The organism is Actinomadura sp. NBRC 104412 (assembly GCF_030269515.1).
Classification (GTDB): Bacteria; Actinomycetota; Actinomycetes; order Streptosporangiales; family Streptosporangiaceae; genus Spirillospora.
In genome coordinates this window covers 170,307-221,093 of the sequence record NZ_BSTM01000013.1, presented here as the reverse complement: position 1 = coordinate 221,093, position 50,787 = coordinate 170,307, and the positions used below count along the sequence as shown (strand labels likewise).

The following is a 50,787-nucleotide window of genomic DNA, read 5'->3' as shown; positions in this document are numbered from 1 at the left end:
GGACGAGTGTGCCGGGGGTGTTCGCGTGTGGTGATGTGGTGGATCACCTCTATCGGCAGGCGGTCACGGCGGCGGGGACCGGTTGTGCGGCGGCGATCGACGCCGAACGCTGGCTCCAGGACCAGGAGGACCAGAGCGCCCTGAACTAAGCGCGCCCCGAACCAAGCGCCCTGAACGAGACGAGCGGATCAGGCCGTTCAGGGTTTGCGGCCGACCCCCGCCAGCAGCCACCCGGTGGGAGGGTGGGACGGGACGCCGGAAGGGCGCCAGTCCGGCGGCGGCACCAGGCCCGGTTCGAGCAGGTCGAGCCCGGTGAGGAAGCGCGACACCCGCTCCCGGCCCCGCATCGAGACGGGAATCCCGATCTCGTCGGCGGTGCGCCGGTAGCGCGCCGCGCGGTCGGCGGGCTGCTCGTCGCCGCTCAGGTCGCAGTACACCAGATGGCTGCCGGGGGCCATGGCCTCGCGGTAGCCCGCGACGATCCGGTCCGGGTCGTCCTCGTCGTGCACGAGGTGCAGCACCGCGACCATCAGCACGCCGACCGGGCGGTCCAGGTCGAGCCGCGCGGCGACGTCGGGATGGCCGAGGACGGCCGCGGGGTCGCGGACGTCCACCTGCACCGCGGTCGCCATGGTCGGCCGCAGGGCCAGGAAGTGGGTGACCGCGACCGCGTCGATGTCGGTGTAGACGACCTGGGCCCGCGGATCCCGCGCGTGGACGATGTCGTGCACGTTGTGCCTGCCGGGCATCCCGCAGCCGAGCTCGAGGAACTGCCGGATGCCCGCGTCCAGCAGCGCCTCCAGCGCGCGGGTGCGGAAGCGGTGCACCTCGGGCAGCAGGTAGCGCGTCTCGTCGAACGCCTCCACCAGCTTCTTCGCGGCGGCGCGGTCGGCGGCGTAGTTGTCCTTGCCGCCGAGGGCGTAGTCGCACAGGCGTGCGTCGTTGGCCCTGCTGGCGTCGACATCGCGCGGCAGCCGGGAGGACGTCTCCATCGCACTCTCCGATCCTGGGCGGACAGCACAATCGCGCGGCTTCCGGAACCCCGACCGTAGCACCACGAGGCGCGCGGCACGGCCCGGTCACAGGATCGGCCGGCCGCCGGGATCGCCCGGCGGCCGGCCCGCCGTCCGGACGGTCAGGGGACGAGGACGGCGCGGCCCCGGACGCGGCCGGCGTCCAGGTCGTCGAGGGCGGTCTGGAAGTCGTCCAGGGCGTACTTCGCGGTGTGCAGGGTGACCGCGCCGCGCGCCGCCAGGGCCATCAGGTCGCTCAGGTCGGAGTACGAGCCGACCAGGTTCCCCACGAAGCTGATCTCGGTGGAGATGATGTCGATCGTCGGGACGTCGATGTTCTCCCCGTACCCGACCACGTGGTAGTCGCCCGCGCGGCGCAGCATCCGCACGCCGTCCGCGGTGGCGCCGCCCTCGCCGACGAAGTCGACGACGACCTCGGCGCCGTGCCCGCCGGTGCGGTCGAGGACCTGCTCGACCTGGGTCCCGTCGGCGAGCACGCCGTGGTCGGCGCCGATGGAGACGGCCAGTTTCAGCGCGTCGGGGTTGCGGTCCACCACGATCAGCTCGGCGGGGCTGATCGCCTTGAGCACCTGGATGCCGATGTGCCCGAGGCCCCCGGCCCCGATGACCACGCACCGGTCGCGCGGGGTCAGCCGCCGCGCGGCCTTCGCCGCGACGTGGTAGGCGGTGAGGCCGGCGTCCGCGAGCGCCGCCACGTCGGCGGGTTCGAGCGAGTCGTCGATCCGCACCAGGCTGCGCGCGGACGTCCTGAGGTAGTCGGCGTACCCGCCGTCGGTGTCGATCCCGGGGAACCTGCCGTTCTCGCAGTGCATGTCGTCCCCGGCCCGGCAGGCCCGGCACAGCCCGCAGGTGATCAGCGGGTGCACGATCACCTTGTCCCCCTCGGCGACGTTGGTGACCGCGGAGCCCACGGCGTGCACCCATCCGGCGTTCTCGTGCCCGATCGTGTACGGCAGCGGCACCCCGGTCTTCTCGGCCCACTGGCCCTCCAGGATGTGCAGGTCGGTGCGGCACACCCCGGCGCCGCCGATCCGTACGACGACGTCCAGGGGTCCCTCGGGCACGGGGATGGGGACCTCGGCGGCCCGCAGGTTGTCGTGGTAACCGGTGACCTGGACGGCTCGCATCGTGCTCATCGGCTGTGCTCCTTCACTGGGTCGTCGTCGTAGCGGGTGCGCAGCAGGCCGCGGCAGAAGTGCGCGTTGCCCTCGATCGAGATCCGGGTCGCGCGCGCCAGCCGCAGCCTGGGCGGGACGTCCGCGGGCGCGATGCCGCGTCCGTCGTGGCCGACCATGACGAGCGCGGAGGGGACGTCCGGCAGGCCGATCGCCGTCCGGCGCCGCCGCAGCGCCTCGGTGTGCCGGTCGTCGGGGAGGTCGGCCAGCGTCACGGTGGCCAGGGATTCGACCGTGCGGTGCGGCTCGGCCCGCAGCAGCCGGGTCAGGCACCGTTCCATGGCGGCGGTGTGCGCCTTCCGGCGGAACGTCGCGCGCAGCTCTTCGAGGTCGCGCTCGGCCTCGTGCGGGAACGTGCCGCGGTACCCGGCGTCGGCGGCCAGGCCACGGTTGATGAGGTCGGAGTCGTGGTGGTCGTCGAGCCGCACGACGACGCGGCGCGTCCAGGGCAGGGCCGTCAGCGCGTCCTTGGCGTCGGAGGCCATGAGGTACGCGAAGTTCGGCGCGCAGAACGCCGTGGGCAGCCGCAGCCGCACCTCGACGTCGCCGCCGGTCACCTCCAGCGACCGGACGAAGCCGAGCTCGGTGATCGGCTCGTCCAGCTCGGGATCGACGACCCCGCCGAGCGCGGCGTACGCCGCGTCCACGGGCGAGGCGGCCATGTCAGACCCCCGTCAGCTCGTCGGCCCCGCGCGGGCCGGTCTCGGGCTCGTCCGCGTCGGGCAGCCGGAGCGCGGCGGGGACCTCGATGCCGTACATCTTCGCCGCGTTGAGGCCGAGGATCTTCTTCTTCTGCGCGGTGGTGATGGGGGCGTACTCGGTCATGTCCGCGGGGATCTGGAAGTCCACGAACCGCTCGACCAGCCAGCGCGGCGTCCAGATCGCGTAGTCGGAGGCGAACTGGAGGCGGTCCTCGCCGATCCAGTACAGCAGCTCGCCGAGGATCTGCGCGAAGTAGCGGGGCCTGGTGTGGATGAACGGCATGGCGACGGCGAGGCCGCCGTGCACGTTCGGCTCCTGCGTGGCGATCCAGCAGAAGTCCTCCAGGCGGGGCAGGCCGCAGTGCTCGACGATGAAGTTCAGGTCGGGGAAGTCGGTGGCGACGTGGTCGATGTCGGCGACGTCGAAGGCGTCCCGGTCCAGCGGCCTGATGGTCGGGCCCTTGTGCACGTGGATGTTGGTGATGCCCAGTTCCTGGCATGCCTGGAAGTAGCGGTAGGCCCACGGGTCGTCCAGCCGCCAGCCGCGGGACTGGCCGTGCCATTCGGCGGTGTAGAGCTTCACGCCCTTGAGGCCGAACCGCTCGGCGTCCGCGCGCAGCCGGTCGAGCCCGGCCTCGCCGTTGCGCGGGTCGAAGGTGTGGTTGTAGGTGAGCTTCCCGGGGTGCCGCCGGGAGAGCGCGAACGCCTCCTCGGTCTGCCCGAAGCCATTGTGGTAGAACTCGCCGAGGAGGGCGGGCTGGAAGATCGCGTGGTCGACGTAGCCGTCCTCGAAGACGTCCTTCATGAGCCGCTCGCCGCCCTGGTAGAGGTAGTCCTCGTAGGGCCACACCTCCGTGTCGGGGGACAGGTTGCGGTGGTAGTCGTAGAAGCAGTCGATGAACTGCCTGCCGTGGACGTTCCGCTGGTTCTCGGGGCGGGCGTCCCACAGGGCGATGTGCGCATCGACGATGAAGTAGCTCTCGCCGTCCTTGGTGTACATGCACGCCTCCGTTCCACGTGACGCGAGTCACAGTCACGGCGACCGTACGTCCGCCCGGCGCGCGGCGGGACCTGCCCGGTGTCTCAATCTGAGACACCGGGCCGTTCTCCCCCTCGGCCGGAGAATGTAACGTACGTCACATGGGCGACGAGAATCTGCCCGAACGCGCCCGCCTGCACCGCGAGCTGCGTCATGAGCTGCGTCATGAGCTGCACGGCGCCGACCGTGCCGCCCGGCGGGTCTCGGCGCGGCTGCTGGCCTCCTGGCAGCGCAGCCAGGAGTACGGGGTCCCCGTCGAGTCGATCGAACCGGTCTTCTCCGGTGTCGAGGGCAGGGACTCCCTGTTCTTCGAGTGCGGCCGGGAGGTCCTCACCGACCTGCATCGCACGCTCGCCGACGAGCCGGTCTCACTCATGCTGACCGACGCCGACGGCCTGGTGCTCAACCGGCTCAGCGGGGACACCTCCCTCCTGCGCTCGCTGGACGCCGTCCACCTGGCGCCCGGGTTCGCCTACGCCGAGCGCACGGTCGGGACCAACGGGCTGGGGCTGGCCCTCGCGGATCGGGCACCGACCCTCGTCCGCGCCGAGGAGCACTACGCGCTGAGCCTGTGCACCTTCACCTGCGCCGCCGTGCCGGTGCTGCACCCGGTGACGGGACGGCTTGAGGGCTGCGTGAACCTGACCACCTGGTCGGAGTCGTCCAGCGGGCTGCTGCTGGCGCTGGCCGAGTCCGCCGCGGGCAACACCGCCGCGCTCATGCTCGCGCGCTCTCGCGGGCGCGAGCCCCGTCCGGCTCCGCGCGGCCAGGTGTTCCGCGTGGAGGTGCCCCGCCTGGAGCCCGGCTCGGGCACGCTGTACCCCCTGTCCCCGGCCTGGACCGACGCCGTCGCCCAGGCCGAGGCCGCCGTGGCGTCCGGCCGGATCGTGGCCGCCGTCGGCGAGCCCGGTTCCGGCCGCACCACCCTGCTCGCCCAGGCCACCCGGCGCCGCCACCCCCGCGCCCGCATCCTGGCCGCCGCCGCCCCGGCGCCGCAGGACGTCGAGTCGTGGCTCGCCCTGTGGACGCCCGAGCTGGCGAAACCGGACACCGCCGTGCTGGTGAGCGAGGTGGACCTGCTCCCGCTGTGGGCCGCCGAGCACCTGCGCGACCTGATGACGGCGTCCCGTCCCGGGCCGGTCGCGATGACGGCCCTGGAGTACGACGCGATCCCCGAGCCGCTGGCCCCGCTGGTCGACGCCGTGGTCACCGTGCCGCCGCTGCGCGAGCGCCCCGACGACATCCTCCCCCTCGCCCGGCACGCCGCCCTGCGGGCCAGGGGCCGCGAGATCGCGTTCACCGCGGCCGCCGCGAACGCGCTCCGCGCCTGCGGCTGGCCCGGCAACGTCGAGCAGCTCCAGCGCGTCGTCCACCGGGCCGCGACCCGCGCCGACATGATCGACCTGCGCCATCTGCCGCCCGACGTGCTGTCCGGCTCCTCGCACCGGCTCACCAGGATCCAGTCCTTCGAACGCGACGAGATCATCCGGGTGCTCGGCCGTCCCGGCGTCTCCATGCGCCGCGCCGCCGAGGAGCTGGGGATGAGCCGCGCCACCCTCTACCGCAAGATCGCCGCCTATGGGATCCGTGTCCCGCGCGGGCGCTGACGCGTCGAGGGAACTGGTCTACTCTGCGGGCATGTCAGCTCAGGGGAGCGTTGTCCTGCGCCCGGCGACGGCGGTGGACGCGGAGGCCGTCGCCGGCATCTGGCGGCAGGGATGGCGCGACGCCCACCTGGGGAACGTGCCAGACGCGCTGGTCGAGGCGCGCACGCCCGAGTCGTTCTCCACGCGGGCGGCCGAGCGTGTCGGCGACACCGTGGTCGCGGTCGTCGGCGACGAGGTCGCCGGGTTCGTGATGGTGTCCGGCGACGAGGTCGAGCAGGTCTTCGTCGCGGCGCACCACCGTGGCACGGCGGTGGCGACCGTGCTCCTGGCGGAGGCCGAGCGGCTGGTCCGCGAGAACGGTCACCGGGAGGCATGGCTCGCCGTCGTGGCCGGCAACGGGCGGGCGCGGCGCTTCTACGAACGGCAGGGCTGGACGGACTCCGGCCCGTTCGACTACCAGGCGCCGGGGCCGTCCGGGCCGATCGCCGTCCCGTCCCACCGCTATGTCAAGCGTGTCTGAACGGGTCGCCTGGTGGGCGGCGCCGGGCGAGGTACGGCGGGACGTGGAGGCGCTGCTGGGCGGCCGTGTCGTGGAGGCGGTCACCCAGCCCGGCGGGTACTCGCCGGGCGTCGCGGCACGGCTGCGCCTCGCCGACGGCCGCCGGGCCTTCGTGAAGTCGGCCGGGCCGCTGCCCAATCCGGACACGCCTGGGCTGCACCGCGCCGAGGCCAGGGTCGCGGCCGTGCTGCCGGAGGCGGCGCCCGTTCCGCGGCTGCTGGGCTCCTTCGACCGGGACGGCTGGGTCACCCTCGTCTTCGAGGACGTGGACGGCCGTCAGCCGCGGCTCCCCTGGGACACCGGTGAGCTCCGACGCGTCCTGGACGCCCTGACCGCTCTCGCCGAGGCCATGACCCCCAGCCCGATCGAGGTCCCGTCCGTCGCCGAACGGTTCGGCGGAGCCTTCCGCGGCTGGACCGAGCCGGCCACGCGGGACGACGACCTCACCGGCCTCGACGACTGGGCGCGCCGCCACCTCGGCCGCCTGGCCGCGCTGGAGAGCGCGTGGGGTGAGGCGGCGGCCGGCCGGACGCTCGTCCACGCCGACGTCCGCGCCGACAACCTCCTGCTCACCCCCGACCGCGTCGTGGTGGTGGACTGGCCGTGGGCGTGCCTGGCCGCGCCCTGGTTCGACCTGCTGGCGATGCTGCCCAGCATCCGGCTGGACGGCGGCCCGCCGCCGGAGGAGCTGTTCGCCTCACACCCGTTCGCGCGCGGCGCGGACGCCGATGCGGTGACCGCCGTCGTCGCCGCCGTGGCGGGCTACCTGGTGCGGCAGGGCCGCCTGCCGTCGCCTCCCGGGCTGCCGACGCTGCGCGCCTTCCAGAGGGCGCAGGGCGAGATCGCGCTGGACTGGCTGCGCGCCCGCACCGGCTGGCGCTGACACCCGGCAGGACCGTTTTGCCGTTCCGTGGCGTAAGGGCGCTGTCCGTGCGCGAAACACCTCCACCGCGCGCCTGCGGTTTTCCCGAATAGGGAGATCCGGTTGAAAGGCGAACGGACATGAATCATGCGGAGAGTGACCGGCCCGTCAGCCGCCCGTTCGTCGGTGCCGGCCTCTTCGCGCCGACGGCTCCGCGACCCGAAGGGAAGACATGTCCGCCGATGTGCGGTCGTGGGATCCGGCAGCGGGACCACGGTCACTGGACGCGTTCGTGCGCCGGGAGAACTTCCCGGTCGCCTCGCGCCTGCTACCGGTCCGCCGCCGCGGTCATCTGCTCGCCGTGTACCGGTTCGCCCGGTTCGTGGACGACATCGGGGACCGCGCGCCGCCGCACGAGCGCCTCGCGTACCTCGACGCGGTGGAGGAGGACCTGCGCCGCCTCTACTCCGGCGGCATGCCCAAGCTCCCGCCGGTCCTCTCGCTCGCCGACGCGGTCCACGTGCACGGGATACCGTCCCGGCCGTTCGAGCGGCTGATCCAGGCCAACCGCCAGGACCAGGTCGTCTCCCGCTACGAGACCTTCGACGAGCTGCAGGAGTACTGCGTCCTGTCCGCCGAGCCGGTCGGGCACATCGTGCTGTACCTGTTCGGCGCGGCCACACCCGACAGGTTCGTCCTCTCCGACCGGATCTGCACCGCGTTGCAGATCATCGAGCACTGCCAGGACGTCGGCGAGGACCACCGGCGCGGGCGGGTCTACCTGCCGCAGGAGGACCTGCGGCGGTTCGGCTGCACCGACCGGGACCTGTCCTGCCGGGTCACGCCCACGCGGCTGCGCGGCGTCCTCGCCTTGCAGGCGCGGCGGGCCCGGCGGCTGCTGGACGAGGGGGCGCCGCTGGTCGGGCTGCTCCCGGGGCTCGCGCGGCCCGCCGTCGCCGGGTACGTCGCCGGTGGCCGCGCCGCCCTGGCGTCCCTGGAGAGGCGGCGTTACGACGTCCTGTGCGACACACCGCGTCCCGCCCGCGTTCGGCTCGCGGCCGAGTGGGCACGGGCGCTCAAGGGGAGTTGATCAGTGGAACCGTCCGCCGCGTACCGACACTGCGAGCAGGTGGTCCGTTCACGGGCCCGCAACTTCTCCTACGGGATCAGGCTGCTGCCTTCGCCGAAGCGGCGGGCGCTGAGCGCGGTGTACGCGCTGGCGCGGCGCATCGACGACTACGGCGACGACGAGTACTCGCCCGCCGAGGAGCGCCTGGCCGCGCTGACGTCCCTGCGCAAGGACATCAGCGACCTGGACGACCGGCCGGACGACCCGGTCCTGGTCGCGATGGCCGACGCGGCACGGCGCTTCCCGATCCCCATCGAGGCGTTCGGCGAGCTCATCGACGGCTGCGAGGCCGACGTGCGCGGCACCGCGTACGAGACCTTCGACGACCTGCTGTCCTACTGCCGCTGCGTCGCCGGGACGATCGGGCGGCTGTCCCTCGGCGTCTTCGGCACCGGCGACCCGCGCGCCGCCGTGCCCCTCGCCGACGCGCTCGGCGTCGCGCTGCAGCTCACCAACGTCCTGCGGGACGTGCGGGAGGACGCGGGCAACGGCCGCGTCTACCTGCCCGCCGAGGACCTGGCCCGCTTCGGGTGCTCGCTCACCCTGGACGCGACCGGCCGGTTCACCGACCCGCCCGACCGGCTCGGCGAGCTGATGCGGTTCCAGGTGGAGCGGGCGCGGCGGTGGTACGACACCGGGTCGCGGCTGCTGCCGCTGCTCGACCGGCGCAGCGCCGCGTGCGCCGCCGCGATGTCGGGCATCTACCGGCGGCTGCTGGACCGGATCGCCGCCGACCCCGTCGCGTCGCTGGCCACGCGCACGTCGCTGCCGTCGTGGGAGAAGGCGTCCGTGGCCGTCCGGTCGCTGGGGAGGGCGCGGTGAGCTCCGACACCACTGTGGCGATCATCGGCGGCGGGCTGGCCGGGATCAGCGCCGCGCTGGCCCTCCAGGAGGCCGGGCTGCGCACGACCGTCTACGAGGCGCGCCCCCGGCTGGGCGGCGCGACCTGCTCGTTCCGCCGCGGGGACCTGACCGTCGACAACGGCCAGCACGTGTTCCTGCGCTGCTGCTCGGCGTACCAGGGGCTGCTCCACCAGCTGAGGGCGGCCGACCGCGTCGCCATCCAGCCCCGCTTCGACGTGACGGTCCTCTCCCCGCAGTCGGGGGGAGGACGCGGTACGGGCCGGCTGCGCCGCGCACGGCTCCCCGGCCCCTTCCATCTGCTGCCTGCGCTCGCCGGGTACGCGCTGCTGTCCCCGATGGAACGGATGCGCGCGGTCCGCGCCTCACTCGCCCTCGACCGGCTGGACCTGGACGATCCCGCGCTGGACGGTGTCGCCATGGGCCGGTGGCTGGCGGCCCACGGCCAGCGCCGCTGGCCCCGCCAGGCGCTCTGGGACCTGTTCATCACCTCGGCGCTCAACATCGGGGTGGAGGAGGCCGCGCTCGGGTCCGCCGCCATGGTGTGCCGCACCGCGCTGCTCGGCCGGGCCGACGCCGCCGACATCGGGATCGCGTCCGTGCCGCTGGGCGAGCTGCACGGCACGCTCGCGGCCGACCGCGTCCGGCGGAGCGGCGGCGAGGTACGGCTGCGCGCCAAGGTGGAGGCGATCGAGCCCGGCCCCAAGATCGTCGTGGACGGGGAACGGGCCGCGGCGGACGCCGTCGTGGTCGCGGTGCCGCACCGGGTGGCGGCGTCGCTGGTTCCCGCCGAGGCGTGCCCCGACCGCGCGCACTGGGCCGGCCTGGGCTCCAGCCCCATCGTCAACGTGCACGTCGTCTACGACCGGCCGGTGACCCGCCTGCCGTTCGCCGCGGCCGTGGGCTCGCCGGTCCAATGGGTGTTCGACCGCACCGCGGTGAGCGGCCTGGCGTCCGGGCAGCACCTGGCGGTGTCGGTGTCGGCGGCCGACCGGTGGATCGGCATGCCCACCGCGGGGATCCGGGACGTGTTCACCGCCGCGCTGGAGCGGCTGTTCCCCGCCGCCGGGCAGGCCGGGATCGCCGACTTCTTCGTCACCAGGGAACGCCATGCGACGTTCCGCCAGAGCCCGGGGAGCGGCGCGCTGCGCCCCGCCGCCGCCACCCGGCTGCCAGGGATCTTTCTCGCCGGCGCGTGGACCGACACGGGCTGGCCCGACACGATGGAGGGTGCCGTGCGCAGCGGTCTGACCGCCGCCCGCCTCGTCCGGCGCCACCTGGAAGGGGTGAGCCGCCGATGACCAGCGTTCCCGTCGCGATCTCCGAGGGCCGCGCGCTCGTCGACGAGGCCATGCGCGCCGCCGTCGACCGGCTGGACCCGCTGACCCGGCGGGTCGGCGCCTACCATCTGGGCTGGATCGACACCGACGGACGTCCCGCCGAGGGCGGCGGCAAGGCGCTGCGGCCCGCGCTGGCGCTGCTGTCGGCCCGCGCCGCGGGCGCGGCGCCCGAGGCGGCGCTGCCCGGCGCGGTCGCCGTCGAGCTGGTGCACGCCTTCTCCCTGCTGCACGACGACATCATGGACGGCGACCGCACGCGGCGGCACCGGCCCGCCGCGTGGACCGTCTTCGGCTCCTCGGCCGCCATCCTCGGCGGCGACGCGCTGCTGTCGCTGGCCGCCGAGCTGCTGCTGGACGAGCAGACCCGCGGGGCGCACTGGGCGGCCCGCTGCCTGACCGCCGCCACCCGCAGGCTCATCGCGGGCCAGGCGCTCGACCTGGACTTCGAGGACCGCGCCGACGTCTCGCTCGACGAGGTCCTGACGATGTCGTCCGACAAGACCGCGGCGCTGCTGGCGTGCTCCTGCGCGGTCGGCGCGATGCTCGGCGAGGGCCCGCCCGCGCTGATCAGCGAGCTGACCGCGTTCGGGTCCGAGCTGGGCGTGGCCTTCCAGCTCATGGACGACATCCTCGGCATCTGGGGAAGCCCGCGGGTCACCGGCAAGCCCGTTCTCTCGGACCTGCGGGCGCGCAAGAAGTCCCTGCCCGTGGTCTCCGCGCTCACCGCCGGCACCGCCGCGTCCGCCCGCCTGGCCGACCTGTATGCGCGGCCGGAACAGCACAGCGAGGCCGAGTTGCGCGAGATGGCCCGGCTCATCGAGGAGGCGGGCGGGCGCGCCTGGGCGGAGGCCGAGGCCGCGCAACGCCTGGCGCAGGCGGAACGGCACCTCAAGGACGCGGAGATGAAGGACGAGGTCCGCGCCGAGTTCCTGGACATCGCCCGCTTCGTCCTCGCCCGCGACCACTGACCCGTCCTCGCGACCCTCACCACCGCAGGCCACGACCGGAACGGATGACCGGATGACGACGATCGACGCTCCCTCGCTCACCGCCGAGGCGGAGGCCGCCCTGCGGGGCGCCCGCGAGCACCTGCTCGGCCTCCAGTCCGAGCAGGGCTGGTGGAAGGCCGAGCTGGAGACCAACGTGACCATGGATGCCGAGGACCTGCTGCTGCGCGAGTTCCTCGGCATCCGCACCCCCGAGGACACCGCGGAGACCGCCCGCTGGATCCGCTCCCGGCAGCGCGCCGACGGCACCTGGGCCACCTTCCACGACGGCCCGCCCGACCTGTCCACGACGGTCGAGGCGTACGTCGCGCTGCGGCTGGCCGGGGACGCCGCGGACGCGCCGCACATGCGCCTGGCCGCCGAGTACGTCAGGGGCGCGGGCGGCGTCGAGGGCACCCGGGTGTTCACACGGATCTGGCTGGCGATGTTCGGGCTGTGGTCGTGGGACGAGCTGCCGGTCATGCCGCCCGAGATGATGTACCTGCCGCGCTGGTTCCCGCTGAACGTCTACGACTGGGCGTGCTGGGCCCGGCAGACGATCGTCCCGCTGACCGTCGTGGGGTCGCTGCGTCCCGTCCGGGCCCTGCCGTTCGGCCTTCCGGAGCTGCGCACCGGGCGGCGCCCGCGGCCCGCGCGGGACGCCTGGGGGCGGGCGTTCAACGGCCTCGACCGCCTGCTGCACGTGTACCAGCGGCGGCCGGTGCGCCCGCTGCGGACCGCCGCGCTGCGCCGCGCCGCCGAGTGGATCGTCGCGCGGCAGGAGGCCGACGGGTGCTGGGGCGGGATCCAGCCGCCCTGGGTCTACTCGCTGATCGCCCTCAACCTGCTCGGCTACGACCTCGGCCACCCGGTGATGAGACGCGGCATCGAGGGCCTGGAAAGGTTCACGCTCCGCGACGAGCGGGGCCGCAGGCTGGAGGCGTGCCAGTCACCCGTCTGGGACACGGTGCTGGCCGTCAACGCCCTCGCCGACGCGGGACTGCCCGCCGGCCATCCCGCGCTGACGCGCGCCGCCGGATGGCTCCTGGACGAGGAGGTCCGGGGGCCGGGGGACTGGTCGGTGCGCCGCCCCGGCCTTCCGCCCGGCGGCTGGGCGTTCGAGTTCGACAACGACCTCTACCCCGACACCGACGACACCGCCGAGGCGATCCTGGCGTTGCGGCGCGTCGACCGTCCCGATGCCCGCCCGGCCATCGACCGCGCCGTGCGCTGGCTGACCGGCATGGCCTCGCGCGACGGAGGCTTCGGCGCCTTCGACGCCGACAACACCAGGACGCTGTGCGCCAAGCTGCCGTTCTGCGACTTCGGCGCGGTGATCGACCCGCCCTCCGCCGACGTGACCGCGCACGTCGCCGAGGCGCTGGCCGCCGAGGGGATGGCGAACACGGACGTGGTCAGGCGCGCCGTGGTGTGGCTGCTGAAGGCCCAGGAGGAGGACGGCTCGTGGTTCGGCCGGTGGGGCGCCAACCACGTCTACGGGACCGGTGCCGTGGTGCCGGGGCTGGTCGCCGCCGGGGTGCGCCCGGACGGCCCGCCGATCCGCCGGGCCGTCGCCTGGCTGGAGGCCCACCAGAACCTGGACGGCGGCTGGGGCGAGGATCTGCGCTCCTACGACGACCCCGCGTGGGTCGGGCGGGGCGTGTCCACCGCGTCCCAGACGGCCTGGGCGCTGCTGGCCCTGCTCGCCGCCGGTGAACGGTCGTCCCCGGCGGTGGAGAAGGGCGTCCGGTGGCTCATCGAGACGCAGCGTCCCGACGGTACCTGGGACGAGGACCACTTCACCGGCACCGGCTTCCCCGGCGACTTCTACATCAACTACCACCTCTACCGGCTCGTCTTCCCGGTGAGCGCGCTAGGACGCTACCTCCGGGAGGCGCGGAGGTGACGCGGCTGGTGGTGTGCGCGGCCCGGTTCGCCGAGGCGCGGGACGTCGCACATCCCGGGCTGCGGGTGCTGAGGACCGGCGCCGGGCTCGCCCGGGCACGGGCGGTCGCCGGGTGCCTTCCCGACTTCGACGCGCTGGCGGTGGCGGGCTTCGCCGAGGCGCTGGACCCGCGCCTCGAACCGGGGAGCGTGCTGGTCGCGACCGAGGTCCGCGGCGCGCACGAGACCGTCTCCTGCCCCTCGGCCGAACTGCTCGCGGGGCTGCTGAGGCGCACCGGCGTCCCCGTACACCGCGGCCCGCTGCTCACCGTGGACCGCCGGGTGTCCCCGGCGGCGCGCGAGGCGCTGGCCCGCACGGGGGCTCTGGCCTTCGACACCGAGTCGGCCCCGCTCGCCGCCGCCGCGGCGGGCCGTCCCAGCGCGGTGGTACGCGTGATCGCCGGCCCCGAGGGGGAGTCCCCGCGCACGCTCCGCGCGCTGGGTCCCGTCCTGGCCAAGTGGGGCGCCGCCGTGGGGCCGCGGCGCGTGCTGCTCGCCGGTCCGCGCTCGTTCTGCGCGGGCGTGGAACGCGCCATCGAGATCGTGGAACGCGCGCTGGACCTGCACGGCCCGCCCGTGTACGTGCGCAAGCAGATCGTCCACAACGTCCACGTCGTCGACGACCTGCGCCGGCGCGGCGCGGTCTTCGTCGACGAGCTGGACGAGGTGCCCGCCGGGTCCGTCGTCATCTTCTCCGCGCACGGCGTCGCGCCCGCCGTCCGCGCCGAGGCCGACCGCGCCGGGCACCGGGTCGTCGACGCCACCTGCCCGCTGGTCGCCAAGGTGCACGCGGAGACCCGGCGGTTCGCGGCGCGCGGCGACCTGGTCGCGCTCATCGGCCACGCCGGGCACGAGGAGACCGAGGGCACGCTCGGCGAGGCGCCCGGCTCCACCGTGCTCGTCGAGACGCCCGAGGACGTGGCCGCGCTGCCGGCCGGCCGCCCGGTGGCCTACCTGATGCAGACCACCCTCGCCGCCGACGAGGCCGGTGAGATCGCCACGGCCATCACCCGCCGCTTCCCCGACGCCCAGGGCCCGGCCACCGACGACATCTGCTACGCCACCACCAACCGGCAGCGCGCCGTCACCGCGGTCGCCGGGGACGCCGACCTGGTCGTGGTGGTCGGCTCCGCCAACTCCTCCAACTCCCGCCGCCTGGTCGAGGTCGCCGAGCGCGGCGGCACACCGGCCGTCCTCGTCGACGGCCCCGCCGACCTTCCCCTGGAACGGCTCGACGGCACCCGCGTCATCGGCCTCACCGCCGGCGCCTCCGCGCCCCACGACATGATCGACGGCGTCGTGGACTGCCTGCGCGGCCTGGGGCCCGTCCAGGTCGAGGAACGCACCGTCGCCGTGGAGACCACCGAGTTCACCCTTCCCAAGGAGATACGTCCCTGATGGCCATGCCACTGCGCCAGAGCCTGCGCATCGGAAGCCACATCCTGCGCAACAAGCTGCGGGGACGGGACAAGTTCCCGCTCCTGCTCGAACTGGAGCCGCTGTTCGCCTGCAACCTCAAGTGCGCCGGCTGCGGGAAGATCGAGCACCCCGCCGACGTCCTCAAGCGCCGCATGCCGGTCGAGCAGGCGGTCGCCGCCATCAAGGAGTGCGGCGCGCCGATGGTCTCCATCGCCGGCGGCGAACCGCTCATGCACCCGCAGATCGGGGAGATGGTCGCCGAGCTGGTCAAGATGCGCGTGTACGTGTTCCTGTGCACCAACGCGGTGCTGATCCCCAGGAAGCTCGACCAGTTCACGCCGTCGCCGTACTTCGCCTGGACCGTCCACATCGACGGCCTGCGCGAGCGCCACGACGCGTCGGTCTGCAAGGACGGCGTGTTCGACCAGGCGGTCGCCGCCGTCCGTGAATGCCGCCGCCGCGGCTTCCGCGTCACCACCAACACCACGTTCTTCAACACCGACACCCCGCAGACCGTCATCGAGGTGCTCGACTACCTCAACGACGACCTGGAGGTCGACGAGATGATGGTCTCGCCGGGCTACGCCTACGAGAAGGCGCCCGACCAGGAGCACTTCCTCGGCGTCCAGGAGACCCGCGAGCTGTTCCGCAAAGCCTTCTCCGGCGGCAACCGCAAACGCTGGCGCCTCAACCACTCGCCCCTCTTCCTCGACTTCCTGGAAGGCAAGGTCGACTTTCCCTGCACCGCCTGGGCGATCCCGTCCTATTCACTCTTCGGCTGGCAACGCCCCTGCTACCTCATGAACGACGGCTACGCCCAGACCTACCGCGAACTCCTCGAAGAAACCGACTGGGACTCCTACGGCCGGGGCCGAGACCCCCGCTGCGCCAATTGCATGGCCCACTGCGGCTACGAACCCACCGCCGTCTTCAGCACCCTGGGCTCCCTGAAACAGTCTTTGCGCGCCCTCCGCGCTTGATCAGACCGCGAATGCACCTTTTGCGCGAGACCGGCAATCGGCCGGGGAGCAGGTCGCGGTCAGGGTGATACGGGACGGCCACGACACCGTCCGCGAACGGTTCGATCGCGAGCTCAAGGCGATGGACATGGTCCGCAGGCCGCGGGCATGGCGGAGTGGTGGCCGCCGCCGCTGAGGACGAGGAGCGGCCCTGGCTCGCCATGGATGACGTGCACGGGCTCACGCTGCGGCAGCACGCCGAAGACCGCGGCACGCTGGCCGCGGCCATGGGCGCCGCGCTGGGGACCTCCCCATTACCGGTCAACACCCCCGCTCGCGACCCTTACCGCAATTCAGGATTGATGCACGCGTGCCGGACGCATGTCACACCTGGCCTGGGCTGTTACGCTATCGTGGCCCTGTGTTGAACGACCTTGTTGCCCAGGCGGAGCAGAACAGGACTGCCGCCCTAGCCGGCTTGGCTCCAAAGACGCAGGACTCCTTGGGGCAGTTCTTCACGCCCGCCCGCGCAGCAGCATTAATCGCCGGAATGCCGCGCCTTCCACAGGAAGGCCGCCTCCGAGTGCTAGACCCTGGAGCAGGTTCCGGTATGCTATCAGCGGCCCTCGTAGCGCGTGCGCTGGGCGAGTGCCCGGATCTTATTATTCATGTGGTTGCGGTCGAATGCGACACTACCATCCTGCCACATCTGAAGGCCACGCTGGATGCCTGCCTTGCCGCAGGCCAGGGGCGGGTTACCTTTGATCTGATCGAAGCGGACTTTATATCGGCGTCCACTGGCATAACGAGAGACGATCGACTCTCGAATTTCGATCTTGTCATTCAGAACCCGCCATATGCCAAGCTTGGGAAATTTTCGGCTCCGCGTATTGCCGTCCGTGAGGTAGGAGCGGATGCGCCGAACGTGTACGCTGCGTTCCTGGCTCTCGCCACAGCCGCACTAAAGCCACATGGCCAGTTGGTGGCCATCACTCCACGATCATTCTGCAACGGACCTTATTTTGGCGCCTTTCGGTCCTACCTGCTCGACCAAATCGCACTGGACCGTATTCATATCTTTGAATCCCGCTCCATCGTCTTCGCTGACACCGGTGTCCTACAAGAGAATGTCGTCTTCTCTGGCACCAAGGGCGGATCACGCGACCAAGTGCTGTTGTCCACAAGCAACGGGCATGAAGACAAAGAGTCCCGACGCAATGTGGCATACACCGATGTCGTGCACCCAGGCGATCCGCACCAGTTCGTCCGGATTACTGCTAACGATGAGGACATTGAGATCGCCGAGCGTATGCTTTCATTGCCGGCCACGCTCGAGTCACTCGGCATCAAGGTCTCGACCGGACGGGTGGTTGACTTCCGGTCACGGGAATGCCTCCTCAACGCAGCTGAAGACGACGCCGTTCCTCTGATCTATCCTGGCAATCTACGTGATGGTGTGGTGGTCTGGCCCCGGGATATTCGCAAGCCGCAATGGTTTCGACCCTTGACTCAGAAGGACGCGAATATGCTCTTCCCTGAGGGCTGGTATTGCATCGTTAAGCGCTTCTCCTCCAAAGAGGAACGCCGCCGGATCGTAGCCGCCGTCTGGTCACCGGAAAGGATCTGCAGTCCTGTGGCCTTTGAGAATCATGTGAACGTTTTCCACCTTGACGGCGCCGGGCTGGACCGAAACATCGCTTTCGGTCTGTCCATGTGGCTCAACTCGTCGCTGGTGGACAGGTTCTTCCGCACCTTCTCCGGACATACACAGGTCAACGCAACCGATCTTCGTAGCATGCGCTTCCCCGGCCGGGAGATGTTGCGCCACCTGGGCGAACTAGCTCCTGAAACCATGCCGGCTCAGAGCGAGATCGATTCTTTGGTCGACAAGGCTGCTGGCATGGTAGACACACTCGTATGACCAACAAGATTCAGGAAGCCAAACGCATACTGGTCGCCTTCGGTATGGACTCAGAGCGTTCTAACGAGCGCTCTGCGCTCATCCTCTTGGCCTTGCTTCATCTGCGGCGTGATGACGCCTGGCGGGACGCGTCCAACCCTATGCTGCGTACCAGGGCCATCATGGACTGGATACGAGACCAATACGAGCGGGAGTATCGTCCCAATACTCGGGAGACAATCCGTAGGTTCACACTCCACCAGTTCGCTGAAGCTCTGCTCATTCAACAGAACCCAGACCAGCCAGACCGTCCAATCAACTCGCCTTACTGGAACTACCAGATCACTCCTAGAGCGTTGACGGTCATCCAGCAATATGGAACCCCTGGGTTCGAATCTGCATTGTCTGAGTACCTGGCCGAAGTGCCGGGGCTGAGGGAACAATATGCGGCTGCTAGGAAGATGAATCGGATACCGGTCAATCTTCCCGGTGGAAAGCCATTCACGCTATCGCCTGGTGGGCAGAACCTGCTCCTCAAACAGATGGTTGAGGAGTTCTGTTCGCGCTTCACTCCAGGCGCCGAGGTGCTCTATGTCGGCGATGCAGATTCGAAATGGGCTCTGTTCGAAGCCGAGCGACTTGCTGAACTCGGCGTGACCGTCGACCAGCACGGGAAAATGCCCGACCTCGTCGTGTACATGGCCGACAAAGACTGGCTTGTGCTCCTTGAAGCAGCCAACTCGCACGGACCGGTAGACGCTAAGCGCCATGGCGAACTTGCGAAGCTATTCGAGAGTGCGAGCCCTGGCCTTGTGTACGTGTCCTGCTTTTCCGACCGCAAGGAGATGCGAAAGTACCTTCATCAGATCGCCTGGGCAACCGAAGTGTGGTGTGCCGGAGACCCAACCCATCTGATTCACTTCAATGGCGAGCGTTTCCTTGGACCTTACGATTAACCTGGTGCCGGTCAGCCCTCGACGTCGTCCTGGTGCGCGGCAGCTAAGCCGCAGCCCTCAGGGAGCGGGATACCGCGGTTAGTCGTGCCCATCGTCCGGAGATGGTCTATGGTGGTCATCGTCACGCTGGGCCCGCGATCCGTGGGCGGTGTGCATCACTGTTGGGCCCCCGGGGCCGACAATCCTCGGGGGCCTCGGAAGCAACTGGTGCCAGGGATGCGGTTTTGCAACTCCAGCAAGGTGGTTGGTCCCCGATATGCTCGGCGTGCCGCCAACCGGGGTCGCGGGAGGCTCGCCAACTGGCCTGGCCTGCAACTCGGCCACGATCTCTTCTCTCGTCCATTGGTGTCGTTCGATCCAAAACGCCTCGTCCTTGCTGGTGAAGTAGTTGAAGAACGTCCGTGGCGAGATGTCAGCTGCCTTGCTCCGTCTCGGAATGAATGCTTCATGACCTTGGGTTTCCGTACCGGCTGACGGTCTTCCAAGATAACTTGCAGCGAGCTTGTCAGGAGACTTAGTGCCCGTTCCCGATCCGGTGATCTCGTTGGCGGTACGGGGATCGCTCCCGCAGGAACGTTGCCGACCTCGTTCACTTGTTTTGGCTGGCTGTGGAGATGCGCCCGACGGAGACCAGCCGGGACCGGCTGGCCGAGGCGGTCCCGCAACGGTGCCGCAGCGAGGCGGGGGCGACAGCTCGTCAGACTTGCCGTTCAGAAAGGGCGGTGGGCCAGGAGGAACACGAACGAATCATTGAACTTCAGCACCGGCCCGGGGTGACGGCGGTCGATCTCGGTGATCCCGGCTGCCAGTTCGGCGTCGGTGAACTTGGTCAGCACGGACATCCACCGGTCGGCGACCATGGTCAGCCATCTTTCCTTGGCGATGGCCAGCTGGAAGGACGCGGTGCTCACCTCAGCGCGGAGGCCGTGACGCGCGAGTTGCCGGGCGATGCCGTCATGGTCGGCCGGAGACCGCTGGTACCGCTCCAGCGCGGCCTCGAACAGCGGATACTCCAGGACCGGTGCCAGCATGACCAGCAGCAGCCGACCGCCCGGCGCCACCAAACCGGCGAGCGTCCGCAATGCGGCATGCTCGTCGGCGGCGTGATGCAGCACTTCCTTGGCCAGAACGACGTCGAACCGTTCATGCGGCAAGGACACTGCGCCGGTGGCCAGGTCCTCCAGTGAAGCACGCACCGGCAGCAGGCCGTGCCCGTCCGGGACCTGGGCGAGCATCGCAGCCGAGGGATCAACGCACACCACGCTTCCCGCATGTTCGGCGAGCACCCGCGAGTAAAGACCGGTTCCACAACCGACGTCGATCCCGCGGTCACCGGTGCGCGGGCGAAGCCGACCGGTGATGCAGCCGCTCATCCACGCGACGAACGCGGGGCTGTAGGCCCAGTTCTCCTCGAACCGGGCCGCCAGCCGCTCGTAGTGGCCCGCCGCGTCACCGGTCACCTCCGTGGCGTGTTTCGCGGCTTGACCGGGGTTCCGATGCCGCTGGCCAGGTCGGCGCGGAAGGCGTCCATCACCTCGTCGGGGTCGGCGGCCGGGTCGGCTGACGGCACCTGGGCCTGGACGGCGGGGATCTTCGCGGCCTCGGCGGCGAGCCAGTCTCCGGCGGCGCTCACCCGCTCGTCCATGGTGAAGATGCCCTCTGCGGCGCGGACGTGGTAAGGCAACCAGTCGATGGCCAGGCGGCGGGCGACCCAGTCCACCACTGAGCGCACACGCGGAAGGTCGGGATCGTCGGTATGGCCGTTGGGCACGAAATACAGATCCAATCCCTGATGGACCAGGTTCAACAGCGGGACACCGTGCTGCAGGCCGACCGAGAGGGCGACGGCGTAAATGTCCATCAGCCCGGCAGAGGTCTGGCCCTGCTTGCCCCAGGAGATGAACACCTCACCCAGGCTGCCGTCCGCGCGGGCGTTGGCAGTCAGGTAGAACCGTTCTCCGCCGATCGTCACCGAGGTGGTCACGCCGGCCCGCCGCCGCGGCATATGCCGTTGCGCCCTCGCATGGGGTATCGGGCTGGGCGTGTGAGTCATATCCGCCTCCGTATTAGGTCATCCGCGCGGGCCGTTCACAACATGTGGGATGTGCAGCAAGGTTGTCCCACCACATGTGCTGCTTGCCGGAGCCTACTAAGACGTGGGGACAGTCTTGCGGTGGCTCACCGATGCGTCTGTTTTCAGTACCGGGAGTTGGTCAGGATCGTGTCGAGATCCGCGACGCTCCGAGCCCGTCTCAGCGCCCTGGCGATCACTCCGGGGCCGTCCGGCCCTGACCACGCGGTGGCGGCGTGATCGAGCCGGGAGACGAAACGGCGGAGTTCCCGGTCACCTGCGGCGAGGGTGCCGCGCAGCAGGAAGGGGCCGGACGCGTCGTCGGGGCTGGTGTGGTGGCCGAACAGTTCACCGGGCAGCAACGCTATTCCACTGTCGGGCCGGTCGCTGTAGTGCAGCAGGGCGGCGAAGGCGTCGACGCTGCTGGCCGCGCCGGGCAGGAGCCGCCGGGAGATGCGGAGCGGCAGGTACCAGCCGCCGCCGATCGGGTCGGCGTGGACCGCCTGGTACCCGAGCCGGTGGTTGATCTTCTGCAGCCGGTGGGTGAGATCGGTCAGCGCAGTACGGTAGGCCGTGTTCCACCCCTCGATCCATTCCTGGGGGGTCAGGCAAATCGCGGCGGCCGCGGTCAGCTCGCTGGCCTGCGGCACGCGTCCTTGGGACAGCACCGTGCGGTAGTGCCCGACCGCGGCGCGCAGCATAGGGTTGGTGGTGGTCGCGAAGGCGACCCTGGCGGTCGGCAACGCGAAGGTCTTGGACGGCGTGATCACCGACAACGCCATGTCGTTCATCGTGCCGAGTTCGGGGGAGCCGAGGTCGGCCCCGGTCACCGCCGCGATCGGGACACCGGGGCGTGCCGGGTCCAGATACGACCCGGCGTAGACGTCGTCGGCCAGGACATGGACCGGCCGTCTGGGGTGGGTGGCGTTGTGCGTCAGGATCGCGTGGGCAATCGCGTAGGCCCGGTCGCGGGTGAGGACGGCGCCGTCGGCGTTGTTGACCAGCGGCACGTACACACACCGGCGTGGACGATCGGCGGTCGCCGCCAGCCAGTCGGCCACCGTCGCGCCCGTCAGGTACGGGACGACGTGGATGGTGCCACCGAACAGCGGCGGAATCAACCGCAGGCTTTGGTAGTAGCCGGCCGGAGTGAGCAGCAGCCCGCCCAGATGGTGCACCTCGTCATGATGGCGACGGCACATGATCGCCGCGCAGAACGCCATGAACGCGCCCTTGGCGCCACCGCAGAACACCGTCACCTCCTCCGGCTGCGCCGTGACGCCGACGCTGGCGAAGTGGGCGGCGGCGAACGCGCGGGCCTCCTCGTCCAGCCCCGAGGACCCGCCTCGGTAGGCGCCCAGGTGGTGGACGCGGGAGGCCAGGTAGCGCAGCGTGTTCACGGCCGACTCGCCAGGCCGGGCCAGCGCCGGGTACAGCTGCTCGAACACTGTGCGCGTTGCGACGCGAGGAGAATACTCAGCGTCGAAGACGTCCAGGTCCGCCAGCATCGGGGGACGGTGCGGGTTGGCCATCTGACACGCGTAGCCGAACAGGCCGCGCCGCTGCCGGTAGAAGAAGGCGCCGAAGTTGGTGACCACCGGGTGCGGGTTGGGTGAAAGGTGGCTGCCCTTGTAGAGCTTGACCAGGTCGTGGTCGGTCTTGGCGTCGTCCAGGACCGCGTACACCGAGGTGTAGAGATCATCGAACCTGCTCTGCAGCACTTGCCCGGATGCTGTCTGCCCTCGCCCGGCCCAGTGCGTACCCTGTGTGGCTGGGTGGGCGGTACTGCCGCTCATGGCGCTGCCCCCTGGCCTCGCATGCGGCTTGCAAGTGGGTCGTCTGTGAGGTCGGCGACCGTCGTCCGGATCAGCTCGGCGCAACGCTGGTCGGCCCAGTCCCAGGCGTCGTCCTCGACTCGGGGATCCAGGGCCGCCACGGTACGGCGCAATCGGATTCGCCGGTGTGCGCCAGCGGCGTCGCCGACTTGGAAACAGCGCAGTACCGCGTCCTGGCCGCGGACGGCGATGTAGGAACGGTCACCCGGCAGGTCGGCCAGCGAGCCGATCACGCGGCCGGGCAGCCGTTCCTCCAGCCAACCGGTCAGATCCGCCGTAGAGGGCAGCAGGTGCCAATGCGCGTGCTCGACCCTGCGTACCCCGGCGGCGGCCAAGCCGTATTCGAACCCGAGCACCGGCAGGCCGTACACCTCGCCGAGCCGGACGGCCAGCTCCGCGATCAAGGCATGGGCTTCGGCGAGCGTGGCCGCGGTGAGCTCGCCGAACGACAGCACGTGCGCGCGGGGCACCACCAGCAGGTACCCGGGGACGAAGCAGCCGAAGGTCGGCACCGCGGCGAACCCCGCCGTGGAGGCGACGAACCGCGACCGCCCCGGCGGCAGCAACCCGGCCAGCGGCGTCATTCTTGCCGGGTCGGCCCCCGCACACAGCGCACACGGGCCCGCACGACCATTCCGGTCGGCGGCTTCAGGTTGCACGTTCATCGGCTGCACCGTGCCCTTCCGCTTCGTGTGGGCGCCCGGTCACCGGGCGCATTACCTTCTCAGTAGGCGTCGTGGCAACGGATGAGTGGACCGGTGCCTCCAGTGCGGTTGGGTGCCTACGGAGTCTTCGGGTGCGAGGCCGTAGCCGAATCGGCCGCAGCGGGTTACCGTGCGGCCACGGGGACGCACGCCGATTGGTGCGGGGAGGTCCTGATGACCAACTCCACAAGCAGCCCGCCGAGCTCGTCGAGGGGCACTCCGCTCGCCGGATTGCTGGGCGTGCTGGGCTGGGGTCCCGAACGGCTGGCCCGGCGGCTCAACGCCTTCGCCGAGCGGCAGGGGCTGCCCGACCGGATTCATCCCAAGACGCCCTACAAGTGGGTGGCAGGAGACATCCCGCGGCCGCCGTGGCGCGTTCTGACCTCGGCACTGCTCACCGAGGCCACTGGCCGCGAAGTCGCCGTGGCCGAGTTGGGGTGGCCCGCCGATGACCGCGTGCTCGCGGCGGCCGACGCGGGCATGGTGGTGCCGTGGGACACCGGCGGGACCTTGCGGGCGTTGCGGACGGTCACACAAGCTGGGGCCATGGATCGACGCCTGTTCCTGATGCTGCTGGGAAGCGCCGCCACCTCCCCGGCCCACGAATGGCTGATCGCCCACCAGAGCACCAGCCCCGCCCACGGGTCAGGAGCACCGGTCCCGATGCCGGTCGTCGACCACCTCGACCACATCACCGCCCGGCTACGCCGGATGGACGACCAGCTCGGCGGCGGCCGGCTACTGGATCTAGTGCACCAGCACCTGCGGTTCGTCACCGGTCTGCTGGACGAACGCCGCTACAGCGACGCCGTGGGCCGCCGCCTGCACGGCGCCGCCGGAGAACTGCTCCGTCTGGCCGGGTTCGTCTGCTTTGACTCCGGTCAGCACGCCCGCGCCCAGCGATACTGGATCGCCGCTCTGCACGCCGCCCACACCAGCGGCGACCGAGCATTGGGCGCCAACGTGCTCGGGTTCTGGTCCTGTCAGGCCAAGGACATCGGCCAGATCCGCGAAGCGGTCACCCTCGCCGAGACCGCCCGCGCCGGATACCGCGGCGCCACCCCCGCCATCACCGCGATCCTGGAACTACGGGCGGCGGAAGCCCACGCCGGAGACCACGCGACCACGCAGACCCGGCGAGCCATCGATGCCGCGTTCGACGCCCTGGACCGTCCGGCATCCTCGTCCGGGTCACCGGACTGGTGCTACTGGATGGACCATGCCCAAGCCCACGCGCAAGCCGGATACTGCTACCTCAAACTCGGCGACCACGCCCGCGCCCGCTTCCATCTCCGCCACGGACTGGCCTTGCAGGACTCCTCCTACTCCCGCGAAGGGGCCCTGCGTCACGCGCTGCTCGCCACCACCTACCTGCAGCAGGACAGGCCCGAACCGGACCAGGCACTCGCCCATGGCGACCGCGCCCTGGACGCGCTGGCGGGTGAGGTCGACTCGGCACGCTGCATCGGTCACCTCTCCCGCCTCACCGACGCGTTCCGCCCCTACCGACGCTCACCCGGCGTCGCGGCTTTTCTTGACAGAGTCCGGCCCGTCCTAGTCGGAACCTCCCCAAGCCAGGCCCGGGTCCGTTGACTTGCGGCATGTCGTCGCTATTCGGGTGCTAATAAGGGCGACACGCCGTAAGTCAACGAGTTATCGATCCGGTCATGACCGACTTCCGCCCGACCCGAATTATGCGACCCGCATGATCAAGCATTTGGCTTAAGGTGACCCAGTACCACCCCCGGCGTCATCGACGGCTACCGGGCCATCACCGGCCTCACCATGACAACCACACCCGCCATCAGGGCTTGAGGCAAGCCCAGACCCATTTGCCTCCGCTGGGATCGGTGGTGTAGCCGCAACTGCTGGCGAGCATCTCGATGATCCCGAGCCCCCAGCCGCCGTTGTCGTCCCAGCGTTCGGGGGCGAGGTCAAGATCGTCGAGCGTGTACGCGGTCGGCGCTCTGGGGGTAGGGACGCGGTGGGACGAGTCCCAGACGGCGAGGAGGACCTCTCCACCTTCCCGGCTCAGCCGGTACTTGATCTCTTTTCCCGGGGTCTCGTTGATCGCGTTGTTGATCATTTCGGATGCCACGAGGAACGCTTCGTCCGAGATGTGAGTATCGCCCCATTTGTGAAGTCGGGCATTTGTAAGTGTTCGGGCGAGACCGGCGGCTGCCGTCGACGCCAACATGGTGATAATTAGACAATCCCGACTAATCACTATCGCACCTTCCTCCTCCGCTACTTCTTTGTTTTCCTCTCCTAACTGTGAGTGATCGGACCTACACTCGCCTGTACAAGAGAAAATTCAAAACACGGGAGCTTCAATGCCGAAGGTCCGCCCCCCGGTCGACCCGACACTCTCGCTCTGGCACTTCCTGGCCTACTACCTGCGCTTCTTTCGCGAGAAAGAAGGTCTTTCACTCGCCCAGTGGGGCAACATCATCGGGCTTACGCGCGCCAGCGTTTGCAACCAGGAAGCGATGCGTCAGCGACTCCACCTCAGTCACGCCAAGGTCCTCGACCACCACTTCGAGACGGGACGGCTCTTCGAACTGCTCCTATGGTTCGCCCGGATGGCGCACAACCCGAACTGGTTCCGCCAGTTCACCCAGTACGAGCAGAAGGCCGCCTCCCTCAAGGTCCATCACATCGGGGTGATCCCGTTGGCGCTCCAGACGGACGACTACACCCGGGCCTGCGTCCGAGAAAGCAACATCAAGGATCTCGACGTCGAGCAGGAGTCCCGCCTCCAGCGTAAGCGTGGCATCGTAGACCGCGAGGACCCGCCATACCTTTGGGTGGTGATCGGGGAAGGTGCGCTGGCCCAAGCGGTCGGTGGCCCCGAGGTCATGCGAGCCCAGCTACAGCACCTCTACGAGATGTCCGAGCGACCGAACATCAGCCTCCGCGTCCTGCCCTTCAAAGCTGGCGCCAACCCTGGCGTTGACGGATACTTCCAGGTGATCAGCCTGGACAAGCGTGACATCGCCTTCGCGGGCGCACAGAAGGGCGGTCGTCTGATCGAAGACCCGAACGAAGTCAGCGAACTTGCGTTTATGTTCGATCGCATAGGCGCGAAGGCGGCCTCTGAGGCCGACTCTCGGGCTCTGATCGAGCGGTGGTTGGAGGAGTACTCACATGAAGGTGCAGTGGCGTAAAAGCTCCCACAGTGGTGGGGTCAACGACTCGACGTGCGTTGAGGTTGCCGGTCTGGCGGGCGCTGTGGGGATCAGGGACTCCAAGGACCCTGACGGCGGTCGGCTGGCGGTGAGCGGAGCCGCGTTCGGGCTGCTGGTTGAGAAGATCAAGACGGGTAGCCTCGACCAGCCGTAACAGGACGCCATTGGAGGCGCGGCGGACGGAAGGACTGCGCGTCGCGCCTCGGTGTTGATGGAAGAGGCCGGTACGACCTGCCGCGTCCCCAACCAGGCGCGTGACTCGCGTCATCGCCAGGTTGGCCTAAGTTGACCTAAGTTGGCGGTGTGGGTGCGGACGACCCTGATGACTACGCGCTGGTCGCCTACGGCGGGAACGCCGAGGACGTTGTGCTGATGCGGGCGTTCGCGGGACGACACGGTGGGTTCTTCGTGGACGTCGGCGCCGGGAATCCGGTGCGCGGGTCGTTGACCAAGAACCTCGTCGAGCGGCTCGGCTGGCGCGGAATCAACATCGAGCCGCTGCCGGAGCGCTACGAACTGCTGCGCGACGCCCGTCCCGGCGATGTCACACTGCGGCTGGCGATCAGTGACCGTTCCGGCACGGCGTCCTTCTTCCGGATCGTCCCCGGGCCGGGCAAGACCGGCGGTGGTGGGCTCAGCACCCTGGACCGCGATGTACTCGCCGTCCACGTGGCGGACGGCTGGAGGTACGAGGAGATCCAGGTCCAGACCGTTCCGCTGGAAACCGTCCTGAGCGAGCACGCCGAGCCGGGCTTCGACCTGCTGAAGGTGGACGTCGAAGGTGCCGAGGCGGCCGTGCTCGCCTCGGCGGACCTGGCGAGGTGGCGTCCACGGGCGATCGTGGTGGAGGCGACGTTCCCGCTGACCTCCCTAGCAAGCCACCAGGGTTGGGAGCCGGGCGTCCTGGCGGCCGGCTACGAACTGGCTCTGTTCGACGGGCTCAACCGCTTCTACGCGCGCACCAACGAGCCCGAACTTCGCGAGCGGCTGTCGGTTCCGGCGAACGTGCTCGACCGCTTCATCCCCTACCGCTGGGCGGTCCGGCTGGGCCTGCCGGTCTAAAGCTCCAACTCGTCCTCCACGAGAGCCAGTAGATCGGGGCGTTCGTTCCGGAGGTGGCGCGCGATCCAGCGGCCGTCGGTCGCGGCGATGCCCAGGACGGGCGTGTCGACGAGCCTGCGGAGCAGCATGAGCGGAAGTAGTGCGTCCAGCCCCTCGCGATCGGCCGTGTCCCCGTAGCCCTCGATCAGCGGCTCGATCGATCCACCATGGGGAAGATCGACGGCCAGCGCCCAGGCCAGGTCCAGCATCGGCGGTCCCTGCCCGATAGCGCCCGGGTCGAGCACCGCGGTGAGGGTGTCGCCGTCGAACAGCGCGTTGTGGCCCACGGCCACGTCCCCATGGATCGCCACCATGGGCATCCCGGCACAGGCGTCCGAGAGGAGACCGGCGATGACCGGATACGCGTCCGGCACCGCCGTGCGGGTCCAGCCCAGAAAGACGCCGAGGGCTCCAGGCTCGTCCAGCCGCATCCCCTCGGCGGGGCTGTGCGCATGCCAGGCGCGCAGCATGCGTCCCAGTTCCCGCTGCTGCGCAGGGGTGGGCCGGTCTCCCTCCGTCCCCGGGAGGCGTTGAAGGACGGCCCACCACCTAGGGTCCGATCCCGTATCGATCGTGCCGTGGTCGAGCAGGCGGGGAGCGGGCAGGCCGGTCGCCGCGCGGAGGCGTTCGAAACGGAGCACGGTCTCCAGGCGCTCATGCCTCCGGCGCTGCGGCTTGAGGATCGTCCGGCGTCCGACGACGACCCCGCCGGTCCCGTCGTCCGCGACCGGAGGCCCGTCGTAGGAAGGACTTGTCGACGCGGCCCGCACGATCCGCGCTATGTCGGCGGTGTCGAACCGGTCGGTCGGGATCGGTGCGTCGCGGTCGGCCACGTCCAGGCGCCCGCAGGGGACGAGCGGCAGGCCGGTGTGGCGCGTCCTGAGCCGTTCGAGAGGACGTCGCCAGCGGCGCATCGTGGCGTCGAGATCGCCGAGCCAGCGGACCGGCGCGGACGTCTCCGGGTGACGCAATCCTGCCCACAGGCCCGTGACGACGACCCAGACGGGCAGGCACTCCGGTTCGCCGTGGCGGGTGGCCTCCGCCAGCCGTTGCGCGATCGCGCTGGCCTCCTCACCGCGTCCGGCGGCGGCGTACTGAAGGACTCGAATGGCCTCGGCCGGGGTGAGTTCGGCCGTGGCTCCCAGCTCCTCATAACGGCGGGCGGCCTCTTCCAACAGCTCCGCCGCTCTGTCGTGCTCGCCTTGCAGAGCGTGCGCCATCGAGGCGGCCAGATCGCACTGCGCGACCCCGATCAGCTCGCCGACGGCGTCGTTAAGCTCGCGGGCGGCCGGGGTCAGGTCCAGCGTGCGCTCCGGGGCGTACCACATCAGCGCGAGGGCGAGATGCCGCATGGCGCGGGCCTCCCATAGGGGTGCGCTCGCCGCCCTGGCCTCGTCCAGCGTCCGCCGGAACAGGGCCGCCGCGTCCTCGAACCTGGCGTTGTGAATGTAGGTGTGGCCGAGCATGTCGGCTACGCGGATCTTGTCCAGCCCCGCGCCGGACGCCCGCTCCATCAGCTCCTCGACGGCGACGTACTCCCCGCGGCGCAAGGCATTGTCGGCTTGGCCGAATAGGGCGCTGGCCCCAATGTGGGAGTTCTCCAAGCCGATCGCCGACAGATGCCGGCCCGCCTCCATCACCCGTCCGGTGACGTGCGCACGGCTGGCCAGCTCGTACCGGTAGTAGTCCGCGAAAGGGCCGGACGCATCCTCCCCGCCCTCGCCGATGACCAGTTCGCGCATCCGCTGGTAGCGGTCCTCCGCATTCAGGTCGCCTCGCGTGGTCAGCCTGGCGACGGTGGCGAGCTTAGCCAGCTCGGGGGAGTCGGCCGGTTCGGGAAGGGACGCCAGCACCTGCCAGTGCCCCAGCACGCTGAGGCTGTAGGTCAGCTCGGCCAGCACTGGCGGTAGCACGCCATGCTCATGCGCTCCCCGGAACACGAGCTGGAACGCGGCCACGGCCCGGCGGCTGCGGACCGAGAGGGGGACGGGATGGTCGGGACGCTCGTCCCAGACCGACAGCGCCACGCCCGCCATGTGATCGATCGCCCGCCGCAAATGCTCATGCCGCTCGCCGCCCGTCCACCCGTCGGCGGTGTAAGCATCGCAGTCGAGCACGCTGCGGCGCAGATTGTCGTGCAGGTGGCAGGCCGGCCACACCGAGTCGTCCCGGTGGACGAACGGCCGCGCCAAGAAGTCCTCGATCCTGCGGCGCCGCACCTGCGGAAGGGTCGCGTGCAAGGACTCCGCGTCGAACGCCTCCAGCAGCGCGGCGGCCCGGAGCAGGTCGCGATCCTGCTCGGAGAGGTCCCGCATCGTGCGCAATACCAACTCGGGGAAGCCCAGCCCGAACGCCTCGGCCGGGGGCGTCTCCCTCTGAGCCAGGTACTGCCCGTACAGTGCCGCCGACAGGTCCAGGTACAGCGGCGAGCCGCCCGAACCCTCGATCATCCGCTCCCTGATCGGTACCTCGATCGCGGGCCGGTCGTCGATGGTCAGCCGGGTCGTGAGGTACTCCAGGGCGGACGCGCGCTCGAACCCGTCTAGGACGAGCCGGTCGCGTCCGGCCAGACCGGGCCAGCGATGCTCGCCTCCGTAGGTCAGCCCGACCGCCCGGACCGGATCGTCCCAGCGCGGCGGCCGTCGTCCCGCCGCGACGAACGCCACGTTGGGCATCAGGTACACCAGCCGCGAAACCAGGTCCTCCAGCCCGTCGCGCTCGGGTGGTAGATCCTGGAGGTTCTCCACGGTGTCCAGTACGCAGAGGGCCAGGGTGTCCTTCTGGGCCCTGACCCGCTCCAGATCGGCCGCCAGCAGCACCGGCATGTAACCGAGCATCCGGTCGGGATCCCGCTCCTCCAGGATCGGGTCCAGTGCAGGCAATTCCGCGCGCAGCCGCCGCAACCTGGCCTTCTGCGCCACTGTCGTGCCGAGCCTGCTGATCACCTGGTAAGCGGCGGTGACGGCCCCGAAACCGCCCAGCACCTGATCGACCGTCCCGCCGACCTGCTCGGCCACCCGCCGCGACTCCGACGTTCCCCGATTCAGGTACGCCGTCAGTGACTCGCCCGGGTGCTTCCGCTCCCAGTAGACCGCCAGCGCCACATCGAACGCGGGCCACGACTTCGCCAGCCCGCCGAGCCCTGCCCGCACGCGCAGCAGGATCGTCTCGAAACTGGCGCTGGCCGGATCGCTGAAATCCACGACCACGGCCGCCCTGTTCTCCGGTATCCCGTCCAGTTCACCGGCCATGGCCAGCGAGGCGACATGCCTGACCAGCGTCGACTTTCCGATACCGCCTTCACCGGTCACCGTGTGAAGGTTGTCGGCGGCCCGCTGGAAGTCCATCAGTTCGGAAACCGGCCATGGGCGTCCGACAGCCCTCAGTATCCCCTGATGAAGGCGCCCGATCTGCTCCTCCCGATCCGTGAAGACCTCATGTGCGACGAACGGAACCCCGGGGCCGAATCCGAAGAACTGATCGATGCTCACGGCCACAGCCGACCACAACGCCCCGCCCGCTGGCAACGCAGGTCTCGCCCACGCCCCCGGACGGCGAGACGGAAGATCGAGGCGGGTGCCCTGATCGCGTTGGTCCTCTTCTCCGATCGCCCGAGCGGACGTCCGTGGGCTTGAACCGAGCCGGTAGGCGGCCGTCCGCGTCAGCCCTTCGTGAGAACTTCACCATGGTCCTCGAAGGCACGCTGCGCGAACTGCATGGCGCACTGCGGCTACGAGCCCACGGCCGTCTTCAGCACACTGGGCTCCCTGAAGCAATCACTCCGCGCCCTCCGCGCCTCCTGAGCCGGGCGACGGGGAGCGGGCAGGCCACAATGGCAACCGTTGCCCGTCGATGCGTGACCCCCGGAGGCAGGAGTTGGACCCCAGCGACCCTTACGTGAGCACGCCGCGGCTTGTGCTGCGCCCGTTGACGGGGGACGACTTCGACGATTACGCGGCGATGATGGCCGACCCGGAGGTGGGTCACTTCCTGGGCGCCGAGGGCGGCATGTCGCGTGCGGACGCGTGGCGTAACCTCGCCATGATCATCGGCCATCGTGAGGTACGCGGCTACTCCATGTGGGCCGTCCTGGAGAAGGGCACCGGGCGTTTCGTCGGCCGTGCGGGCCCGTGGCGGCCGGAGGGCTGGCCCGGCCTGGAGGTCGGGTGGTGCCTGGCCAGGAAGGCGTGGGGGAAGGGCTACGCGACCGAGGCCGCGCGCGCGGCCGTGGCCTACTGCTTCGACGAGCTCGGCGCGGACGAGGTGCTCTCGCTGATCGCCCCGGAGAACGCCCGGTCGGTGCGGGTCGCGGAGCGCATCGGGCATGAGTTCCTTCGGGACGCCGAGGTGATGGGCCGTCCGTGCCGGATCTACGGCCAATCCCGTCAGGCGTAGACGGCCGCGGTCCTCGGCCTTCCGGTCCAGCGGCGCGCCCGGCGCCGTCATCGCGGCGGGCCCTTCAGCCGTTCGACCACCTCCGCCTCGTCGCGGACCTCCGCGTACTTCGCCTGGAGGTCGAAGAGGTTCGCCTCGTGCGGCCGGGGGTCGCGGTCGCCGACGGCCTGCCGCACGACGATGGGGACGTAGCCGTGCGAGATGGCGTCGACCGCGGTGGCGCGCACACAGCCGCTGGTGCTCACCCCGCAGATCACCAGCGTGTCGATGCGCGCCGCCGCGAGCGTGGACGACAGCGAGGTGCCGAAGAACGCGCTCGCGTACTGCTTGACCAGCACCAGCTCGTCCGGGCGCGGCGCGACCTCCGGCATGATCTCCCCGAGGGCGGCGTCCGGGGCGCCGGCGGCGAAGTGCCGCAGCGCCCCGACCTTGCGGTAGAACAGCCCGCCGTCCACGCCGTCCGGGCCGTACGCGACCCGGGTGAACAGCACCGGGACGCCGCCGGTGCGGGCCGCGTCGATCACCCGCGCGGCCGAGTCCAGGCAGTCGCGGGTGCCCATGTACAGCTCGGCGCCCGGCTGGAAGTACGCCCGCACCATGTCGATGACGATCACCGCGGGCGAGGCGCCCCAGTCGAGGGAGCGGCCGAACCCGGCCGAGGCGTAGTCACGCGACAGGCCGTCGTCCCCGGTCATGCCGGGACCGGGGGCTTGGGCGCGGGCAGTCCGGTCTCCGCCTCGCAGTTGGCGATGATCTCCTCCAGCGGCGGGCCCATGTTGAACACCGGCAGCTCGGCGGGACGCTCCCCGCGCAGCCGCTCCCGCAGCGCAGCGGTGGCGTCCAGGTCCAGCTCCCCGTCGGGCGACACGACCACGCCGTAGCGCTTGGCGCCCTCCGAGGACACCAGCCCGCGCCGCACCTCCAGCGCGACCAGCTCCGGGTCGCGGGCCAGCGGATCCCCCCAGCCACCGCCGCCCCAGGTGACGAAGTGCAGGACGTCGCCCCTGGCCACGGCCACGTCATGGACCTTGCTCGGCAGCACCTCGACGGTCCCGTCGGCCCGCTCGATCCACTTGCGCCCGCGGGCGCCCGGGTCGCCGCCGTTGACGCCCCACGGGTAGGTGAGCCACCGGTCGTCGTGGATCGCGATCGTCCCCGGCTCCAGGAACCGGTACGCCACGTCCACGCCGTTGCCGCCCCGGTGCAGACCGGCGCCGCCGGTGTCCGGGACCGTCTCCCAGCGCTCGATGCGCAACGGGTAGTACGACTCCAGGTACTCGCAGGGGATGTTCACGAACGAGGGCCACAGCGAATGGCCGTCGGGCCCGTCCCCGATGGGCCGCCCCGGGATGCCGCCGAAGCCGATCGAGTAGAGCTGGAACCACTCGCCCTTACGGTCGCCGTCGGAGTAGTGGCCCGAGTACATGAAGTGCGGCGAGGACGAGAACCCGGCCGCGTTCAGCAGGTCGGGGGTCTTCTGGCCGAGCAGCCCGCCGAACAGGTCGAAGATCCGCCCGACCCCGTGGTTGCGGGCGTTGAGCGCCGCGGGGAACTCCGGCTTCCAGAACGACCTGTCCGGGATCTTCACGTCCACCAGCGGGTAGAACCCGTCGTTCCACAGGATCTGCGGGTCCGCCACCGTGATCATGTAGATGCCGAAGAACATCCGGGCCAGATTGGGGTTGATGTAGTAGTTGATCGGCCCGGGGGACTGCGGGTCGCTGCCGGTGAAGTCCAGCAGGACCTTGTCCCCGGTGCGGGTGAGCGACAGCGTGAGCTTGTACGGGCCGTGCCCCACGCCGTCGTCGCAGATGTAGTCGGAGAAGGACAGGGTCTCCCCGTCCTCGAACAGCGTGGTCAGCAGCGTCTTCATCGCCTGGTAGTTGCGGTCGAGCAGGGCCTCCAGCGTCGACACGTAGGTGTCGGCGCCGAACCGCGCGCACAGCTCCTGGATCCGGCGGGACGCGGTGCGGCAGGCCGCCACGATCCCGTTGAGGTCGGCCCGGTTCCAGTCCGGCTGCCGCACCTGGTTGAGGATGATCCGTAGCGCGTCCTCGTTCAGCACGCCCTTGCTGTAGAGCTTGAAGGGCGGGATGACCACGCCCTCCTCGTAGATGGTGTGGGCGTCGGTCGGCATCGAGCAGACCGTCTTGCCGCCGACGTCGGACATGTGCCCGAACATCGACGCCCAGCCGACCACCCGGCCGTCCACGTAGACCGGCATCACCACCAGCCAGTCGTTGGCGTGGCTGATCGCGCCGTCGCAGGAGTACGGGTCGGAGGTGAGCAGGACGTCGCCCTCCTCGATGGTGCCGTCGAACCGGTCCAGCAGCGCCGGGATCGACAGCCCGAACTGGCCGACCACCATCCTGCCCTCGGGGTCGCCGATCAGCGGGAACTCGTCGTGCTGCTCGCGGATGCCGGGGGACAGGGCGGTGCGGAACAGCACCTCGTCCATCTCGTACCGGGCGTTGCGCAGCGCGTTCTCGATGATGTCGACGGTGACGGGGTCCACCTCGACCCGGGGCAGGGGCTCGGTGGTGCTCTGAATGATCTGTGCCATGTCATGCCTCCGGGCGGATCAGCAGGCTGCCGCCGACGTGCACGGTCGCGGCATGGCCGGGCAGGACGAGGGTGGTGGAGTCCATCTCGGTGACGATCGCGGGACCGGGGATCACGTCGCCGGCGCGCAGCAGCGTGCGGTCGTAGACCTTCGCCTCGGCCTCGGCGCCCTCCACGTACAGCCGGGTCGTGCCGGTCACCGCGGCCGACGGGTCGCCGTCCCCCTCGGGCAGCCGCGCGGCCAGCACGTTCGGGCGCGGGCCGCTGACGGCGGCGCGCGCGCTGACCAGCTCGTGCTCGTTGCTCAGCAGAAAGGAGAACAGCTGCTCGTGCGCGGCGTCGAACGCCTTGCCGAGCGCGGCCAGCCCCGCGCCGTCGTCGGACTTGCCGTCGAAGACGCCGATGTCGACCGGCACCGGGATCTCGAACCCCTGCCCGTGGTAGCGCAGGTCCACCTGGTAGGTGACGGTGTGGTCGGTGCGCGGAACGCCCTCGGCCTCCAGCGTCGCCGCGGCCGACTCGGCCAGCTCGGTGAGGATGCCGTGCAGCTCGGCGTCGGTCAGCTCGGAGAAGCGCCGGATGTAGGTCCGCGCGGCCTCGTCCCGCAGGCTGGTGGTGGCGTCGCCGTACGCGCACAGCACGCCGGGGGACGGCGGGATGATGACCGGCCACGCGCCGGTGAGCCGGCCCAGCGCGTTGGCGTGCAGCGGCCCGGCGCCGCCGAAGGCGACCAGCGCGAAGTCCCGCGGGTCGAAGCCCTGCTGCACCGAGACCAGCCGGATCGCGCCGAACATGTTCTCGTTGACGATGTCGATGATGCCCTGCGCCGCGGCCTCGACGCTGGGCAGGCCCATCGCCTCGGCCACGGTGGCGACCGCCTGCCGCGCCGCCTCCCGGTCCAGGGTGATCTCACCGCCGGCCAGCTCGGCCGGCAGGTAGCCGAGCACCACGTTGGCGTCGGTCACGGTCGGGTCGGTGCCGCCCGCCCCGTACGCCGCCGGGCCCGGCTCGGCGCCCGCCGACTGCGGCCCGACCCGCAGGGCCCTGGTGAGCTCGGGGACGTGGGCGATGGAGCCGCCGCCCGCGCCGACCGTCCGCACATCCACCGACGCGGCCCGCACGGTGAGGTCGCCGACCTTGGTCTCGCGGCCGATCCTGGCCGTGCCGTCCTGGACGAGCGCCACGTCGGTCGAGGTGCCGCCCATGTCGAAGGTGAGCAGGTCGCGGAACCCGGCCTGGTTCGCGGCCCAGATCGCCCCGCTGACGCCGCCGGCCGGGCCGGACAGCAGCATCGACACCGGGTTCCGCGCGGCGACCGTGGCGGAGGCCAGGCCGCCGTCGCTGCGCAGGATGTAGAGGCCGCCGTCCACGCCGCCGTCGGCGAACTTGGCGGTCAGGCCCTCCATGTAGCGCGCGACCTGCGGCTGGACATAGCCGTTGGCCACCGTGGTGATCGTCCGCTCGTACTCGCGCAGCTCCGGCAGGACGCTGGAGGACACCGACACCGGCACCCCGGGCAGCTCCTCCGCGGCGATCTCCGCGATCCGGCGCTCGTGCGCGCCGTTGACATAGGAGTTGATCAGCGAGACGGCCAGCGCCTCCACCCCGCGTGAGCGCAGCCGGCGCAGCCCCTCGCGGATGTCGTCCTCGTCCAGCGGGGTGACGACCGAGCCGTCGGCGCCGATCCGCTCGATCGCCTCGATGGTGTTCTCCAGCGCGGCCAGCGGCTCGGGCTTGGGCCAGATGATCCAGCCCGCCAGCCCGCCGGGGACGAAGGACCGGGCGATCTGGAGCACCTGCCGGAACCCGCGGGTGGTCACCAGGCCGACCCTGGCGCCCTTGCCCTCGAGGATCGCGTTGGTCGCGACGGTCGTGCCGTGCAGCACCTGCCCGATCTGGGACGGGTCGATGCCGGCCTCCGCGGCGGCCTTGCGCATCCCCGCGACGACGCCGATCGACTGGTCGTGCGGCGTCGAGGGGGTCTTCGCCCGGAAGGTCTGCCCGGTCTCCTCGTCGATGAGAAGGATGTCGGTGAACGTCCCGCCGACGTCCACGCCAAGTCTGTAGCGCACACGGCCTCCCTCTACCACGGCGTCGGGGCGGGTTGTATACATCTATTCCATGACGGACGGCATACACAAGGGAACACCCGAATATTTCCACGAGATTGCATACACGTTGTGGTCGGGTGCCGGGTGGAGGCCGGGCTCTAGGAGGCCGCCGGCCGGTCGATCCGGTACACGTAGTGGGATCGGTCGTCGATGGGGTTGTCCGGCTCCAGCTCGCCCTCCGCGACCCTCCGCAGGCCGGCCTTCTCCAGCGCGCGCCAGGAGGCCCGGTTGGCCGCCGGCACCGGGACGATGACCGCCGTGGCCTCGGGATACCGTTCCCAGGTCTCCGCGACGACCGCGCGGATCAGCGCGGGTCCGAGGCCACGGCCGGTCAGCCCGCGATCACCGATCAGGTAGTCGATCGTCATCCCCCCGTCGGGGACGTCCACGACGGCCGCCAGCTCGGTCACGTACTCGGGGAAGTCGTGCAGCCGGCAGCGCTGCACGAAGGCGAACGGGCTGCCGTCCAGGAAGGCGAGCAGGTCTTCGGACGGGTCCTCGCCCCTGGTCGCCGGCAGGAAGTCGCGCGTCACCGCCTCGATCGAGGTCTCGTGGTTCCACCACCTGGCCACATGTGGCTCGGCCAGCCACCGGCTCAGCAAGGGGAAGTCCGGCTCGGCCAGCCGGCGCCAGGTGATCGTCATCGCGTTGTCCACAGGGCTTTCCACATGCCGACGCTAACCCGCCGTCGCCGCCGCCACCTTCCCTTTTTCCGGTGGTCCGGGCCGGTGCGCCGGCATGTCGGTGGGCGCCCCTAGGGTCGGCGTATGTCGCGGCGCCGTTTCGATCAGGCCATGCACCGCATGCGGGAGAACGACCTGCGGGTACGGGAGGACGCGTTCGACTTCCTGCGCGAGCACGCCGATGCCTACGTCGACGAGCTGATCGCGGAGTTCGAGGCCGAACGCGACGATCACGACCTGCGCTGCTGGCTGCTGGAGCTCATCGCCGAGGCCCGCTCGCCGAAGGCGCTGGACGTGTTCCGCGGCCAGTTGCGGAGCGTGGACGACTCGTTGCGGTTCTGGGCGGTGCGCGGACTGGAGATGCTCGGCGACAGGAACGCCGATCAGGCACTGGACGAGGCGCGCGCCGACGGCTGGATCGCCTGACCCGGCCCTCCGTCCCCGGCCTTGAAGCCCCGCTCGACGGAGATCGCCTTTTGGCGCCGGTTTGGGCCGTGTTCGTGGTCCGCGAATCGGTGCGCCTGCAATCATGGGGGCGTTACGATTCCGCCGGGACGTCGCAACCGCGCAATGCGCCGTGCCCCCCGAAGTTGTGGTGCGCTACCGCTGGCGAGCCGCCGGCTGGAGGTCAGGTCATGCAGGAGGATGCAGCTCCCCTCGAGCTGAACGTCGACGTAGCGCATCCCGCCCGGATGTATGACTACTACTTGGGCGGCAAGGACAACTTCACCGCCGACCGCGAGGCCGCCGAGGCGGCGTTGCAGTCGGCACCGGAGATCCGGTCCATCGCCAGGCAGAACCGCGCGTTCCTGCGGCGCGCCGTACGGCACGTGGTGGGCCAGGGCATCCGGCAGATCCTCGACCTGGGCGCGGGCCTGCCGACCCAGCACAACGTGCACCAGATCGCGCAGGAGATCGCGCCGGACACCCGCGTGGTGTACGTCGACAACGACCCGATCGTGCTCGTTCACGCGCGGGCCCTGCTCACCGGCAGCGCCGACGGCGACACCCGGGTGCTCCAGGCCGACGTCCGCGACTCCGCCGAACTGGTGCACCGCGAGGACGTGCGCGAGCTCATCGACTTCAGCAAGCCGATGGCGACGATGCTGGTGTCGGTGCTGCAGTTCGTCCCCGACAAGGACCCCGAAGAGATCGTGGCGCCGATCCGCGAGGTCATGGCGCCCGGCAGCTACCTGGTCCTGGCGCACCCCACCCACGACTTCCGCACCGACGAGGTGCTCAAGGTCGCCAGCACCTACGGTCAGGCGAAGGCGCCCGCGGTGCCGCGGGGCAAGGCCGAGATCGAGGCGCTCTTCGGAGACTTCGAGCTGCTCGAACCCGGCCTCGTCCAGTCCCCGCTCTGGCGCCCGGACGGGCCGCTGCCGGAGGACCTCGACCGGATCTGGATGTACGCAGGCGTAGGCCGCAAGCGCTGAGTCCCCTCGGCGGCCGGGCCTCAGGCCCACTCCGGGCCCACTCCGTTTCCCCCCACATGGAGGTTTCATGGACGTCATCCAGGCCCTGAAGACCACGGGGACCTGCCGCTACTTCGACACCGCCCCGGTGCCGGACGAGATCCTGCTGGACGCCTTCGACGCGGCCCGGTTCTCCCCGCAGGGCGGCAACCGCCAGCCCGTGCGCTGGGTGGTGGTGCGCGACCCGGAGAAGAAGCGGCGGTTGCGCGACTGGTACCTGGAGCCCTGGAAGGCGTACCTGGCGGGCATCGAGTCCGGTGACGTCGCGGTCGGCGCGCTGCCGAAGGCGGTCGTCGACGCCGACCACTTCGCCGAGCACCTGCACGAGGTCCCGGCCATCGCCGTCCTCTGCGCCGAGCTGGACGGGCTGCACCCCACCGACCTGGAGCTGGACCGGCTCAGCGTGGTCGGCGGCGGCTCGATCTACCCGACCGCGCAGAGCTTCTGCCTGGCGCTGCGCTCGCACGGCGTCGCCACCGCCGTCACCACGCTGCTCTGCCACTACGAGCCGCAGGTGAAGGAGCTGCTGGGCATCCCCGACGGGGTGATCACCGCGGCGCACATCGCGGTCGGCTACCCGGCGCGCGGCTTCCCGGCGAAGCTGTCGCGGCTGCCGGTCGAGCAGATCGCGTTCGGCGAGACCTACGGCACGCCGCTCAAGCAGTCCTGACCGGCGGCCGCCGCGGCGCGGTACCCTCTCCGCCTCCTCCGACTCAGATGGCGTAGTTCCTGAGGACGGCAAGCGCCTGAGGTCCGTGCGGCCCTGTCGCCTTCAGCGCCGACTCGGCCGCCGGAAGGCGGCGGGCCCCGACGCGGCAGAACTCGGCGGCGGTGCCGGTGATGGTGGAGGGCGAGTCAGGGTCACCGAACGTCCAGGTTCCGCCATCGGGGGCGGTGAGCTCGCAGTACACCGGGCCGCCGTCGATGCCTTCCGCCGCGAACGCGTAGGGCAGCGTGCGGTGGCCCAGCCAGGCGATGTGACGCAGCCGGGCGGTGTCGGGGTAGGCGATGCCGAGCGCGTCGGTGATGTCGTGCGCGTGGGTCCAGTGCTCGGCCAGGCGCGTGGTGGCCAGGGCCGCGGGGGAGATGTTGTTGGTGACCCACCGCAGGCGCGTGCCCTTGGGCTGGGCGCGCAACGCCTGCGGGAGCGGGAAGGCGACCGCGCGCCAGCGTGCCAGCAGGTCGGCGGGGGAGATGCCGCGTTGCGCCACGACCAGGCTGGCGGCCGAGTCGTCGACCTCGCCCGGACGTGCCGCCGCGAACGCCTCCTCGTCCCCGGCGATCGAGGCCGCGGCCAGCTCCTCCGACTGCGCCAGGTGCAGGACCACGTCGGCGACGCTCCATCCTTCGGCGGCCGACGGGTCGTCCCACTGGGCGGGGGTGAGCACGCCGAGAACGCGGTCGAGCTGCTCGTATTCGGCGGCGAGGTCATCGAAGATGTCCGTCATTCGGCAACGTTAACAAACGAACCGGACGCACCTTGACGGAAAGGGCGCCGAGGGTGCGGGTCATGAGTCGTCCACGGGCGGGTCCACCCAGAGCACGGCCTGCGCGGGGGCGCGGATCGCGATCCTCTCGCCGGTGTTCAGCGCGAGGGTGAACTGGGCGAGCGTCTCGCCGCGGGCGTTGCGGTACCCCTCGGCTTCGACCTGGAGGCCGCCCGCGACGCCGTCGATGAGGATCTCCACGTCCGTGCCGAGGAGGGGCGTCCAGGTGTTCGGCCGGATGGCCTGCGCGTCGGCGGTCATGCGGTGATCGTCCCACGGTCCGCGGCGGCGCGGTCATCGGGCCTCGCCGCGGCGGGCGGCGGCCTCACCGGGCGCCGGGACCGCCGCTTGTCGGCGTCCGGGGGCTGGGTTACGTTGCGGCCGTAGTCCCCGTAGTCCGTACCTTCCTCACAGATGGGCCTCACCGATGGGCTCGGAGCTCCCCGTGCGTCAGAGTCCCCGCATTCCCGTCCTCGCCGTCCTGTCCGCCCTCGCCGCCCTGATCGCCGTCGTTCCCCTCGCCGGGACGTCCCCCGCCCACGCGGGCGCCCTCGCCTCCGGAACCTTCAGGGTGCTCACCTACAACATCGCCGGTCTCCCCGACTTCCTGTCGAGCGCGCCGAAGCCGCGGGCGCCCGCGACCACCGCCATCGGGCAGCGGATCGGCCCATTCGACATCGTCAACGTCCAGGAGGACTTCAACTACCACGCGTACCTGTACGCGGCCGACGACCACGCGTACCGGACGCCGACCACGGGTGGCGCGGGCTTCGGCAGCGGGCTCAACAGCCTGTCCCACCAGCCCTACAGCGACCTCGACCGGATCACCTGGGACCACTGCTTCATCAACCAGGCCGACTGCCTGACACCCAAGGGCTTCACCTTCCTCCGCGTACGGCTCGCCGAGGGCGTTCACCTGGACGTCTACAACCTGCACGCCGACGCGGGGGACACGGCGGGCGACGAGTGGGCGCGCCGTGGCAACCTCGCCCAGCTGACCTCCTACATCCGCGCCCATTCGGCGGGGAACGCCGTGCTGGTCATGGGCGACACCAACACCCGGTACACCCGGACGGGCGACAGGATCGCCCAGTTCGCCGCCGACAACGGCCTGACCGACGTGTGGGTACGGCTCGTCCGCGGCGGCGTCGCGCCCGCACCGGGCACGCCCGACCTCGGCTGCCCGGCAACGGACCCGGGCGTCGAGTGCGAGGTGGTCGACAAGATCCTCTACAGGAGCGGCACGGGGGTGACGCTCGACGCCACCCGCTACGCCAACCTCGACGCCGGGTTCCGGGACGACCGTGGCCGCATGCTGTCCGACCACTTCCCGATCGCGGCGGACTTCACCTGGACGGGCACCCTTCCGGCGGGGTGACCGGTCCCCCGGCGGGGGACGGGAGGCTCCTGACGCGAGTCGCCGCGAAAATGGGGACAACACGCACAGTAGGCGAGTAAGGTCGTCCCGTGATCGTCACCTCCAAGGGCCTCTACGCCACCGCCCTGCTCCCCGTCCTCCTGCTCACCGCCTGTGGAGACGACGAGTCGCCGGCGCCCCCGCCCGCACCGGCCACTCCCAAGGCCGCCCCGGCGACCAGCACCGCTCCCCAGCCGTCACCGACACCCACCCCGGCGTCCCTCGACGACGCCGCGGACGGCCGGAACCTGGACGCCTGCCGCGACGGCACCTGCGAGGTCGTCGTCAAGCGGGGCGACGAGCTGCGCTTCGACAAGAAGTTCGACACCGGCCCGCTGCTCGTCCTCAGCGCGGGCGAGCGCTTCTCGATCACCAACACGACCACGGGCTTCACCTCGTCCATCAGCGGCGGCGGCAACATCCAGACCGGCGGGATCCGCATCGACCTCGGCGAGTCCAAGGGAGACCGCACGGCCCTCACGATCAGCCCCCGTTCCTGAAGACCGGTGCCGGACGCGGTGCCACGCGCACCGGACGGCTAGGGGAGCGGGGCGCAGAGGCGGAGCAGGAGCGCGAGCACGGCCACGGCGATCGTCAGGCTCAGCATCAGGACGAGCAGCCGGGCAGAGGCGTAGGGCTTGTCACGCATGGGATTCCCGGGTGTAGAGGATGCCCTGGCGCTCCAGCATCCAGTGGGTCAGGCGCAGGACGCTCGGGTCCGTCCCGGCCTCGCCGTCCACGGCGGCGGTGCTGAAGTAGGCGACCTCGCCGAAGTACTGCTCCGCGAGCCTGGCCGTGTTCCCGAGCCCCAGGCCGTCGGGGTCGCAGAGCCAGTCGCGCACATGTTCCCCGTCCGGCATCCGGTCGGCGACGCCGGTGCTCGCCAGCAGGTCCGCCTTGGTCACCACCACGGCGAGAAGATGCTTCTGAGGCGGGCGCCCATCTGGCGGAGGCAGGTGAAGGTGGTCTCGAAGGCCAGCCCCTCGGCGCGCGGGTCGGAGCGTTGCCGGTCGAGGCGCTGCCGGTCCCGGGGCGGCAGCCCGGCCCAGGCCCGAACTGCGCGCCGGAGCCGGCGGCTCGCTCGTCCAGTGGTTCCCCGTGCTCCTGCGTCCTTCGCTGCTGGACAGTTCCTCGATTTCCAGAAGGACGTCGAGAAGCCGCCGTTGTTCCCCGACGCCCAGCTTCACCATGGGACCCCCGTTTGTCCTGGCAGGAGATTACGCCCGGAGGCCATCGGAGCAAGACCACGCCGGAGAAAAGGCATCAACCGGCCATCCCACGTCATTTGATGATCGACATCGTGGTGCGCGTCGCGGGTATTCGTGAACCGGCCGATCGCGCCTAAACGCGAACGGAACGGCCGGACACGCGGTCGCGCTTTACCGCGCCGCCGGGCCGGACCTGTTGCGCCGCCTGTACTCGGTGGGGGTCAGCCCGACCAGGCTCCGGAAACGCCGGGCGAAGTACGTCGGGTCGTCCCAGCCGACGCTCGCCCCGATCCGCGCCACCGGCAGCGCCGAGTTCACCAGCAGCGACGCCGCCCGCTCGGCTCGTACCCGGGCCAGGAAGCCGAGCGGCGAGAGGCCGAGGTACTGCCGGAACAGCCGTCCCAGATAGGCGGGGTCCAGGTTGACGGCGTCCGCCAGCTCGTCCAGCCGCCACGGGGCCGAGGGCGCCGCTTCGAGACGGGCGATGGTCGCGGCCACGGCGGGATGGACCGCCGCCTCCAGACCGGCGTCCTCGGGGCCGTCGCGGTCGGTGCCGTCGGTCAGGATGCCCAGCACGGTGATCAGGCGGCCGAGCGTCCTGCCGGGGCGGCGGCCGGATTCCAGGTCGCGTTCGAGCAGTTCGATCTGCGCGATCGCCTCGTCCGCGTCCGCAGGGTCGATCGACCGGACCGCCACGCCCCGGGCCCCCGACGCCACCGGGTCCGTCCACAGCAGCCTCCGCAGCGCCGGCAACTGGTAGAGCTCGGCGCGCAGGGCGCGCTCCGACAGGCAGCAGTTCGCGACGGTGAGGTCGGCGCAGTCCCGGAACGCGTGCCATGCCCCGGGACGCACCACGATCGCGTCCCCGTGCCGCAGCGGGCGCTCGCCCCCGCTGGTGACGTGGCGCCCGCCGCCCGGCCCGACGATCGCGATCTCCAGGAAGTCGTGGGTGTGCGGCTCGACGCCGGCGGTCAGGCGGTGCCGTCCGCCCCAGATGGGTCCGCCGGCGAACAGCGCCTGCTCGTGCAGGGTGGTCACCATGTCGGGATCGTACGATTGTTCGCCGGAATCGGCCTAGCCCGTGGCGGTGCCTCCCGGTGAGGCTGGACGCACACCGATCGAGGAGGTTTCCCATGATGAGCGACACGACGATCACCGATGTGGACGCCGAAGGCCGGGTCTCGCAGGAGCTGGTGGCGGCCTACCGCGAGAACGGCTTCGTCCGAATCCGCGGGGTCCTGGACGAGGCCGGGGTCGAGCGGTTCAGGACGGCCGCCGAGGGCTACCTGGAGGCCCATCGTTCCGAGAGCCTGGAGACCGGCGCCGTGTTCAGCCAGCTCGTCAACGTCTGGCGGCGCGACCCGGTGCTGCGCGAGCTCACGCTGAGCCCGCGGCTCGGCCGGATCGCGGAGCAGCTCGCCGGGTACCCGCTGCGGCTGTGGCACGACCAGATGCTGGTCAAGGAGCCGCACAGCAACGCGGCCACGGAGTTCCACCAGGACCGCCCGTACTGGCCGCACGCCGGCGACCGCCTGGCCCTGTCGGCCTGGATCGCCCTGGTCGACGTCCCGCCGGAACGGGGATGCATGACCTTCCTGCCCGGCACCCAGAACCGGACCGACCTGCGCCCGCAGGACCTGCACGACTCGGAGGACCTGTTCGAGGCCGACCCGTCCCTGCGTTGGGTGCCCCGCGTCACCCTCCCGCTCCGAGCCGGGGACTGCACCTTCCACAGCGGCTACACCGGGCACATGGCGCTGCCCAACCAGACCGGGACGGCCCGGCTCGCGCACGTCACCATCTACATCGACGCCGAGACCACCTACTCGGGCGCCGCCCACCCGGTGACCGACGACCTCGGCCTCGCACCCGGGGACCGCCTGGACGGCGACACCTTCCCGCGCCCCTGGGCCTGAACGCGGCGTGGTCGCCGACAGCGGGGGCGTGCGGCCGATCAACCGACGGGGATGAGGCGATACCGGTGAAGCCTCATCCCCGCCGCCGCAGTGCGGTTTCCGGTGTGCGGCGTTCGCTAAGGGGCGTCTGGTATGCGGTGTCCGGTGTGCAGGTAAAGATTGGGCGACCCCGGCTTGTCTATCTTGTGTGGTTGGTCCGGGTATAGCGGTGCGGTACGACGACCACGAAGGCACATCGGGGGAATCGATGCCGTTCATCACCACGCGCGATAATCAGGAGATCTACTACAAGGACTGGGGTCAGGGGGACCCCGTCCTGTTCATACACGGGTGGCCCCTGAACGCCGACGCGTGGGACGACCAGATGAAGTGCGTCGCCGACGCGGGGTTCCGGGGCATCGCCCACGACCGGCGCGGCCACGGCCGCTCAAGCCAGCCCTGGGACGGCTACGACTTCGACACCTTCGCCGACGACCTCAACGACCTGATCAACACGCTGGACCTGCGGAATCTCACGCTGGTCGCGCACTCGATGGGCGGGGGCGAGCTGGCCCGCTACATCGGCAGGCACGGCTCGTCCCGGGTGCGCAAGGCGGTCATGGTCGGCGCCATCCCGCCGCTCATGATCAAGACCCCGGACAACCCGGAGGGCGTACCGGAGAAGGTCTTCGAGGACATCAAGCGGGGCATCCTCGGGGAACGCTCCCAGTACTGGATGGACGCCTCCGAGCCGTTCTTCAGCGCCAACCGCCCCGACAACCGCGTCACCCAGGGGAACCGCTACGCGTTCTGGCACATGGGGATGCAGGAGAGCATCCAGGCGGGCGTGAAGTGCGTGGACGCCTTCGCCCGGACGGCCTTCCACGACGACCTGCGCGCGTTCGACATCCCGACGCTGCTGGTGCACGGCGATGACGACCAGATCGTCCCGATCGACGCCACCTCCCGCAAGGCCGTGCAGATCATTCCCGGCGCGACCCTGAAGGTGTTCGAGGACGGCCCGCACGGCCTGACCCTGGTCCCGGGTTACAAGGAGATGTTCAACAAGGACCTGCTGGCGTTCCTGAGGAGCTGACCGGCGGGTCCGCCGCGAACGCGGTCAGAGCAGGTACCCGTAGACGATGACGTTCTCGGTGTAGTGGCCGCGGTCGCCGTCGAACCGTCCGCCGCACGTGATCAGGCGGATCTCCGGCCGCGCCGTGTCGCCGTACACCCGGTCGGTGGGGAAGTCGTCCTTCGGCCGGCTCTCGATCCGGTAGACCTTGAACCGCGGGCCGGTGCCGTCCTCGCGGTGCACCCGGACGAGCGCCCCCGGCCGCAGGGCGCCGAGCTTGTAGAACACCCCGGCCTCGGTGCGCGAGTCGACATGGCCGACGATCACGGCCGGGCCGGGCTCGCCGGGTGAGGGCCCCTCCTCGTACCAGCCCGCCTCGTCGACCCGGCTCAGCGGGGGGACGGCCAGCGTCCCGTCGCGGTCGAGGCCGAGCCCGGTCACGCGGGCGCGCACCTTGATACGGGGGATCTCGATCCGTTTCGGAGCCGATCGCGGCAGCGCGCGGGTCGGGGCCGGCCCCGGCGCGGGGGCGGTGGCCACCGCCACCGCCGCCGGCGGCCGTGGCGGCGCGCTGGTACGCAGCCCTTCGACGAACAGACAGCCGCCGCCGAGGATGAGGGCGGCGGCCACTCCCCATTGCAGGTAACGGAGGTGGCCGCCGCGCCTGTACCGGACCATGCGCTCAGCTGTCCACCGAGACCCGGCGACGCCGCGTGAGCACCAGCCCGCCGCCGAGGGCGATCGCGCCGAGCCCGGCGCCGGCCATCAGGTAGTCCGGCGACACGGAGGCGCCACCGGCACCGGCCGGGATGCCGCCGTGCGGGATCCTCTTGACGTAGCGCCCGTACACCCACTTGTGGTTGAACTTGCTGGGCACGACGCTGAAGATCTGGACGTAGCCCCTGGTGGTCTTGCAGCTACCGGTGAACTTCCTGCCACGGGGCAGACTGCCGACGATCTTGCCCTGCGGCTTCTCGCGCACGTGCAACGCGCTGGCCGTGACCTCGTAGCGGCAGCCCGTCGGCTTGCTCATCCCGTCCATGGGCTGCTGCTGAGCCGCCGAGGCGGGGCCGGCCACGCCAAGGGCGGCAAGGCCCATTCCGGCCGTGATCATCGCCGTTCCGATGAATCGCACTTCTGGGTTCCTCCTGTCGGGTCGTGGGTCTTCCACGAACAAAAGGGGGCGTGCCCGAGCGAACGATTCACATAGTCAGGCCATGATCAACATCGCGTCAAGAACTTGACTCACGAAAAGATCGGACATGTCCCTTAAAGGGGCGCGGTTCACGCCTTTATTCGATACTCTCACCGGTGCTTTTCGGCGATCCGATGGGTGCCGCCGTCCATCTCACCTGTGGGAGGAATCTCTCGAATAGGCGATTGACTCGAATTCGCGGTGTCCCTTTTCCGGGCGGGCCGCCGGTGGCCTCACGAGGTACGGCGCAGAGCCGCGTACTGGAGCGCGGCGAAGCCCGCGACGACCACCGCCTGGAGCACCGCCCACACGGATCCCGCCGTGGTGAGCGAGAACCAGCCCGCGACCACGGTGACGACGCTCAGCACCGTCCACAGAAGGTTCGCCTCCACCACGGCGGTCACCGCGAGGCGCGCGGGACGGGCCGGCATCGCGACGGCCCACACGGCGACCGCGTACGCCAGCAGGAACGCGCCGATCGCGCGGCCGGTCCCGGCGTCCAGCCCGAGCAGGTCTTCGAGCGGACCGGCCAGGGCCCGGTACAGCAGGCCGTTGACGCCGGTCACGGCGGCGTCCAGCCACAGCACCGGGCGCGGCGAGAGCCGGGCGCCGGCGAACGTCCCGGCGGCGCGCCGGTCCGAGGTCGTGGTCATCGCAGTCCCCTTTCCAGAAGATCTGTGTCCCGATGTCCACGACGCTAGGAGCGTCCCGTAACCAGGGCGATTACCTGGGACGTAGCCGCCCGCGACGTGGGACGCGTCAGGGCTTCCTGCCGACGGCGCAGAACTGGTACACCTCCGGCGGCAGCCCGCCGCCGGCCTCGGTGACCGCGGGACGCCAGCGCGAGCACGACACCACGCCGGGTTCCAGCAGTTCCAGCCCCTCGAAGAAGCCGGCGAGCTGCTCCCGGCTGCGCAGGCACATGGGGGCGACCCCGGCCTCGTTGCTCATGTCCACGGCACGCTGGGCGGCCTCCCCGTTGACCTCCCCGGTCGGGTGGGCGATCGCCAGATGGCTGCCCGGCGGGACGGCGTCGAGGAACCGCCGGACGACGTCGTGCGCCTGGTCGTCGTCGACGATGAAGTTCAGGATCCCCAGCATCATGATCGCGACCGGCCGGGTGAAGTCCAGCGTTCCGGCCGCGCCCGCCAGCACCGTGTCCGGGTCGCGGACGTCGGCCTCGATGTAGTCGGTGGCGCCTTCGGGGCTGCTGGTCAGCAGGGCCTTCGCATGCACCAGCACGAGCGGGTCGTTGTCGACGTAGACGATGCGGCAGTCCGGGGCGATCCCCTGGGCGACCTGATGGGTGTTGGCGGCGGTGGGGAGGCCCGTTCCCAGGTCCAGGAGCTGCCGGATGCCGGCCTCGCCGACCAGATGGGTCACCGCGCGCCAGAGGAACTCGCGGTCGGCGCGTGCCGAGGCGACGATGTCGGGGATGAGGGCCTGGATCTGGTCGCCCAGCCTCCGGTCGGCGTCGTAGTTGTCCTTGCCGCCCAGCCAGTAGTTCCACACGCGGGCCGTGTGCGGCACGGTGATGTCGAGCTTCGGTTGCTGGCTTGCCTGCTCGGGGGAGGGGGAGTCGCCGGTCACGACGGGCCTTTCGTCCGGGGTGTCCGCGGGTGCTGGGGGGATAGGGCGAGGCTACCCACCGGCGGCCGGCAAAGCCCCGCAAAATCGGCAAAATACGATCTTTTGCCGGGTGGCTCGCGACCACGCGCGTGGCGAGACCCCCGGAGGATCGATGCGGCCTAGGAGCGCCGCAGCACTCCGTTGGCCGTGTAGCTGCCGGTGCCGACGTCGCGTACGGCGGAGTAGGCGAAGGCGATGGCATCGTTCGGCCGCAGCCGGAGGGTCACCGCGCCGTGGTCGGTACAGGCGTTCCGGCCCTGGAGGATGTCCTCGCGCAGGGAGAGCGTGTCGCCGGATCGGCCGAGCAGGGTGAGGGTGCCCGAGCAGCCGGGGCTGGGGTAGTGCACCCGGCCGACGGTCTCGCCCGCCCGGAGGGTGAGCCGGATCGACCAGGTGCGTCCGTCGCTCTGGGTGATGACGCCGACCCAGGTTCCGGCGTACCCGGCCGGGAAACCTTCGTCCGGCGGGGAGGTCCGGGGCTGCCGGGACGATGACGGGGAAGGCGAGGGCGAAGCGGTTTCGGAAGGCGATGGGGGAGAGGTCGTACGGTCCCCGGCCAGGGGGCGGCCGGTCGTCGTGCCCGCGTGGCCGTTGTCGTCGCCGTCGAGGACGCTCATGGCCAGGGCGCCGCCGAGAGCCGCGATCACCACGAGAAGGATCACCGGCACCGCCCAGACCATGGCCCCGGCCGGACGCCGCGGCTCGCCGGGTGCGGATGGCGCGGAGAAGACAGGTGGCGCGGAGGGGACGGGCGGTGCGGCGGGGACGGGGCCGGTCTCCTGGGTGAGCAGGTCGCCGGTGCCCTCGTCATCGTCCTCGCCGAGCAGAGCCGCCAGTAATCGCCGGGCGGTGGGCCGCCCCGCAGGGTCCTTGTCAAGACAGGCGCGCAGCAGCGATTCCAGCCGCGGTGGCAGGCCGGTGAGGCGCGGTTCCTCGTGCAGGATGCGGTTGATGACGGCGGGCATGGCGTCGTGGCCGAAGGGGGCCTTGCCCGTGCCCGCGAACGCCATCGTGCAGGCCCACGCGAACACGTCGGCCGCCGGGGTGAGCGTCTCGCCCCTGATCTGCTCGGGCGCCATGTACGCCGGGGTGCCGATGACCTGGCTGGTCTGCGAGCCCACCGAGTCCAGCGCCTTGGCGATCCCGAAGTCGATCACCCGCGGGCCGTCCGGTCCCAGCAGCACGTTCTGCGGCTTGAGATCGCGATGGATCAGTCCGGCCTGGTGGATCGCCACCAGGGCGGTCGCGGTGCCGATCGCCAGCCGTTCCAGCGCCCCCTCGGTGCGCGGCCCCTGCCGGGTGACCAGCTCGTACAGCGAGACGCCCGCCACGAACTCGCTCACGATGTACGGCCGGTCGCCGGCCACGTCGGCGTGCAGCACCTTGGCCGTGCAGAAGCTCGCCACCCGCTCGGCGGCCTCCACCTCCCGCACGAACCGGCTCCTGGCCCTGGAGTCGGCGGCCAGCCGGGCGTGCAGCAGCTTGATCGCCACCTGCTCCCCGGACGGGCCCTCGCCGCGGAACACCACTCCCTGGCCGCCCTCGCCGAGGCGCCCCGTCACCCGGTACGGCCCTAGGGCGGCCGGATCGCCGGGCTCGGCCGAATCCGTCGGTGGCATCGCCGCCCTCCCCAGCCCCGTCCCTGCAACGGAAAAGAATGCCGCGACCGCGAGCCGGCGCGATCGGCACGGGGTCGATTATCCCGCCGGAAAGCCGCCGAGTGCGTCGGACAAGCGCGAGAACGCCTTTTTCGTGGCGGCGAAGTCCAGATGCGACCCGTCTCGCAGGTGAATGCTGAAACGCACCCCGAGGCCCCGGCGCCCGAGCCGCTCCAGGCCGAGCACGTCGTCCAGGGGCACCGTCCGGTCGATCGGCCGTGCCGTGATCCAGGTGAACAGGAGCCGGCGGTCGGTGACGCACAGCAGCCAGGGCTGCTCCCTCTGGACCTCGTTCCGGAACCGCTTGGCGATGGTGTCCGCGGCCCCGACGACCGGACCGTCCGGCACGGCGCCATCCTTGAGCGGGCCGGTCACCGACTCGACCTTGGTTAGATGTTCGCCGGGTTCCAGCCGGTCCGCCATCCGCGCGGCATGCCGCCGCACGTTCCTGTCGGTCATAGCGCGCAATGCTAACGAGGAGCGGGAGAACGGGTGGTGTCCTTCGTCGGCCATGCGGTCGGCCATCCGGCGCGTCTAGATTCTCAGGTAGCCGTCCGCTCGGCCCGGGAGGTGGCATGGGGCTGCGGGATCCGGAGAGATGGAGAACGGAGCTGGGCGAGGAGGTGA

At 70.7% G+C, this 50,787-nt stretch carries 50 protein-coding genes and 1 pseudogene (1 of these 51 cut by a window edge); 27 read left to right on the top strand and 24 right to left on the bottom strand.

Translation table 11 applies throughout. The annotated features are described in order from the left end of the window. Window positions 1–149: pseudogene (locus tag QSK21_RS18755) on the top strand (thioredoxin-disulfide reductase); the annotation flags it as partial. A gap of 48 nt (window positions 150–197) precedes the next feature. On the opposite strand, the gene QSK21_RS18750 reads toward QSK21_RS18755, so the two are convergent. The 4 genes from QSK21_RS18750 to QSK21_RS18735 all read right to left on the bottom strand — a co-directional run bounded on the left by QSK21_RS18750 (window position 198) and on the right by QSK21_RS18735 (window position 3,910). Then, window positions 198–992: an SAM-dependent methyltransferase gene (locus tag QSK21_RS18750; RefSeq protein WP_285697411.1), complete on the bottom strand. Its 795-nt coding sequence runs from the start codon at window positions 990–992 to the stop codon at window positions 198–200. A gap of 143 nt (window positions 993–1,135) precedes the next feature. Next, the gene (locus QSK21_RS18745) at window positions 1,136–2,161 is read right to left on the bottom strand and encodes an NAD(P)-dependent alcohol dehydrogenase (protein ID WP_352231294.1); all 1,026 of its coding nucleotides are present in this window, start codon (window positions 2,159–2,161) and stop codon (window positions 1,136–1,138) included. 5 nt (window positions 2,162–2,166) lie between these two features. Continuing rightward, entirely contained in the window at window positions 2,167–2,871 is a 705-nt protein-coding gene (locus QSK21_RS18740; RefSeq protein ID WP_285697408.1) for an iron-sulfur cluster assembly protein, read from the bottom strand. Between the two features lies 1 nt (window position 2,872). Continuing rightward, window positions 2,873–3,910: an amidohydrolase family protein gene (locus tag QSK21_RS18735; RefSeq protein WP_285697406.1), complete on the bottom strand. Its 1,038-nt coding sequence runs from the start codon at window positions 3,908–3,910 to the stop codon at window positions 2,873–2,875. A gap of 140 nt (window positions 3,911–4,050) precedes the next feature. Between QSK21_RS18735 and QSK21_RS18730 the strand changes: the two genes are divergently transcribed. From QSK21_RS18730 to QSK21_RS18675, 12 genes are all read left to right on the top strand, one after another. Then, entirely contained in the window at window positions 4,051–5,556 is a 1,506-nt protein-coding gene (locus tag QSK21_RS18730; protein WP_285697404.1) for an AAA-type ATPase lid domain-containing protein, read from the top strand. 31 nt (window positions 5,557–5,587) lie between these two features. Beyond that, on the top strand, window positions 5,588–6,076 hold the full coding sequence (locus tag QSK21_RS18725; RefSeq protein ID WP_285697402.1) for a GNAT family N-acetyltransferase: 489 nt from the start codon (window positions 5,588–5,590) through the stop codon (window positions 6,074–6,076). Then, window positions 6,069–6,998, top strand: a complete 930-nt coding sequence (locus tag QSK21_RS18720; RefSeq protein ID WP_285697400.1) for a phosphotransferase family protein — start codon at window positions 6,069–6,071, stop codon at window positions 6,996–6,998. The genes QSK21_RS18725 and QSK21_RS18720 overlap by 8 nt, the downstream gene beginning before the upstream one ends. Window positions 6,999–7,209: 211 nt before the next feature. Then, on the top strand, window positions 7,210–8,067 hold the full coding sequence (gene hpnC, locus QSK21_RS18715) for a squalene synthase HpnC (RefSeq protein WP_285697398.1): 858 nt from the start codon (window positions 7,210–7,212) through the stop codon (window positions 8,065–8,067). A gap of 3 nt (window positions 8,068–8,070) precedes the next feature. Next, window positions 8,071–8,928, top strand: a complete 858-nt coding sequence (gene hpnD / locus QSK21_RS18710; protein WP_285697396.1) for a presqualene diphosphate synthase HpnD — start codon at window positions 8,071–8,073, stop codon at window positions 8,926–8,928. Further along, entirely contained in the window at window positions 8,925–10,268 is a 1,344-nt protein-coding gene (gene hpnE, locus QSK21_RS18705; RefSeq protein WP_285697394.1) for a hydroxysqualene dehydroxylase HpnE, read from the top strand. The genes hpnD and hpnE overlap by 4 nt, the downstream gene beginning before the upstream one ends. Continuing rightward, window positions 10,265–11,275: a polyprenyl synthetase family protein gene (locus QSK21_RS18700; protein WP_285697393.1), complete on the top strand. Its 1,011-nt coding sequence runs from the start codon at window positions 10,265–10,267 to the stop codon at window positions 11,273–11,275. The genes hpnE and QSK21_RS18700 overlap by 4 nt, the downstream gene beginning before the upstream one ends. A 52-nt stretch (window positions 11,276–11,327) precedes the next feature. After that, window positions 11,328–13,199: a squalene--hopene cyclase gene (gene shc / locus QSK21_RS18695; RefSeq protein WP_285697391.1), complete on the top strand. Its 1,872-nt coding sequence runs from the start codon at window positions 11,328–11,330 to the stop codon at window positions 13,197–13,199. Further along, on the top strand, window positions 13,196–14,635 hold the full coding sequence (gene ispH / locus QSK21_RS18690) for a 4-hydroxy-3-methylbut-2-enyl diphosphate reductase (protein WP_285697390.1): 1,440 nt from the start codon (window positions 13,196–13,198) through the stop codon (window positions 14,633–14,635). The genes shc and ispH overlap by 4 nt, the downstream gene beginning before the upstream one ends. Next, entirely contained in the window at window positions 14,635–15,636 is a 1,002-nt protein-coding gene (hpnH, locus tag QSK21_RS18685; protein WP_285697388.1) for an adenosyl-hopene transferase HpnH, read from the top strand. Before ispH ends, hpnH begins: the two co-directional genes overlap by 1 nt. A gap of 400 nt (window positions 15,637–16,036) precedes the next feature. Further along, window positions 16,037–17,536: an Eco57I restriction-modification methylase domain-containing protein gene (locus QSK21_RS18680; protein WP_285697387.1), complete on the top strand. Its 1,500-nt coding sequence runs from the start codon at window positions 16,037–16,039 to the stop codon at window positions 17,534–17,536. Further along, window positions 17,533–18,471, top strand: coding sequence for a BsuBI/PstI family type II restriction endonuclease (locus QSK21_RS18675; RefSeq protein WP_285697385.1), 939 nt, complete (start codon window positions 17,533–17,535; stop codon window positions 18,469–18,471). Before QSK21_RS18680 ends, QSK21_RS18675 begins: the two co-directional genes overlap by 4 nt. Before the next feature lie 710 nt (window positions 18,472–19,181). Here QSK21_RS18675 and QSK21_RS18670 read toward each other — a convergent pair. The 4 genes from QSK21_RS18670 to QSK21_RS18655 form a co-directional block, all read right to left on the bottom strand. Then, complete coding sequence (locus QSK21_RS18670) at window positions 19,182–19,931, bottom strand: class I SAM-dependent methyltransferase (RefSeq protein ID WP_285697383.1); 750 nt, start codon at window positions 19,929–19,931, stop codon at window positions 19,182–19,184. After that, entirely contained in the window at window positions 19,928–20,476 is a 549-nt protein-coding gene (locus QSK21_RS18665) for a TSCPD domain-containing protein (RefSeq protein WP_502871572.1), read from the bottom strand. The genes QSK21_RS18670 and QSK21_RS18665 overlap by 4 nt, the downstream gene beginning before the upstream one ends. 191 nt (window positions 20,477–20,667) lie before the next feature. Then, window positions 20,668–22,263: an aminotransferase class I/II-fold pyridoxal phosphate-dependent enzyme gene (locus QSK21_RS18660; protein ID WP_285697380.1), complete on the bottom strand. Its 1,596-nt coding sequence runs from the start codon at window positions 22,261–22,263 to the stop codon at window positions 20,668–20,670. A gap of 71 nt (window positions 22,264–22,334) precedes the next feature. Further along, window positions 22,335–22,961 (bottom strand): HIT family protein, encoded by a 627-nt coding sequence (locus QSK21_RS18655; RefSeq protein WP_285697379.1) that lies wholly within the window; start codon window positions 22,959–22,961, stop codon window positions 22,335–22,337. Between the two features lie 294 nt (window positions 22,962–23,255). Here QSK21_RS18655 and QSK21_RS18650 point away from each other — a divergent pair, with 294 nt between their 5' ends. Beyond that, a complete protein-coding gene (locus tag QSK21_RS18650; protein ID WP_285697378.1) occupies window positions 23,256–24,674 on the top strand; it encodes an NsdA family TPR-like regulatory protein in 1,419 nt (472 codons plus the stop codon). 211 nt (window positions 24,675–24,885) lie between these two features. Here the strand turns inward: QSK21_RS18650 and QSK21_RS18645 are convergent, their stop codons facing one another. Continuing rightward, entirely contained in the window at window positions 24,886–25,278 is a 393-nt protein-coding gene (locus tag QSK21_RS18645) for an ATP-binding protein (RefSeq protein ID WP_285697376.1), read from the bottom strand. Between the two features lie 136 nt (window positions 25,279–25,414). On the opposite strand from QSK21_RS18645, the gene QSK21_RS18640 reads away from it, so the two are divergent. The 3 genes from QSK21_RS18640 (at window position 25,415) to QSK21_RS18630 (ending at window position 27,331) form a co-directional block, all read left to right on the top strand. Beyond that, window positions 25,415–26,248 carry a DUF5753 domain-containing protein gene (locus tag QSK21_RS18640; RefSeq protein ID WP_285697375.1) on the top strand — a complete coding sequence of 278 codons (834 nt, stop codon included), beginning with the start codon at window positions 25,415–25,417 and terminating at the stop codon, window positions 26,246–26,248. After that, on the top strand, window positions 26,229–26,423 hold the full coding sequence (locus tag QSK21_RS18635) for a DUF397 domain-containing protein (protein WP_285697374.1): 195 nt from the start codon (window positions 26,229–26,231) through the stop codon (window positions 26,421–26,423). The genes QSK21_RS18640 and QSK21_RS18635 overlap by 20 nt, the downstream gene beginning before the upstream one ends. Before the next feature lie 149 nt (window positions 26,424–26,572). Beyond that, window positions 26,573–27,331 carry an FkbM family methyltransferase gene (locus QSK21_RS18630; RefSeq protein ID WP_285697372.1) on the top strand — a complete coding sequence of 253 codons (759 nt, stop codon included), beginning with the start codon at window positions 26,573–26,575 and terminating at the stop codon, window positions 27,329–27,331. On the opposite strand, the gene QSK21_RS18625 is transcribed toward QSK21_RS18630, so the two are convergent. After that, a complete protein-coding gene (locus tag QSK21_RS18625) occupies window positions 27,328–30,681 on the bottom strand; it encodes a phosphotransferase (protein WP_285697371.1) in 3,354 nt (1,117 codons plus the stop codon). The genes QSK21_RS18630 and QSK21_RS18625 overlap by 4 nt on opposite strands. Window positions 30,682–31,041: 360 nt before the next feature. On the opposite strand from QSK21_RS18625, the gene QSK21_RS18620 reads away from it, so the two are divergent. Further along, window positions 31,042–31,173, top strand: coding sequence for a DUF3463 domain-containing protein (locus tag QSK21_RS18620; RefSeq protein WP_285697364.1), 132 nt, complete (start codon window positions 31,042–31,044; stop codon window positions 31,171–31,173). Window positions 31,174–31,267: 94 nt separating this feature from the next. Continuing rightward, complete coding sequence (locus tag QSK21_RS18615) at window positions 31,268–31,765, top strand: GNAT family N-acetyltransferase (RefSeq protein ID WP_285697362.1); 498 nt, start codon at window positions 31,268–31,270, stop codon at window positions 31,763–31,765. A 47-nt stretch (window positions 31,766–31,812) separates the two neighbouring features. On the opposite strand, the gene QSK21_RS18610 is transcribed toward QSK21_RS18615, so the two are convergent. The 4 genes from QSK21_RS18610 to QSK21_RS18595 all read right to left on the bottom strand — a co-directional run bounded on the left by QSK21_RS18610 (window position 31,813) and on the right by QSK21_RS18595 (window position 37,106). Next, on the bottom strand, window positions 31,813–32,460 hold the full coding sequence (locus tag QSK21_RS18610; protein ID WP_285697361.1) for an isochorismatase family protein: 648 nt from the start codon (window positions 32,458–32,460) through the stop codon (window positions 31,813–31,815). Beyond that, window positions 32,457–34,328, bottom strand: coding sequence for a hydantoinase B/oxoprolinase family protein (locus QSK21_RS18605; RefSeq protein ID WP_285697360.1), 1,872 nt, complete (start codon window positions 34,326–34,328; stop codon window positions 32,457–32,459). Before QSK21_RS18605 ends, QSK21_RS18610 begins: the two co-directional genes overlap by 4 nt. 1 nt (window position 34,329) lies before the next feature. Continuing rightward, window positions 34,330–36,399, bottom strand: a complete 2,070-nt coding sequence (locus QSK21_RS18600) for a hydantoinase/oxoprolinase family protein (RefSeq protein WP_285697359.1) — start codon at window positions 36,397–36,399, stop codon at window positions 34,330–34,332. Window positions 36,400–36,536: 137 nt separating this feature from the next. Then, on the bottom strand, window positions 36,537–37,106 hold the full coding sequence (locus QSK21_RS18595; protein WP_285697358.1) for a GNAT family N-acetyltransferase: 570 nt from the start codon (window positions 37,104–37,106) through the stop codon (window positions 36,537–36,539). A gap of 99 nt (window positions 37,107–37,205) precedes the next feature. Here QSK21_RS18595 and QSK21_RS18590 point away from each other — a divergent pair, with 99 nt between their 5' ends. The 3 genes from QSK21_RS18590 to QSK21_RS18580 all read left to right on the top strand — a co-directional run bounded on the left by QSK21_RS18590 (window position 37,206) and on the right by QSK21_RS18580 (window position 39,266). Beyond that, a complete protein-coding gene (locus tag QSK21_RS18590) occupies window positions 37,206–37,547 on the top strand; it encodes a HEAT repeat domain-containing protein (RefSeq protein WP_285697357.1) in 342 nt (113 codons plus the stop codon). 209 nt (window positions 37,548–37,756) lie between these two features. Then, window positions 37,757–38,557, top strand: coding sequence for an SAM-dependent methyltransferase (locus tag QSK21_RS18585; protein ID WP_285697356.1), 801 nt, complete (start codon window positions 37,757–37,759; stop codon window positions 38,555–38,557). Between the two features lie 67 nt (window positions 38,558–38,624). Then, on the top strand, window positions 38,625–39,266 hold the full coding sequence (locus QSK21_RS18580) for a nitroreductase family protein (RefSeq protein ID WP_285697355.1): 642 nt from the start codon (window positions 38,625–38,627) through the stop codon (window positions 39,264–39,266). Between the two features lie 43 nt (window positions 39,267–39,309). Here the strand turns inward: QSK21_RS18580 and QSK21_RS18575 are convergent, their stop codons facing one another. Next, complete coding sequence (locus tag QSK21_RS18575) at window positions 39,310–40,044, bottom strand: maleylpyruvate isomerase family mycothiol-dependent enzyme (protein ID WP_285697354.1); 735 nt, start codon at window positions 40,042–40,044, stop codon at window positions 39,310–39,312. Window positions 40,045–40,104: 60 nt separating this feature from the next. Further along, window positions 40,105–40,344: a hypothetical protein gene (locus QSK21_RS18570; RefSeq protein WP_285697353.1), complete on the bottom strand. Its 240-nt coding sequence runs from the start codon at window positions 40,342–40,344 to the stop codon at window positions 40,105–40,107. Between the two features lie 184 nt (window positions 40,345–40,528). Here QSK21_RS18570 and QSK21_RS18565 point away from each other — a divergent pair, with 184 nt between their 5' ends. After that, window positions 40,529–41,461 (top strand): endonuclease/exonuclease/phosphatase family protein, encoded by a 933-nt coding sequence (locus tag QSK21_RS18565; protein ID WP_285697351.1) that lies wholly within the window; start codon window positions 40,529–40,531, stop codon window positions 41,459–41,461. A gap of 89 nt (window positions 41,462–41,550) precedes the next feature. After that, a complete protein-coding gene (locus QSK21_RS18560) occupies window positions 41,551–42,000 on the top strand; it encodes a hypothetical protein (protein ID WP_285697349.1) in 450 nt (149 codons plus the stop codon). Between the two features lie 141 nt (window positions 42,001–42,141). Here the strand turns inward: QSK21_RS18560 and QSK21_RS18555 are convergent, their stop codons facing one another. Together QSK21_RS18555 and QSK21_RS18550 are read right to left on the bottom strand one after the other, a co-directional pair. Continuing rightward, the gene (locus QSK21_RS18555; protein WP_285697348.1) at window positions 42,142–42,411 is read right to left on the bottom strand and encodes a hypothetical protein; all 270 of its coding nucleotides are present in this window, start codon (window positions 42,409–42,411) and stop codon (window positions 42,142–42,144) included. A gap of 468 nt (window positions 42,412–42,879) precedes the next feature. Beyond that, on the bottom strand, window positions 42,880–43,749 hold the full coding sequence (locus QSK21_RS18550) for a helix-turn-helix transcriptional regulator (protein ID WP_285697346.1): 870 nt from the start codon (window positions 43,747–43,749) through the stop codon (window positions 42,880–42,882). A gap of 92 nt (window positions 43,750–43,841) precedes the next feature. Between QSK21_RS18550 and QSK21_RS18545 the strand changes: the two genes are divergently transcribed. Next, on the top strand, window positions 43,842–44,624 hold the full coding sequence (locus QSK21_RS18545; RefSeq protein WP_285697345.1) for a phytanoyl-CoA dioxygenase family protein: 783 nt from the start codon (window positions 43,842–43,844) through the stop codon (window positions 44,622–44,624). A gap of 247 nt (window positions 44,625–44,871) precedes the next feature. Continuing rightward, entirely contained in the window at window positions 44,872–45,699 is an 828-nt protein-coding gene (locus QSK21_RS18540) for an alpha/beta fold hydrolase (RefSeq protein WP_285697343.1), read from the top strand. A gap of 24 nt (window positions 45,700–45,723) precedes the next feature. Here QSK21_RS18540 and QSK21_RS18535 read toward each other — a convergent pair whose 3' ends face one another. From QSK21_RS18535 to QSK21_RS18510, 6 genes are all read right to left on the bottom strand, one after another. Further along, complete coding sequence (locus QSK21_RS18535; protein WP_285697342.1) at window positions 45,724–46,356, bottom strand: class F sortase; 633 nt, start codon at window positions 46,354–46,356, stop codon at window positions 45,724–45,726. Window positions 46,357–46,360: 4 nt separating this feature from the next. Next, entirely contained in the window at window positions 46,361–46,813 is a 453-nt protein-coding gene (locus QSK21_RS18530; protein ID WP_285697341.1) for an SH3 domain-containing protein, read from the bottom strand. 293 nt (window positions 46,814–47,106) lie between these two features. Next, the gene (locus QSK21_RS18525) at window positions 47,107–47,526 is read right to left on the bottom strand and encodes a hypothetical protein (RefSeq protein ID WP_285697340.1); all 420 of its coding nucleotides are present in this window, start codon (window positions 47,524–47,526) and stop codon (window positions 47,107–47,109) included. 106 nt (window positions 47,527–47,632) lie between these two features. Beyond that, on the bottom strand, window positions 47,633–48,463 hold the full coding sequence (locus QSK21_RS18520) for an SAM-dependent methyltransferase (RefSeq protein ID WP_285697339.1): 831 nt from the start codon (window positions 48,461–48,463) through the stop codon (window positions 47,633–47,635). Window positions 48,464–48,621: 158 nt separating this feature from the next. Further along, the gene (locus QSK21_RS18515) at window positions 48,622–50,121 is read right to left on the bottom strand and encodes a serine/threonine-protein kinase (RefSeq protein ID WP_285697338.1); all 1,500 of its coding nucleotides are present in this window, start codon (window positions 50,119–50,121) and stop codon (window positions 48,622–48,624) included. Window positions 50,122–50,199: 78 nt separating this feature from the next. After that, a complete protein-coding gene (locus QSK21_RS18510) occupies window positions 50,200–50,619 on the bottom strand; it encodes a hypothetical protein (protein WP_285697337.1) in 420 nt (139 codons plus the stop codon). A gap of 116 nt (window positions 50,620–50,735) precedes the next feature. Between QSK21_RS18510 and QSK21_RS18505 the strand changes: the two genes are divergently transcribed. Further along, a protein-coding gene (locus QSK21_RS18505) for a tetratricopeptide repeat protein (RefSeq protein ID WP_285697336.1) crosses the window boundary here: on the top strand, window positions 50,736–50,787 show its 5' portion. 3,494 nt of this gene lie beyond the right edge of the window; the window shows 52 of its 3,546 coding nt (coding positions 1–52); the start codon lies at window positions 50,736–50,738; the stop codon falls past the right edge of the window.

What these genes read in the sequence shown, in the direction of transcription:
- QSK21_RS18750 (WP_285697411.1), bottom strand. Translation starts at nt 992, where the DNA reads ATGGAGACGTCCTCCCGGCTGCCGCGCGATGTCGACGCCAGCAGGGCC.
- QSK21_RS18745 (WP_352231294.1), bottom strand. Translation starts at nt 2,161, where the DNA reads ATGCGAGCCGTCCAGGTCACCGGTTACCACGACAACCTGCGGGCCGCC.
- QSK21_RS18740 (WP_285697408.1), bottom strand. Translation starts at nt 2,871, where the DNA reads ATGGCCGCCTCGCCCGTGGACGCGGCGTACGCCGCGCTCGGCGGGGTC.
- QSK21_RS18735 (WP_285697406.1), bottom strand. Translation starts at nt 3,910, where the DNA reads ATGTACACCAAGGACGGCGAGAGCTACTTCATCGTCGATGCGCACATC.
- QSK21_RS18730 (WP_285697404.1), top strand. Translation starts at nt 4,051, where the DNA reads ATGGGCGACGAGAATCTGCCCGAACGCGCCCGCCTGCACCGCGAGCTG.
- QSK21_RS18725 (WP_285697402.1), top strand. Translation starts at nt 5,588, where the DNA reads ATGTCAGCTCAGGGGAGCGTTGTCCTGCGCCCGGCGACGGCGGTGGAC.
- hpnC (WP_285697398.1), top strand. Translation starts at nt 7,210, where the DNA reads ATGTCCGCCGATGTGCGGTCGTGGGATCCGGCAGCGGGACCACGGTCA.
- QSK21_RS18700 (WP_285697393.1), top strand. Translation starts at nt 10,265, where the DNA reads ATGACCAGCGTTCCCGTCGCGATCTCCGAGGGCCGCGCGCTCGTCGAC.
- shc (WP_285697391.1), top strand. Translation starts at nt 11,328, where the DNA reads ATGACGACGATCGACGCTCCCTCGCTCACCGCCGAGGCGGAGGCCGCC.
- hpnH (WP_285697388.1), top strand. Translation starts at nt 14,635, where the DNA reads ATGGCCATGCCACTGCGCCAGAGCCTGCGCATCGGAAGCCACATCCTG.
- QSK21_RS18675 (WP_285697385.1), top strand. Translation starts at nt 17,533, where the DNA reads ATGACCAACAAGATTCAGGAAGCCAAACGCATACTGGTCGCCTTCGGT.
- QSK21_RS18665 (WP_502871572.1), bottom strand. Translation starts at nt 20,476, where the DNA reads ATGCCGCGGCGGCGGGCCGGCGTGACCACCTCGGTGACGATCGGCGGA.
- QSK21_RS18655 (WP_285697379.1), bottom strand. Translation starts at nt 22,961, where the DNA reads ATGACGCCGCTGGCCGGGTTGCTGCCGCCGGGGCGGTCGCGGTTCGTC.
- QSK21_RS18650 (WP_285697378.1), top strand. Translation starts at nt 23,256, where the DNA reads ATGACCAACTCCACAAGCAGCCCGCCGAGCTCGTCGAGGGGCACTCCG.
- QSK21_RS18645 (WP_285697376.1), bottom strand. Translation starts at nt 25,278, where the DNA reads ATGTTGGCGTCGACGGCAGCCGCCGGTCTCGCCCGAACACTTACAAAT.
- QSK21_RS18640 (WP_285697375.1), top strand. Translation starts at nt 25,415, where the DNA reads ATGCCGAAGGTCCGCCCCCCGGTCGACCCGACACTCTCGCTCTGGCAC.
- QSK21_RS18635 (WP_285697374.1), top strand. Translation starts at nt 26,229, where the DNA reads ATGAAGGTGCAGTGGCGTAAAAGCTCCCACAGTGGTGGGGTCAACGAC.
- QSK21_RS18610 (WP_285697361.1), bottom strand. Translation starts at nt 32,460, where the DNA reads ATGACCGGGGACGACGGCCTGTCGCGTGACTACGCCTCGGCCGGGTTC.
- QSK21_RS18605 (WP_285697360.1), bottom strand. Translation starts at nt 34,328, where the DNA reads ATGGCACAGATCATTCAGAGCACCACCGAGCCCCTGCCCCGGGTCGAG.
- QSK21_RS18590 (WP_285697357.1), top strand. Translation starts at nt 37,206, where the DNA reads ATGTCGCGGCGCCGTTTCGATCAGGCCATGCACCGCATGCGGGAGAAC.
- QSK21_RS18585 (WP_285697356.1), top strand. Translation starts at nt 37,757, where the DNA reads ATGCAGGAGGATGCAGCTCCCCTCGAGCTGAACGTCGACGTAGCGCAT.
- QSK21_RS18580 (WP_285697355.1), top strand. Translation starts at nt 38,625, where the DNA reads ATGGACGTCATCCAGGCCCTGAAGACCACGGGGACCTGCCGCTACTTC.
- QSK21_RS18575 (WP_285697354.1), bottom strand. Translation starts at nt 40,044, where the DNA reads ATGACGGACATCTTCGATGACCTCGCCGCCGAATACGAGCAGCTCGAC.
- QSK21_RS18570 (WP_285697353.1), bottom strand. Translation starts at nt 40,344, where the DNA reads ATGACCGCCGACGCGCAGGCCATCCGGCCGAACACCTGGACGCCCCTC.
- QSK21_RS18550 (WP_285697346.1), bottom strand. Translation starts at nt 43,749, where the DNA reads ATGGTGACCACCCTGCACGAGCAGGCGCTGTTCGCCGGCGGACCCATC.
- QSK21_RS18545 (WP_285697345.1), top strand. Translation starts at nt 43,842, where the DNA reads ATGATGAGCGACACGACGATCACCGATGTGGACGCCGAAGGCCGGGTC.
- QSK21_RS18540 (WP_285697343.1), top strand. Translation starts at nt 44,872, where the DNA reads ATGCCGTTCATCACCACGCGCGATAATCAGGAGATCTACTACAAGGAC.
- QSK21_RS18535 (WP_285697342.1), bottom strand. Translation starts at nt 46,356, where the DNA reads ATGGTCCGGTACAGGCGCGGCGGCCACCTCCGTTACCTGCAATGGGGA.
- QSK21_RS18525 (WP_285697340.1), bottom strand. Translation starts at nt 47,526, where the DNA reads ATGACCACGACCTCGGACCGGCGCGCCGCCGGGACGTTCGCCGGCGCC.
- QSK21_RS18515 (WP_285697338.1), bottom strand. Translation starts at nt 50,121, where the DNA reads ATGCCACCGACGGATTCGGCCGAGCCCGGCGATCCGGCCGCCCTAGGG.
- QSK21_RS18510 (WP_285697337.1), bottom strand. Translation starts at nt 50,619, where the DNA reads ATGACCGACAGGAACGTGCGGCGGCATGCCGCGCGGATGGCGGACCGG.